This window comes from Terrabacter sp. Ter38 (assembly GCF_024519435.1).
GTDB lineage: Bacteria > Actinomycetota > Actinomycetes > Actinomycetales > Dermatophilaceae > Terrabacter.
This window is the reverse complement of the sequence record NZ_JALJRZ010000004.1, coordinates 337,997-395,220: the sequence shown is the minus strand read 5'-3', so window position 1 is coordinate 395,220 and position 57,224 is coordinate 337,997. Positions and strand designations below refer to the sequence as shown.

Genomic DNA, 57,224 nt, shown 5'->3' with positions numbered 1-57,224 from the left:
GCGGCGAGGACGGTGAAGCCGACGACCGGCGTGACGTCGCCGACGAGGAAGAAGACCGGCCGGTTGCCGAGCACGTCGACACCCACGATCGAGACGATGAGGATGCCGAAGAAGAGCACGCCCGCCGCCGCGGCGGCCACGGGATCGACCCGACCCCGCCGTTCGAGCGACGCGTGAGCCGTCGTGCGAGGCCCCCCGTCGACGCGCACGAAGAGGGCCACGAGCGTGCCGGTCACGACCGCGAGCACGGCGAAGAGCAGCGGCCGGGTCAGCCACCACTGCCACGACGCGACGGACGGCTGGACGACGCCGAGTGCCCGCAGCGCGACGAGCACCGTCATGAGCGCGGTCAGGTGCCAGAGGAAGGTGGTCATCGCAACGCGTCCGGTCAGGACGACAGAGCGCCAGACGCGGGGCCGGGCGAGCACGCGCGCCATGCCCGGCCGCAGGACGACGGCGAGGCCGCAGATGCCGATGCCCTGAGCGAGCAGGGCCGCTGTGGGCGGCGCCATGTTGGAGACGGCCTCCCCGGGCAAGCCCACCATCGACGTCGGGTAGGGCCCGAACGCGACGGCCAGACCCATCGCGCCGAACCCCAGCAGAGCCATCGCCCACCCGCGAGCGGTCGTGAGCAGGCCGTCGCGCCAAGCGAACCCGAGCTGGTGCAGGGCCAGCCAGACGAGGACGAAGTTGAGGTTGCCGACGAGCTCGGGGCCGCCGCCGAAACGCACGAGGTCGACGACGCACGCCAGCACGACGAGCGCCACGACGACGGCGAGGGCCCAGCGCCGGTGGAGGTCACGCATGAGCGGGGCGAAGGCGCAGGCCCCGAGGTAGATCCCGACGAACCACAGCAGCTGCGGCACCATGACGAGCGCGTCGCGCGCGAGCCGTCCCGCGTCGCCGGGACGCGACGTCAGGCCCGAGAGGTCGGCGACGACGCCGAGCGCGACCCAGACGGCGAGGAAGGCGAGGGTGGGGCGCAGCAGGCGCGTCGCCCGCGCCCGCAAGAACGCGGCATACCGTCCGCGGGTGTCCGGGTGACGACGCTCGAGCGACTCGAGCGTGTGGGCGTGGGCGACACCCCCGACGAGGAAGAAGAGCGGCATGACCTGGAGCAGCCAGGTCAGGGGCTGGAGGGCCGGCACGACCGCGAGGGCGTTCGTGATCTGTCCGTCTGGCGTGATGGCGACCATGAGCCAGTGCCCGAGCACCACGACGAGGAGCGACCCGACACGGAGGGTGTCGACCCAGCGGTCCCGGTCGGCGGGGGTCGCGGCGTCGATGTCGGACGCCGTGCGGGCCGCGGCGTCGAGGTGGGTCCGGCTCACGCCTCATCGAAGCACGGGCGACGCACCGGGCACGTGAGTTCTCCTGCTCAGGACGCCGGCCGCGGCTCAGCGCCCCCGCGACCCCGCGGCCCTCAACCGTCGAGAGGCCACGAACCGGGCTGCGGTTCGTGGCCTGTCGACGGTTTGGGGGCCCGGTTCGCGGCCCTTCGACGGTCCTAGATGGTGCCGTCGGGGTGCTCGACACGACGCTCGACGACCTCGTCGCCGTCGACCCGGCGCTCGACGACGTCGGGAGCGCCCCGGCGCTCGGTGACGACCGTGTGCTGGGTGCGCGCGCGCTGGGCGTTGAGGACGAGCGCGAGGATGATCGCGAGCGCGCCGGCCACCATGAGGATGATCCCGATCGTGTTGCCCGTGCTGCTGCTCAGGTTGAGGACGCTGGAGTCGATGTTCGTGAAGCTGAAGATCGCACCGACGACGAGCAGGAAGATCCCGAGTCCGATACCCATGAGGTCTCCTTGGACGGGGTACGCCCTGGACGCGTACCTGCGTGTCACATACCCGCCGATCGGCAAACCGTCACGATACGGACACCGGCGGGCTGGTCAGCGGGAGCGGCGCCGCCCGAACGCGAGCGACCCGGCCGAGACGACCAGCATGACGACCCCGACACCGACGGCGATCGCGATCTCGTAGTAGAGGTTGCGTGCGGCGAGGCCGTAGGCCCCGTCGGCGATCGTGCGCGCCACCGCGGGGTCGACGCGGCGCATCAGCGGCTCACGCGACACCATGACGACGAGGGCGAGCGCGAGGGCGGTCGCGATCCAGCCGATGGCGACGAGCGTGGTCGCCGTGCGCCAGCGCAGCGCGAGCGCGATCGACAGCAGCGCCAGCGCGCCCACGACGAGCGGCCCCCACGGGCCCCACGCGTCGGCGATGCGGTATGCCGTCTGGGCCTTCTGCAGGTCGGTGGCCTTGACGAGGGGGATGGTCACGACGGGCGCGATCGACCCGGCGTCGGGGACCCCCGCCTGCTCGAGCGTCGACGTCAGGGCCGGGACAGGGATCGTCAGGCGCACCGAGACGCGCCCCTGGTCGTCGAGCTTCGTGTCGGCCCGGCCCTCCATGACGGCGATGAACTGGGTGTGGAGCGCCCGGATGCCGGTGGCCCACGCCGTGGTGACCTGCGGGCTCGCCACGAGGGCGGCGGCCTGAGTCCGGATCGGCGCCTCGAGCGCCTTCTCGATCACCGGCTGGAGCTGGACCGCACCGAGGACGCCCTGGACGACGCCGTCGGTGAGGGCCTCCCGGACCTGGGGCTTGGTGACGACCGGCCGCAGCTCCTCGACGAAGACGTCGGTGCGCGTCAGCATGACCGACGCCCAGAAGCCGACGAGCGACACGGGCAGCAGCACGATGGCCAGCAGCCCGCACACCGCCGAGAGGACGGAGCGTCCACTGCCACCAGATGCCTGTCGTGCCACGTGTGCCGCCTTGTCGTCCGCCGGTCTCGTCACGACCTGCAGGAGGGGCCGAACCCGACTAGTTACCGCCCTCGACCCCGCGCAGGTCGAGAGTCAGTGTGGCATCGGCGGTCGGGTCGAGGGTGACCGGGATCCCCCAGTCCTGCTGGAACAGGTGGCACGCGGCGTGCTCGGGTACCTCGCCCGTCTCGGGGTCCCCGTCGCACGCGGCAGCCTGCACGGAGATGTGCAGCGTGCCCGACCCGATGCCGTCACGAAGGACGAGCGTCCGGGTCAGGCCCTCGGCCCGCCCGGCCCCGGAGACGAGGAGCGCGTCGGGCGTCGCGGACACGTCGAGGCGCGTCGGGTCGCCCCAGCGCAGGTCGAGCTTCTGCCCGGTCGGCGGCACGAACGCCACCTCGAGGGCAACCTCCCCGGCGGGCAACGGAGTCGGTGGCCGCTGGGTCCGGTGTGCCGGGCCGTCGACGCGCTGGGCAGCCTCGGGCAGGGCCACGCGGGTGAGTCGGTGGGCGGCGGACTCGACGACGACGAGGCGCACGTCGCCGGTCTCGGGGTCGTGCTCGACGACAGCGTCGCTCGGCTCGGCCAGTCCCTGGGCCAGGGTCGACACCTGGCCCGTCACGGGGTCGAAGCGGCGGACGGCGCCGTTGTACGTGTCGCTGACGGCGACCGAGCCATCGGGCAGCTCGGTCACGCCGAGCGGGTGCTGGAGCAGCGCGTCGGCGGCGTCGCCGTCACGGTGACCGAAGTCGAAGAGTCCGGTGCCGACGTGGGTCTCGACGACGAGTCCGCCGTCGGCACCGGTCGTCACCGACCGCAGGGCGGAGGTCTCGGAGTCGGCCACCCAGACGCGGTCGCCGGAGGCGGAGGCCGCGAGGCCGGACGGCTGGGCGAACCACGCCTCGGGTGCCGGACCGTCGACGAGCCCCTCGTTGGACGTGCCGGCGACGACCTCGACGCGACCCTCGTCGAGGGTCTCGCCCGGGGTCCAGGCCCACAGCTGGTGCGTGCCCGCCATCGCGACGACGAGCCGGTCGCCGAGCCAGGCGAGGTCCCACGGGGTCGAGAGCGCCTGCTCGAGGGCGGGCCCGCCGCCGGTGCGTTCGCGCAGCTGTGACCCCGTGCCGGCCACGACGTGGACCGAGCCGTCGGAGAAGCGGATCCCCTTGAGCTGGTGGTTGACCGAGTCGGCGACGAGCACGTCGATGCCGAGCCGCTCGGCCACACCGGGCGACGCCAGCAGGACACCCTGCGGCTCGTTGAAGAGGCCGTCGCCTCCCCATCGGGCCCGCTCGGTCTCGAGGTCGGCCTCGAGGTGCACGACCTCGTGGTCGGCCGTGTCGGAGACGACGAACGATCCGTCGGGCAGTGCGGCAGCCTTGCCGGGGAAGCGCAGCGCCGTGTCCGGAGACGGCGGGGGGACGTAGGGATCGTCGCCGGGCTGGAGCGTGCCCTTGGCCCGGTGCTCCTCGACGAGCTCCGTGACGAGGGAGGCCAGACCCGGGCCGTGCCCCTCCCCCGACATCGACGCGACGACGTAGCCCTCCGGGTCCAGCACGACGAGCGTGGGCCACGCGCGGGCGGCATACGCCTTCCACGTCACGAGCTCGGGGTCGTCGAGCACGGGGTGGTGGACGGCATACCGCTCCACGGCGGCGGCCAGGGCGTCGGCGTCGGCCTCGTGCTCGAACTTCGGCGAGTGGACTCCGATGATCGTCAGCGCGTCGGGGAACTGCGCCTCGACGGGCCGGAGCTCGTCGAGCACGTGGAGGCAGTTGACGCAGCAAAAGGTCCAGAAGTCGAGGACGACGACGCGACCACGCAGATCGGCGAGAGACAGTGACCGGCCACCGGTGTTGAGCCAGCCACGGCCGACGAGCTCGGGCGCCCTGACCCTGACGCGGGAGCGGAGCGAGGCGGTCTCGGCCTCGGCGCCGGGCGTCACGGGAGCCTCCGATCGCTCAGGACGGGGAAGGTGCGACGCCACTCCGCCGTCGCCGCGGTGTCGATGTCGATGCTCAGCACCTCCTCGTCAAGGCCGGCGGTGGCCAGAACCTTCCCGGTCGCGTCGACGACCTGCGAGTGACCACCCATCTCGTGGTGTGCGTGGGTGCCGGCGGTGTTGCACTGGAGCACGATGCACTGGTCCTCGACGGCTCGGGCCTGGCCGAGCAGGGTCCAGTGGGCGACCCGCCTGCGCGGCCACGCGGCCGGGATGACGAAGACCTCGGCGCCGCGCTCGAGCAGGCGTCGGTAGAGCTCCGGGAAACGCAGGTCGTAGCAGGTGGAGAGCCCGACGGGCACCGTCCCACCATCGGCGACGGGCACGTCGACGACGACGAGGTCCTCACCGGCGTCCATGAGGGTCGGCTCGCCGTCGCCGAAGCCGAAGCGGTGGATCTTGCGATACGTCGCGACGAGGTCGCCGTCCGGCGAGAAGACGAGACTGGTGTTCCAGAGCCCTCGGCCACCGGGCTCGGCGGGCTCGCCCCGCTCGACGATCGAGCCGCCGTGCACCGTGACACCGGCCTCACGGGCTGCGGCAGCGAGCGCCCGGGCGACGGGTCCGTCGACGGACTCCGCCCGCTCGTCCCACGCGGTGTAGTCGAAGCCACCGGCCGGCCACAGCTCGGGGAGCACGACGAGGTCGTGGCCCGCCTGGGCCCGCACGAGACCCGCGACCCGGGCGGTGCGGTCGGCGACCGACTCGTCGTCACCGTAGGCCAGCTGGATGAGCGCAACCTTCATGGTCCAACTCTCACACGACCCGACCGGTGCCGGGCCCCCGGTCCCGTCCCGCGGGCACCGGTCCATGGCGACCATCGGGACCCCGGCAGGCACTCGCGACGCACGTCGACGCGACGGGGCTCACGGCATACGGCCCCTGTCGGCAGGTCTACCTCGAGACGCCGGCGGACGACGCAGCCGCATGGGTCACGGAGCTGCAGTGGCCGGTGCGCCGCGCCGGGTGGCGCTCGCGGCGTGGTGACGGTTCGGCCGCGGTCAGCGGCGGGAGCCCTCGTCCCGGCGGGCGAGCGCGGCCAGACGTTCGTTGTATGCCGTGAGCTCGGCGTCGCCGTCACGGTCGGCCCGGCGGTCCTGCCGCACCGACTCCGCACTGTCGGTGCGGAACCACTGCAGAGCGACGGTGAGCGCGAGCACGAGGCTCGGCAGCTCGCCGATGGCCCACGCCACGCCGCCGCCGTAGCGCTGGTCGGCGAGTCGGTCGGTGACCCACGGGATCGCGACCGTGGGGAAGAAGTCACCGCCGAGGAGCGTCGTGCCGCTGATCATCGCGACGCCGAAGAAGGCGTGGAAGGAGATCGTCGCGAAGAGCACGACGAGGCGCAGCGCCGGGCTCCAGCGCTTGGGCCCCGGGTCGACCCCGACGAGCACCCACGCGAAGAGGTAGCCGGTGAGGACGAAGTGCGCGGTCATGAGCAGGTGACCCGTGTGCGTCTGCAGGGCCAGCTGGAACAGGCCCGTCCAGTAGAAGACGACGAGGCTCATGAAGAAGAGGACGGCCGCGAAGATCGGGTTGCCGACGACGGCGAGGAACCGCGAGTGGATGAGGGCCAGGACCATCTCGCGCGGGCCGAGCGTGCCGTCGCGGCGCCCCCGGACGGTGCGCAGCGCGAGCGTCACCGGCGCCCCGAGCACGAGGAAGATCGGGACGACCATCGCCTCGAGCATGTGCAGCGTCATGTGCCACGAGAAGGCGACCCGGCCGTAGATGCCGAGCACGCCGTTGGTGGCGTAGACGAAGAGCAACCAGCCCACGACCCAGCTCACGGTGCGCATCACCGGCCAGGCGTCGCCACGACGGCGCAGGCGCACGACCCCGGCCAGGTAGAGACCGATCGCCAGCAGTGCCGTGGCGAGGAAGAACCACTCGACCCGCCAGGCGGTGAGCCACGACATCGCCGTGGGGGCGGGCGGTGCGGGATAGCCGGTCAGCGACAGGGCCGGGCTCGGGTCGGCCACCGTCTCGGGCACGGGGGGCTCGCTGCGCGCGAGTGCGGTCGCGACGCCGAACGCAAGCGCCATGACGAGTGTCTCGGCGATCGCGAGGCGCACGAACAGCCGGCCCCGCAGCCTGCGAGCCGCGTCCGCTGTCGGCGTGCCTGCACCGGCGGTGAGCGTGTCGTCGATGCGGTCGAGCGTGACGCGTCGGTGCCAGAGGCCCGCGACGCCCAGCACGGCGAAGGCCAGGACCTTGACGAGGACGAGGACGCCGTAGGGCGTCGTGAGGTCGGACCACGAGCCGAGTCGGGTCGTCGCCGACATGACGCCGGAGACCCCGACCGTGACGAAGCACCAGAGGGCGACGGCCGAGTAGCGGCGGGCGACGACGCCGAGGGCGTCACCGAGCGGCCGGCGCAGCACCACGAGCGCGAGGAGTCCACCGACCCAGACCGCGGCGCCGAGCAGGTGCGCCGCGATCGCGTTGACGGCGGTTTCGTGGTCGGCCGACCCGCCCGCATGGCCGGCGAGGCCGAGGACGAGCAGGCCGAACGCCGAGACGACGGTGAGCGCGAGCGCGACGGCACGCGAGCGAGCCACAGCGGCGACCGACGCGACGACGAACGCGGCGACCGAGCTGATGAGTCCGACCCGGAGGGGCTCGATCGACCACACCGACCCGGCCAGGTTGCTTCCGAAGAGTGGGTCACTGAGCGGCATCCCCGCGGCGTCGGCGAACGTGAAGACGACGCCGACGGCCCCCGCGAGCGCCCAGACGAACGCAGCGGCGGTCGCGACCCGGAGGGCAGCGGCGCGGCGCGGCTCGTCGAGCGCGGCGCTCTCGGCTCGAGTGCGGCCGGGGATCATCGTCGCGGCGAGGAGCAGCGAGCCGATGGTGAGCGAGGCGGCGACGTCGTGCACGACGCGGACGAGGGGCAAGGCCCAGCGGACGACCGGCCCCGCGTCGGTCAGGCCGCCGGGCAACGGGGCGGCCGCGCCGGTGTAGCGCGCGGCGACCACGCTCGCCAGCAGACCGACCGCGACGACGGCGGCGAGCACGACCGCGACGCGCCCCGTGGACGAGGAGCTGGGTCCTGTCCGCGGGCCGGCGAGACCGTCTCGCTGCAGGGTTGGCATGCCTCAAGGGTAAGTAGTCTGATGACATGCCCATGCACCCGGCCGCCCCAGACGACCGCAACGGACTGATCGACGCGTTCGACCACTCCGTGCAGTCGATCATCGACCTCGGGCACTCCTGCCGAGACGAGGACTTCGAGATCCAGACCGAGTGCCCCGGCTGGACCGTCAAGGACCAGATCGCCCACGTCGTCGGGGCCGAGAAGTCCTTCGCCGGCATGCCGCGGCCGCAGGTCGAGGTGCCCGACTACCCGCACGTCCACAGCGACTTCGCCCGCTTCGTCGAGGTCGACGTCGAGGCGCGGCGCGGCCTCTCCGGACGCGAGGTCGTGGCCGAGCTGGCCGAGTTCCACCCGCAGCGGGTCGCCGACCTGCGCGCGTCGGACGCCGACATCGACACCGTGATCGGCGGTTTCTTCGGGCCCGAGACGACCTTCGGCGACCACCTGCACCGTCGGATCGTCGACGCATGGGTACACGAGCAGGACCTCCGTGCCGCCCTCGACCGGCCCGGCAACCTCGACTCCGCGAGTGCCGCCGTCTTCACGGCCGACATCCTCGCCGCCCTCCCGCGCATCGCCTCGCGGGTCGCCGGCATCGGCGCCGGTCACGCCGTCGTGCTCGACGTGAGCGGTCCCGTCGTCGCGCGCGGTGGGGTGCGCATCATCACCGGCGACGACGGGCGCCCTTACGGGGAAGCACTTTTCAGCGGCAACGACCGGCCCGAGGGCGAGGAACAGCTCGACGTCACGACGATCCACCTCACGACCGACGCCCTGACGCGTCGGGCCGCCGGACGCCGCGGCGTCGACGAGATCCACTACACCGTCACCGGTGACGAGGAGATCGCCCGGCGCATTCTCGAGGCGCTCGTCGTCGTCACGCACTGAGCCCGGACCGGGGCGGTCCCACGCCATCGGGAACACCGTCGGGGCTGTTGCTGCTCGCGCCCGCGTATACACCTCTGGACCCCCGGACGGGGTCGAAGTCCACCTTGTGTATATGGGGGCGACGGCCTAGCGTCACTAGTAGTCGGTCAAGCCAGCGCCGCATCGGGGATCCGATCCATCGGAGTTGAAATGACCGACCCATCCGTGGGTCCGCGCAAGGATGCGCGAACCAGAGAGCTCATCAAGACCCTGCGCACCTCGGACTCGCCGTCCGAGCGCGCCACCGCCCTCGAGACCGTGACCGTGCTGCACATGCCGCTCGCGCGCTCGCTCGCCCACCGCTACTCGGGCAAGGGCCTCGACCGAGAGGACCTCGAGCAGGTCGCGTTCCTCGCACTGCTCAAGGCACTCCAGCGGTTCGACCTGTCCAAGCCGACCGAGTTCGGCGCCTACGCGACGCCCACCATCACCGGTGAGCTGCGCCGCCACTTCCGCGACCACGGCTGGCTCGTCCGCCCGCCGCGTGAGCTGCAGGAGCGACGCCAGCTCGTCACCGACACGAGGTCACGGCTCGAGCAGCGGCTCGGCCACGACCCGGACGCCGGCGAGCTCGCCCACGAGCTCGACATCACGCTCGATGCGGTCAGAGAGGCCCAGGTCGCGGCGACGAACCTGCGCCCCGCCTCCCTCGACGCGACGACGGCAGAGGGCGGCCGCCCGGTCCTCGACCTGCTCGACGCCCGCGGCGACTCGGGGTCCGACCCGGCCCTCGACGAGGGCATCGTGGTGCGCACCGCGCTCGGGCGGCTCCCCGCCCGGGACCAGAAGCTCGTCGAGCTCCGGTTCGGCGGCGACATGACACAGGCCGAGATCGCCGAGTCCATGGGGCTCAGCGCGATGCAGGTGAGCCGCCTGCTCCGGCGCACGCTCGACGAGCTGCGCCGCCAGCTGTCCGCGGAGGGCATGGTCTCGGCCTGATCCCTCCCGCTCCGACCCGTGGTCCCGACGTCCGCATGGCGCGTCGGGGCCACTCGTCGTTCGGGACCCGGTGCCGGATCGGTCTGCGACCGACCTGCACGCGATCTGGACCCGCCCGGTCAGACCTGCGAGTCGGCCTTCGCGCCACCCGCCGGGCCGGCGGGGCCGAACTGCGACTCCTGCCCCTGGATGACCTGCGAGGCCACGTGGGCCAGCTTCATGTTGAGCTCCTGCGAGGTGCTCCGCAGCAGCTCGAACGCCTCCTGGCCGCTGATGTGGTGCGCGGCCATGAGCAGACCGACGGCCTTGCCGATCTCGCGGTTGCTCGTCAGCCCCTGTCGCAGGGTGGCTGCCTCCTCACGCGCCCGAATCGCCATGAGCGCGACGGAGGCGAACGAGGCGATGACCGCACCGAGGTCGGCCGACGTGGACGTCAGGCCGCCGGGGGTGTCCGAGAAGAGGTTGAGGGCACCGACCTTGTCGCCCTCGAGCAGGAGCCGGTAGCCGATGGCCGATCGGACCGGTGTCTCGGCGACGATGCGCTCGGTGAAGCGCGGCCAGGGGGTCTTGGCGTCGGTGAGGTCGGCGTCGTGCTGGTAGGCCTCGGAGACGATGGCGTCGACACAGGGGCCCTCGCCGATCTCGAGCTCGATCTGGTCGATGCGTCGGGCGATGTCGTCGGTGCTGGCAGCCGTGACGTAGCGGTCGCGCGTGCGCACGAGCAGCGAGGCCCGGTCGCAGCCCTCGACGAGCTGGAGAGCGGAGTCGACGAGCGACTGGTGGATCGAGCCGGCGTCGGCGCCGGCATAGATCAAGGCCGACATCTGTCGGAAGGCGTCGGTGATCGTCGGGTCGACGGGAACGTCGCTCGTCATGGCACTCCCTGCACATCGGGCCCGGCGGCTCCGCACACTGCTGGACGGTTCGGGTACGTGAGTCATCCTCGCACCTCCCCCAAGGCGCGAGACCACAGACAACCACATGAGGCCCGCACGTGGCGAGACGATCCGATGGCTGGACAAACGTTGGACAGGTGAGTTGACAGCCGAGCCGGCTCGGGCAAATACTTGCATGCTGCAAGCAAGTAGTTGATCGAGGGGGCACGTGATGGCCGTGAGCAGGGACGAGGCGAACGACGTCTTCCTCGGGCTCCTGCGCGTCCAGAAGCTGCTCGTCGCGGCCAAGCACACGGCCCCGCGGCTAGAGGACGGCGTGGACGCCACGGCATACCCCGTGCTCTTCGTCGTCGCGGGCCAGGGCACCGTCCGCATCTCCGAGCTCGCGACGACGCTGCACAACGACGTCTCCACCGTGAGCCGACAGGTCAGCGCGCTCGTCGCGAGCGGACTGCTCGAGAAGAGTGCCGACCCCAGCGACGGGCGCGCGTGGGTCGTCTCCCTCACCGAGCGCGGCCACGCGGCCCTCAACCGCATCCAGGCGAGCCGCGCCACGTGGTTCCAGGGGCTCCTCTCCGAGTGGGACGGCCCCGCCACCGAGGAGTTCGTCGGCCGGCTCCGCGAGCTCGGCGACGCGCTCGACACCAACCTCCGGGCACGGGGTGCAGCGCCGCCCCCCATGCCCTTCGACTCCACCAGAGCCAAGAAGCAGAAAGAGGACTGACATGTCCGACACCACCGCCGAGCCGCCACGCGTCGACGCGACCGCGGACGCACCAGCCGGTGCGGGCCCCGACGCGCGACCGGTTCTCTCCCACAAGGAGATCCTGACCATCCTCGTCGGGCTCATGATGGGGATGTTCCTCGCGGCCCTCGACCAGACCATCGTCGCGAGCGCCATGCGCGTCATCGCCGACGACCTCAACGACCTCGCCGGCCAGGCGTGGGTCACGACGGCCTACCTCATCACCGCGACGATCACGACACCCCTCTACGGCAAGCTCGGCGACATCTACGGGCGCAAGAAGCTCTTCATCTTCGCCATCACGATCTTCACGATCGGCTCGATGCTCTGCACGCTGTCGTGGTCGATCCCGTCGCTCGCAGCCTTCCGAGCCGTCCAGGGCATCGGCGCCGGCGGCCTCTTCTCGCTGGCCCTCGCCATCATCGGCGACATCGTGCCGCCGCGTGAGCGCGCGAAGTACCAGGGCTACTTCCTCGCCGTCTTCGGCACCTCCAGCGTGCTCGGCCCGGTCATCGGCGGCTTCTTCGCCGGCCAGGAGACGATCCTCGGCGTCACCGGCTGGCGCTGGGTCTTCCTCGTCAACGTGCCGATCGCCGTCGCCGCGCTCATCGTCGTGACGCGCACGCTGCACCTGAAGCACACGCGTCTCGACCACCGCATCGACTACTGGGGTGCCCTGAGCCTCTCGGTCGCCCTCGTGCCGCTGCTCATCGTGGCCGAGCAGGGCCGCGCCTGGGGCTGGGGCTCGCCGACCTCCATCACCTGCTACGCCATCGGCGTCGCCGGGCTCGTCGCGTTCTTCCTCTTCGAGCGGTCCATGGGTGAGGAGGCGCTCATCCCGCTGCGCCTCTTCACGAACCGCACCGTCGCGTCGTCGTCGGTCGCCTCGGTCTTCATCGGCATGGGCATGTTCGGCGGACTCGCCGCTATCCCGCTCTACCTGCAGATCGTCAAGGGCTCGTCGCCCACCCAGGCCGGGCTCCAGCTGCTCCCGATGACCCTCGGGATCATGGCCGGCTCGATCGTCTCGGGTCAGCTCATCTCCCGGACCGGGCGCTACCGCCACTTCCCGATCATGGGCGCGGCGATCCTCGTCCTGTCGCTCTACGCCTTCCACTTCGTCGGCGCGGACACCCCGCTCTGGAAGACGATGATCGTGATGTTCTTCTTCGGCATCGGCCTCGGCTTCAACTTCCAGCCGTTGACCCTCGCCGTGCAGAACGCCGTCGACCGCCGCGACATGGGCGTGGCCACGTCGTCCGCCACCTTCACCCGCCAAATCGGCGGCACGCTGGGCACCGCCGTCTTCCTGTCGATCCTCTTCTCGCAGGCCGGCACGAAGATCTCCGAGGCGTTCGCGGCGATCGCCCCGACACCGGAGTTCCAGGCGGCCCTGCGCAACCCGACCGGTGGCGACCCGGCCGCCAACAAGGCCTTCATCGAGCAGCTCCAGGCCTCCCAGCAGTCCGGTGGCTCGGGTGCGGGCGTCGGTGGCGCGGCCCTGTCGGACAGCTCGTTCATCAACCAGCTCGACCCGACGCTCGCCAAGCCGTTCCTCGTCGGCTTCTCCGACGCCATGTCGGTCGTCTTCCTCGTCGCCGGCGGGGTGCTCGTCCTCGCGTTCATCGCGACGCTCTTCCTGCCGAACATCGACCTGGGTCCCAAGCCCGGCGAGCGTCCGGCAACGAAGGACGAGGACGTCGTGGTGGCCCCCGCCGGCCACTGACCCCTGCGGGCTCGCCCGCTCCACCGTCGAAAGGCCACGTTCGGCCGCTTGACGACAGTCGAAAGGCCACCTCTGGTCGCTGGAGGTGGCCTTTCGACATGCGGGGGGCGGCCACACGTGGCCTTTCGACGGTTCAGTGGCCGAGGGCGGCGTGTGCGGGGGGCGCGGAGGGCGTATGCCGGGGGCCGGGTCAGCGGAGGTTGTGCAGCTCGCGCCGGGTCAGGAACGCGCGCGTGCCCAGGGCCATGACGAAGGCGAAGCCGCCCGCGATGATCGCGACCCAGTAGCCGTGCTGCGGGCCGACGTGGTCGACGACGATGCCGGACACGGCCGAGCCCGCCGCGATGCCGATGATGAGTCCCGTGAGCACGATCGTCATGCCCTCGTTGAGCTGGGCCTTGGGGACGATCCGCTCGATGAGGTTCATCGTCGTGATGAGGGTCGGAGCCGTGGCCATGCCCGCGACGAGCATGAGGCCGGCGAGGACCCAGAGGTTGGGGGCGAAGAGCACCGGGATCTCGAGGACCGCCATCCCGAACGTCCCGGCGATGAGGAGCTTGACGAGGCTGCGGCCGTGCGAGACGTGCCCGAAGACGAGACCCGCGGAGGCCGACCCCACGGCATACAACGCGAGGATGGCGCCGGCGGCGCTCGGCGCGCCCTGGTCCTTCGAGACGGCGAGCGTCACGACCTCGTTGACGCCGAAGATCGCACCCGTCATGACCATGATGAAGGCGAGCGGGATGAGGCCCGCCACCGTGTAGGCGTGCTCGGTGGGTCGCTCGTGGTGCGGCACGACGGGCGGCTCCGTGGACCGTGCGGAGATGAAGATGAGGACGCCCACGGTGTAGGCGACGGTGGCGAAGGCGAAGCCCGCCTCGGGGAAGAGTGTCGTCGACAGCCAGATCGCGAGGACCGGCCCGATGACGAAGGTGATCTCCTCCATGACCTGCTCGAACGACATCGCCGCATGGAGGTTGCGTGGGTCGTCGGCGAAGATGTGCGACCACCGCGCGCGGGCCATCGTGCCGAGGTTGGGGATCGCGCCGCACAGCGGGAAGGTGATGAAGAGAAGCCACGAGGGCAATCCCCGCATCGAGACGAGGAGGGTCATGACGGCCCAGAACCCCGACCAGAGGAAGAAGGGGATGGCGATGCGGCGCTGGCCGTAGCGGTCGACGAGCCTCCCGAGGAAAGGGGCGAAGAGCGCCAGGGAGACCATCCCCGCCGCTACCACGGCGCCGGCGAGCGCGTAGGAGCCGGTACGTGCCGAGACCATCGCGACCACGGACACGGCGAACATCGAGCCTGCCGAGCGGGCGATCAGCCCGCCGGTGATGAAGACGCGTGCCCCCGGTACCTCGAAGAGAGGTCGGTAGGACGCCAGCACAGGTGCTCCTTCGCGGTGGGGGACGGCCAACTTCCCCATCCTTGCACCACGACCCCCGAGGATCCGAAATGCCGGACTCGTGGTGAGCCGTGCCTCACGCCCCGTGCTTGCGGCGCAGCGACCACATCTGCGGCGAGCGCTCGACCTCGACGGCGACGTCCCACGGCATGCCCCCGGGGGCCGTCTCTCGGCGGAAGCTCGCGACCATCCGTCGGGCGAGAGCGGGGTCCCGAGCGACACGGCCGGCGACCGCGATCGCCGCGTCCTGCACGTCGCCGTCGTCGTATGCCGCCCAGGCGAGTCCCAGCGCGACGGCGCGCTCGCCGTCGACCTCGTCGCCGAAGAGCCCGAGGGCCGCGGCGGCCTCGCGCCCGGCGACCCGGTTGATGAGCGTGAAGTGCCCACCGCCCGGGTGGATGCCGATCTGGGCGAAGCCGGGAAGCAGCCGAGCCGTGCGCGAGACGATGCGCAGGTCGGTGGCGAGGGCGAGGTTGAGGCCGGCCCCGACCGCCGCGCCGCGCACGGCCGCGACGGTGGGGACGGCGATCCCGCCGATCGTCGTGAACGCCGCGTAGACCGTCTCGAGGTTGCGGTAGGCCTCGTCCTCGACGGGGTCACGGCCCGCGTCGGCGAGGACGCTGCGGACCGCTCCCGCGCAGAAGTGGGCTCCGCCCGTGACGACGACGGCACCGACCTCGTCGTCGGCCTCCGCCGTGCGGGCGGCGTCGATGAGCTCGCGCGACATCTCCACGGAGAGTGCGTTGCGGCGCTCGGGCGCGTCGAGGGTGATGAGCGCGACGCCGTCGGTCACGTCGTAGCGGATCTCGGTCATGCGGCGAATCTCCTTGGCTGCCAGCGGGATCGGTGGTCAGGGCGGCGCTGGACGGTTCCAGCGACCTGGGTGGTGTCGGCGTTCGGCCTCGCTCAGGGGCGCTGCGTCTTGGCGCGGCCGGTCGTGATGAGGGTCCAGAGTCGGTCGTGACCGGCGGACGAGGCGAGCGCCGTGAGGGTCTCGTCCCAGTCCTGTAGGGAGCCGTACTCGCTGCGCCGGGCGAGGATCGGGCGCGTCAGGGTGTGCAGCTCGTGCTCGAGGGTCGTGCCGATGGCCCCGAGGACCTGGTGCGACCCACGGACGACCACCGAGGCAGCGTGCCCCACGCACGACTTGGCGACGCCGACGGCGAAGAGCATCCCGGGATCGGTCCAGTCGGACGCGGCCGCCCGGGCGAGGGCGGCGTCGGTGGCCGCACGGGCGAGGGCCGTCTCGCAGGCGATGTCGGAGACGAGGTGCTGCACCGCCTGGAACCGCCCGATCGGTCGGCCGAACTGCTCACGCTCGCGCACGTGCGCGAGGACGACGTCGACGACGCGTTCCATGGCGCCCACGACCTGGGCCGAGCGGGCCAGCGCCCCACGCAGGTGGAACTGCTCGCCGATCGCGTGGTCGACGACGATGCCCGCCTCGAGGTCGTCGAGGTCGAACTCGACGGTGTCGCTGGGCTCCCCCGCGAGGTTGCGTCGCTCCTCCACGCCGACCCGGTCGATCGGCACGTCGGCGACCCGCCACTGGTCGCGGTCCTCCCAGAGGGCCACGACGCTGCTCGCGTCGCGGGCCCACGTGACGTTGAGGGCGACCCCGGACGGGTCGGGACGGCATACGGTCCGCAGTCCGCCGTCGTTGGGCAGGCCGGCCGCCTCGAGGAGCCAGCCACCGAGCACGTCGTGCTCGGCGAGCGGCACCGGCGCGGCCGCCGCGGCGGCGAGACCGAGCAGGGCTGCGGCGTCGACCCAGCCGCCGCCACTGCCTCCGGCGGACTCACTGCCCGTGAGGCGGGTCAGTCCGAGCTCCTCGAGCCGCTGCCACAGGCCGCGGTCGAGGTCGACGACGGCGGTGGGCGTGGCGCGCGTGGCGCGGTAGTCGGCGAAGAGCTCGGTGAGGACGGCGACGAGGTCGGGGTCGGGGGTGGTCGGCGCGGCGAGCTCGCGCGGGTCGGTGGCCATCAGCGCATCCCCAGCCCGCGGGCGATGACGCCGCGGAGGATCTCGTTGGTGCCGCCGCGGAGCGTGAAGCCCGGCCGCTGGAGGATCGCGGCGTGCAGGAGGGTGTCGAGCTCCTCGTCGAGGGCCCATCCGGTCGCGGTCAGGGTGTCGACGTAGTCGGCGATGTCGCCCTCCCCCGTCGTGCCGAGCACCTTGACGACGGCGGCGGCTGTGTCGGCGTCCTCGTGGTTCTCGAGCGCGGTCGAGACGGCGAACGACATGTGGTGCAGGGCCGCGACGCGTGCGACGTGGCGTCCGAGCCCGGGGTCGGTCGGGAGGCGTCCGTCGTCCATGGCCTGGGCGGCGGCAGCGAGGAGCTGGAAGGTCGAGAGCACGCGCTCGGGACCGCTGCGCTCGTGGGCGAGCTCGGAGGTGACCTGCGACCAGCCCTCTCCGATCTCGCCGAGCACGCGGTCGCCGGGGATGAGGACCCCGTCGAGATGAACCTCGTTGAAGTGGTGGTCGCCGCCCATCGAGATGATCGGGCGGATCGTGACACCCGGCGCGCGGAGGTCGACGATGAACTGGCTCATCCCCTCGTGCCGGTGGGCCGGGTCGAGCGGCGCCGACCGGGCGAGCGCGAAGAAGGCGTCGGCCTCGTGGGCGCCAGAGGTCCAGACCTTGGTGCCGGTGAGGCGCCAGCCGCCGTCGACCCGCTCGGCGCGGGTGCGGACGCTGGCGAGGTCGGACCCCGAGTCGGGCTCGCTCATGCCGATGCCGAAGACGACCTCGCCCCGACTGATGCCGGGCAGGAACGCCTGCTTCTGCTCCTCGGTGCCGTAGCGCAGCAGCGACGGGCCGATCTGGCGCTCGGCGATCCAGTGCGCCGCCACCGGTGCGCCGACGACGAGCAGCTCCTCCGTGACGACGAACCGCTCGAGGTACGTGCGCCCCTGACCGCCGTACTCCGTCGGGACGACCATGCCGAGCCAGCCGCGCCGACCGAGCTCGCGGGTGAAGTCACGGTTCCAGCGGGTCAGCCACGTGTCGACGTGCGGCACGAACGCGCCGGCGGCGACCTGCTGGGCGAGGAAGGCACGCACCTCGAGGCGGAGCTCGGTCAGCGCGGGCAGCTCCCGGGCACCCGGAGGGACGAGACGGGCCGACATGCTCACCTTCCTCACGCGACGTCGCAGCGATTCGTGCGCCACTCTCCCACACGCCCCGGGCCCCGCCACCCAGCCGGCCATCGCACAGGTGGGCAAGCCGTCGGGGCGTCTCCACGCCCGTCTGACGGTCTATCGGCAAGGCAGCGCTGATAGCCTCCGAAGTCATCAACAGCAGCGCGGCAGACGGCCGCCAAATGCAGGAGGACAGCTCAATGTCGGCACCAGCCATCCAAAGTGCCGTCGACGCACTCGACGTCGACCAGTTCTGGGAGCGCGGCTACGCCATTCTCCCCGGGGTCTACACGCCCGAGGAGATCGAGGCCTTCCGCCAGGCGGCCTATGCGTCCCGCGGCTACGGCGGCGACCTGCTCGCCAACCCCCGCCTGCGCAACGTCATCACGGACGGCCGCATGGCTGCCGTCGCCCGCAAGCTGCTGGGCACGGACGACCTCTTCTACAGCGGCGACAGCTCCTTCACGATCAACGGCACCCAGAAGGGTTGGCACAAGGACAACGCCGACCGCACCGACCCCGAGGCACCCGACTGGGACGGCCGCTACACCCAGCTGCGTTTCGGCGTCTACTGCCAGGATCACTCCGAGCACACGGGTGGCCTCAACCTCCGCATCGGCTCGCACGATCTGCGCAACACGACCGAGGGCGAGAACCTCTACGTCAAGACGCAGCCGGGCGACCTGGCCGTGTGGAGCATGCGCATCACGCACTCCGGCAACGGAATGCTGCTCAAGGACCCCGAAGCGCCCTTCCCGATGCCCAACGAGCACGACCGCTTCACGCCCGAGGAGGTGGCCGAGGCCGACGGCGACCGCATCGCCCTTTTCGTGCACATCGGCGCCGACGACAAGCACGCGAAGCGCTATGCCGACTACACCAAGACCCGCAAGTACCTCGTCGACGCGTGGCGCAAGCGGCCCTACGACGACGAGGCCCGTCAGGCGGCCAAGGACGCCGGCCTGAACCTGCGCGACCTGCCGGCCGAGGTCATGGACGACCCCAGCACAGGACTCAACGAGCTGTGGCAGCCCTTCCCCTACGAGGGTCAGAAGGCGGCCCCCTCCGCCAAGCCGGCTCCGGCCGCATCTGCGCCCGCATCCGTTGCGTCGTCCGCTCCGACCACGAGCGGCAGCAACGCCACCGACGTGGCGAAGGCGACCCTCCGCAGGGCCTACCGCGCCGCCAGGGGCGGAGCCAAGGGCGTGCGGGACGGGTGGCGCGCCGGCCGCTGAGCGGACGGCGCACGCGCACACCGTGAGGTCGACCGACCTCGAGCAGTGAAGGGGTGGACCCGTTCGTCGGGTCCACCCCTTCGCCGTCGTCGAAGCCGTGCGCTCAGACGCTCGAGGCGACGAGGTAGGCGCAGAGACCGACGATGACGGCGGTGATGATCACGGCGACGGCGGTCGTGAGGCGGTGGTTGACGAGCACGCCCATGATCCTGCGGTCGCGGGTGAAGAGCAGGAGCGGGATGAGGGTGCCGGGCAGCGCGAACGACAGGACGACCTGGCTCCACACGAGCGCGTTGGTCGGCTCGACACCGAGCCCGAGGATGACGAGCGTGGGCACGACGGCGAGCATCCGGCGCAGGAGCGGCGCGATGGGCCGGCGCCCGAAGCCCTGCATGACGACGTCGCCGGTCTGGACGCCGACCAGGGTCGAGGCCAGGCCCGACGCGAGGAGGGCGACGGCCAGCATCGTCGCGGCGATCTGCCCCGCGTTGGCCGACAGGGCGGCATACGCCGTCTCGATGCTCGCGCCCGCCGTGGGCGGCAGGGCGGCAGCGAACACGACGAGGCTGATGTTGGCAGCGCCCGCGATCGTCATGGCGATGACGACGCTGCGCACGGTGCGACGGCCGCTGCGCAGCCGCTCGACGTGGCTCGCCTCGCTGCCGTCGTCGTGACCACGCGACGCGGCTGAGTGGAAGTGCAGGGCGTGCGGCATCACCGTCGCGCCGACGATGCCGACCGCGAGCAGGGCCGCCGACGAGTCGAGCGGTCCTGGCACGACCGAGCGCAGCAGCGCGACCCGGTCGACGTCGGCGACGAGCACCTGCCACAGGAGCGAGGCGATGATGACGACGAGCAGGACGAGCACGACGGAGTCGAAGTGGCTGCGGCCGCGGACCTTGAGGGCAAGGACGACGAGGCTGAAGCCGGCCACGCAGACGGCCCCGGCCATCAGGGGCATGCCGAAGAGCAGCTTGAGGGCGATGGCGCCCCCGACGACCTCGGCGAGGTCGGTCATGATGACGACGAGCTCGGCCTGCGCCCAGAGCAGCAGCCGGCCGACGCCGGGGAAGCGCTCGGCGCTGTGCTCGGCCAAGCTCTTGCCCGAGGCCATGCCGAGCTTGGCCGCGAGGTACTGGATGACCATGGCCGAGCAGCTCGCGAAGACGACGACCCAGACCAGCGTGTAACCGTGCTCGGCGCCGGACGTGATGTTGACACCGAAGTTGCCGGGGTCGACGTACGCGATGGCGGCCAGCAGCGCCGGGATGAGGGTGCGGGGCGCGCCGATGGTGCCGCCGAGTCCGCGCTCCGGCGCCCGGTCGTCCACGCGCGGCTGCTGCGCCACTCGCTCACTCATGGGACACAGCATCGAGCCTGGGACCCGCTCGCGCCAAGCAAAGGGCCGAATGAGACGAACTCCTCGCCCCGACCGGCCAGCCGTCAGGTGCTCAGCGGGCCGCCGCAATCCCCAGGAGGGCGGCGATGCCGAGGGCGCTGCGCGGGTCGTACGCCGCGGTCCACAGGCCTCCGTGTGCCGCGGCATACGCTTCGTCCTGCCATGCGCTCGGCTGGGCGGGCGATCCGGTGCGCAGGTCGTGGACGAGGAGCGCCGCCATGAGCGTGTTGGCCGTGCCCGGCTCGAACACCTCGATGCCGAAGCGGTGGGCGCCTGCGTAGGCGGCGGCCAGGGCGCGGTTCTTGACCACCGAGCGGGTGCGCGTGGGCGGGGCCACCTTGAACGACACGAGACCGCGGTCGGCGCGGTATGCCGTCGCCCGCCACCGTTGGAGGCGCTTGGCGAGCAGGTAGTTGGGTCCCTGCTGGAGCACGACGCTGTCATTGATGCCGGGGTCCTGGCCGGGAACGTAGTTGCGGCGCAGCAGGCGGCCACCGCTCACGGTCCGCAGGGGCACCCGCAGGGCCTTGGAGGTGCGTCGGTGGGCGTAGCTGTCGACCGACCGCTCGACCGCGGCCCCCGGGACGGCGAAGACGTCGGTCGGGGTCGCGAGGAAGGCGAGGGCGACGTCGTCGCGGCCCTTGGCGTCGACGACCGCACGGGTCAGGGCGTCGACGGCCATCGAGACGCGGACGTTGGTCTCGCCGTCGGCATAGACGTAGTTGCCGATGGCGAGCGGTCCGTCGATGGCCGCGACCCATCGGGTGACGGGGCCGAGGTCGTGCACCAGGTCGCCGCCGGCGCGAGCGGCCAGCGGCTCGTCCCCGAGGTGAACCGGCACGGTGATGGATCCAGCCAGTCGGCGGGTATCGCCGATCAGTCTGTCCCACAAGTCCTTTCGCGGCAGATCGACGGCAGCGACATCGGCGCCCCAGCGCAGCAGCGAGCGCAGCGGGCCCATCTCAGCGGCTGCGCCGAGCACCACGACGGTGCGGTCGGAGAGGTCGAGCCAGTCGGGGTTGTCGATGACGAGGCCGACCGCCTCGGCGCAGGTGGGCTCGACGGTCCCGGCCTCGACCCACCGGTCGAGCCGTCGTCGCAGGGCGTCCCCGGAGAGGCGCTCACCGGCATACGGCACCGAGAGCGTGCGGTCGGGCGCACCCTCGCCGCGCACGGTCTCGGAGCCGAGGGCGACCACGCTCTCGTCGGCGGCGACCGCCGTGTCGAGCGGTCGGTCGCCCTCGTCGGTCGCCCAGCGCATGCGCGCGTGCAGGGAGTCGAGCCCGCTCGTGGCGATGACCTGGGCCGCGCCGGGGACCGCGACGCCCGCCTCGACGAGACGCCGGAAGTGCGGCAGGTAGCCCTGGCGCCAGTTCGTCTCCCGCTCGGCGGACGCGGCGCCCACCGGGTCGACCCCGCGCAGGGCGTCGGCGACCACGGCACGTCCGGTGGCAGTCGTGCTGCGGCGTCCGGACGTCGGGTCGAGTGGGAAGACCACTCCTCTGGGGTCGCTCATGGGTCCATCCTGCCGGGTGGGCAGGACGCGCCGTGGCCGCCGGCCGGTCGGGTGCGACCGGCGGCCGTGCTCGGCCGCCCAGCCGTCGTCCGCCGCCGGCCGGTCGGGGGCGCCTGGGCGGACGTGCTCGGCCGCCCAGCCGTCGTCCGCCGCTGCCCGCCGTGGCTCAGCCCTGGCGGAGCCGCCGGTCCACGACGAGGTAGGACGCGCTGGCCGTGGCCACGTTGCCGGCGCGGTCCAGCACGAAGCACGTGACGGTGTGGAGCCCGAGCCGTCGGGTGTTCGGCGCGCGGCCGCCGTTGCAGCCCTGGCGAGCGACGCCCGAGAGCGCGTCGGTCGCGCGTGGCTGGGCGACGACGACCCCATGACGCGGGACGACCGCTGGGACGGCGACCGGGTCGAGTGTCGGCGGCGTCCCGTCGTAGCGGTAGGAGAAGCCGACGTAGGACGCCGGCCTGCCCGCATCGTCGACACACGTGCCGTACACGGTGCGCGGCACCGCCGAGTCGACGGCGACGACGGATCCGCCCTGGCACGAGGTGATCCCGCCCCCGAGGTCCTGCGCCACCCAGTGGTAGCGAGCCGGGGCGGCATACCAGCCGTCGGCGTTCGGGCCGCCCTCGACACGGAGCCCGCTCGGCGGCGCCGTCGTGACGACGGGGGATGCCGCGACGGTTCCGTGGCCGCTGCGCGGCGCCCCCTGCACCTCCGTCAGGCCGAGTCCTGCCCACGCGAAGGACGCTAGCCCGGCGGCCCAGGCGATGCCGTGGACCGCGTCGCGCACTCGTCCGCTTGTCACGGCCGCCTCCCTCGCCCGGGGTGCCCCGTCGACACCCGTCACAGGTCGGAAGGCCGTGAGCCGTCCCCTGATACGACGCACCGCAGATCGGTGGCGAAGGTGCGGGACGGGACGCCCGGATCGACGGCCGTTCAGGCACCTCGGAGGGCGCCGTGGACCACTCGTTCCGGCCGACTCGACCGAAACGGGAGGACGATGGGGGACATGAGCACGAAGACGGCCGCCCACGCGGCGGAGCTGACGGTGAACCGGGCCACCGAGGTCGAGCGCATCACCGGGCTGCGCCGGGAGTTCGCCGAGGTCGTCGAGGCGTCGAGGGCCAACATCGCCGACGACGAGCACGACCCCGAGGGCTCGACGATCGCCTACGAGCGCACCCAGATCGGCGCCCTCATCGAACAGGCCGAGCGGCACCTCGTCGAGATCGACGCCGCGCTGCAGCGGATCACCGACGGCCGCTACGGCCGGTGCGAGGTGTGCGGCGAGGCGATCCCCGACGAGCGGCTGCGAGCCCGGCCCACGGCCCGAACCTGCATGAGCCACGCGGGAACCGCTCCGCGCTGACCGACGGTGCCGGACGCACTCGCCGGTGCCGGTCCGTCCCGGCGGCCCGGCTGCACCACGGCCCTCCTCAACGCAGGCCGGCAGCGATGCGCTCGAAGGCCTGGTCGATGTTGCGCTCGAGGCGGCCGGAGCCACCGTTCTGCTGGTGCTCGATGCAGGCGCGCACGGCCGCGATGGCCACGGCCACCGTCAGGCGCGCCTCGAGCGAGGCGCCCGGCTGCACGGCGAGGCGACGCTCGAGGGCGGCGGTCAGGGCGTTCTCGATGCGGATGTTGTTGCCGACGAGCGCCGGGGCGAGGGAGGGCTCACCGAGCAGGATGCGACGACGGCGGGCGCGCAGCTCGCGGTCGATCGACGCTGGCGCGAGCATGCCCGCGAGGATCCGGCGGAGGGACTCGAGCGGTGTCTCCCCGTCGACGTCCTGCTCCAGCGCGGCGGCATACGACTCGAGCTCCTCGGCCGTCGTGCCGATGACGGCGGCCTCCTTGGACGGGAAGTAGTTGAAGAACGTGCGGGTGCTGACGCCCGCCCGGGCCGCGATCTCCTCGGTCGTGACGGCCGCGAAGCCCCGCTCCTCGACGAGGTCGAGGGCGGCGAGGTTGAGCGCGCGGCGGGTCTCGCGCTTCTTGCGCTCACGCAGGCCGCACGAGTCGTCGGTCAGCAGGTCCGTGCTCATGGCCTCATCGTGACACGTTCACTGCATGGACTGCAATTTTGCAGTGACTGCATATTCGGCGTACCGTGGAGGACATGCCACAGAAGACCCAGGGGGTAGCCACGGACACCGCGACCGCATCAGCCAGCAGGGCGAGCGTCACCAAGGCGCCCGGCCTCGACCGCCCGACCCGCAACATCTTCATCGCCCTCATGCTCGGCATGCTCGTGGCGTCGATCAGCCAGACGATCGTCGGGCCGGCCATGCCGCGCATCGTCGCCGAGCTCGGCGGCATCGACCACTACTCGTGGCTGGCCACGGCCGCCATGCTCGTCAGCGCGATCACCGTCCCCATCGTCGGCAAGATGAGCGACCTCTACGGTCGCCGCGGCTTCTACCTCGGCGGACTCGTCGTCTTCATGGCCGGCTCGATCCTCTCCGGCTTCGCCCAGAACTTCTGGTGGCTCATCGCCGCCCGCGCCATCCAGGGCGCCGGCATGGGCACGCTGATGCCGCTGTCGCAGACGATCATCGGCGACATCATCCCGCCGCGTCAGCGCGGGAAGTACCAGGGCCTCATGGGCGGCGTCTTCGGCCTCGCCTCGATCCTCGGCCCGCTCGTCGGCGGCTTCGTCACCGACAACTGGGGCTGGCGCTACCTCTTCTTCATCACCCTGCCGGTCGGCGTCTTCGCCTTCTTCGGCATCAGCCGCTTCCTCCACCTCGAGCACACGCCCCGCGAGACCGTCGTCGACAAGGCCGGCATCGCCGCGCTGTCGATGACCCTCATCCTGCTCCTCGTGCCCACCTCGCTCGGCGGTACGACGCTCGCATGGGACTCCCCCGCCATCATCGGCATGTATGCCGCCGGCGTCGTCATGCTCGGCGTCTTCATCGCCATCGAGCGCAAGGCCGTCGAGCCGGTGCTGCCGCTGCGCCTCTTCAAGAGCCCGCTCTTCACGCTCTCCAACATCGCGGCCTTCATGGTCTCGGTCATGATGTTCGGCGCGATGATCTACCTCCCGGTCTACGCGCAGGGGGTGCTCGGGGCCTCGGCCACGAACTCCGGCCTCATCCTCATGCCGATGTCCGTCGCCATGATCGGCCTGTCGATCATCTCCGGTCTCGTCATCACCAAGACCGGCCGCTACAAGCTCCAGACGATCGCGGGCATCCTCATCATGGGCGTCGGCTTCTGGCTGCTGACCCAGCTGCACTACGGCTCGAGCCAGACCGAGCTGACGCTCTCGATGATCGTCTTCGGCATCGGTCTCGGCATGGCGCTGCAGGTCTTCACCCTGATCATCCAGAACTCCTCACAGCGCAAGGACCTCGGCGTCGCGACCGCGTCGACGCAGTTCTTCCGCAACGTCGGCTCGACCGTCGGCACGGCCGTCTTCGGCACGATCATGACGAGCGGCCTCGCCGGCAACATCGCCTCGCACCTGCCGGCCTCCGTGGTGCAGCAGATGCAGGCGTCCGGACAGCAGGTGAGCGCCGGCTCGGTGCTCGACCCTTCGGCCCTCGCCAAGCTGCCTCCGCAGGTCGCGACGGGTGTCCAGCAGGGGCTGGCCGACTCGCTGCACACGGTGTTCGTCTGGGGTCTCGTGCCCTTCGCGCTCGCCCTGCTCGCCGCGCTCTTCATCAAGGAGGTGCCGCTGCGCGACACCGTGCACACGCCCGACGAGGCCGGCATCGAGCTGCTCGACACGATGTCGCAGTCGGCACCCGACGACGAGCTCAAGGTGCCCCTCGGCCGCGAGGCCGGCAACACGCGTACGCACGAGCGTCTGCTCGGACTGCGCCTCGGCCTGCTCGCCGACTCGGCGCTGCGCGGCGACCGTCCCCTGCTGACCCAGGCCGTGACCCGGCTCGGCGAGGGCGATCTCGACGCCGGCTCGGCCCTGCTGCACCGCACGTCGCGGATGCTGACGACCGAGGACGTCGCGCTGGCCGCCGAGACCGAGCGGTTCGCCGTGGAGGTCGCGGCCCGGGCCAAGCTGCCCGGTGGCATCCTCGACGAGGCCCTCAAGCGCGAGCTCGCCACGGCGGTGGCCGAGAGGGACGCCCGCACGGTCATGACGACCGTCGAGCCGACCGTCGCCGAGCGCCACGAGGCGGTCGACATCCGCCTCCTGTCCGCCGTCGGTGACGACCTCACCGCCGCCTACCTCGTCGACCGGCAGAACGCCAGGGTCGCCGAGCAGGCCGAGGCCTCGGTGCGCTGACCGCGCCCCACTCCGCGACCTGAACCGTCGAGAGGCCACCTCTGGCCGCTTCCGACACATCGAGAGGCCAGTTCTCAGGACGAGAGCTGGCCTCTCGACTGCGTTCAAGGGGCCGGACGTGGCCTCTCGACGGTTGACGAGGGCGTATGCGGTCGGGCCGGGGCGCGCTGAAAGGTGGCCGCACGCTCGTGTCCCGGCGGGGCCGCATACGGTGGCGGGATGAGCAAGGTAGCCCTCGTCACCGGTGCGTCCTCCGGCATCGGCGAGTCCATCGCCATCCACCTCGTCGAGTCCGGGTGGACGGTGTATGCCGTCGCCCGCCGCGTCGAGCGCATGGCCGCGCTCGAGTCCCGCGGCATCATCCCCTTCGCCATGGACGTCACCGACGACGCGTCGATGGTCGCGGGCGTCGACCGCATCATCACCGAGCAGGGGCAGATCGACGCCCTCGTCAACAACGCCGGCTACGGCTCGTACGGGCCGGTCGAGCACGTGCCGATCGACGAGGCGCGGCGGCAGTTCGAGGTCAACGTCTTCGGGCTCGCCCGCCTCGCCCAGCTCGTCACACCGCACATGCGCACGCGGCGTCGCGGCCGGATCGTCAACATCTCCAGCATCGGCGGCAAGATCTACGAGCCACTCGGGGCGTGGTACCATGCCACGAAGTTCGCGGTCGAGGGCTTCAGTGACAGCCTGCGCATCGAGCTCGCCCCCTTCGGCATCGACGTCGTCATCGTCGAGCCGGGCCCGATCATCTCGGAGTGGAACACCATCGCCCGCGAGAGCATGGTCGAGCGGTCGATCGGCACCGTCTACGAGGACCTCGCCCGCCGGATGGCCGTGATGTTCGAGCGCGTCGACACCTCGCGGATGAGCTCAGGGCCCGAGGCGGTCGCCGAGAAGGTGCTCAAGGCCCTCGAGGCGACGAACCCGGCGGCCCGCTACCCCGCCGGCAAGGGGGCCCGGGCCATCGTCACGGCGCGCAGGCTCCTGCCCGACCGGGCCATGGACCTGTTCATCCGTCAGGCCCTGAAGGGCTGACCGAGGCGGCGGAGCCCGTCGAGAGGCCACGTGTGGCCCCCCGTGCATGTCGAAAGGCCAGCTCTCGGGACGAGAGCTGGCCTTTCGACTGGTCATCGTGGGCCAGACGTGGCCTCTCGACGGGTGGTCCGGGGGTGGCGGGTCAGCCCCAGACGAGGGCCTGGGCCGGGTCGGCGAGGATGGCTGCCAGGTCGGAGAGGAAGCGGCTGCCGAGCTCGCCGTCGATGAGACGGTGGTCGAAGCTCACCGCGAGCTGCGTGACGTGGCGGATCGCGATCTCGTCGTTGCCGTCGGCGTCGGTGACGACCCACGGCTGCTTGCGGATCGCGCCGAAGCACACGATGGCCGACTCCCCCGGGTTGATGATCGGGGTTCCGCTGTCGACGCCGAAGACGCCGACGTTGGTGATCGTCATCGTGCCGCCCGACATCTCGGCGGGCTGGGTCCGTCCCTCACGGGCCGTCGCCGTCAGGCGGCCGATGGCCTGTGCCAGCTCGAGCATCGTCATGGCGTGGGCGTCCTTGATGTTCGGGACGATGAGGCCCCGCGGGGTCGCCGCGGCGATGCCGAGGTTGACGTAGTTCTTCTGGACGATCTCCTGGGCCGCCTCGTCCCACGTCGCGTTCATGCCCGGGTTGCGCTTGACCGCGAGGACGAGCGCCTTGGCGAGCACGAGCAGCGGCGTGACCTTGACGTCCGTGAACTCGCGGTTGCCCTTGAGGCGGTCGACGAGCTCCATCGTCTTCGTCACGTCGATGGTGATCCACTCGGTGACGTGCGGGGCGGTGAAGGCCGAGCCGACCATCGCCTGCGCCGTCATCTTGCGGACGCCCTTGATCGGTGTGCGCTCCTCGCGCTCACCCGCGCCGAACGGCATACGCGGGATGGCCGGCGCGGCCACGCCGACGGCGGAGTCAGCTTGTGCTGCAACGCCGTTCACGGCGGCGCCGCTCACATGGTTCGTCACGTCGTCGCGGGTGATGATGCCATCGGCGCCCGTCGGCGTGACGGACGCGAGGTCGATGCCGAGGTCCTTGGCGAGCTTGCGGACCGGCGGCTTCGCCTTGGGACGGCCACCGACAGCAGCCGCGACCTGGACGGCAGGAGCCGGCGACTCGACCCGTGGAGCCGGCGCGGTCGGTTCGGCGACGGGTGCGGCAGCCGCGACCTGCTCGGTCTCGGTCGGCGCGGCTGCGACCGGGGCGGCGGGCATGCCCTTGCGGGCACGACGGGCCGTGGCACCCGCCTTGGCGCCGTAGCCGACGAGGATCGCCTCGGAACCGGCTCCGGCGGTGCCCTCGGCCGCGGCGGCTTTCTCGCCCGGGATCGACGGCGCGGCGGCGGGTGCGTCGTCCCCACCCTTGCCGTCGTCGATCGAGATGATCGGCGTGCCGACGTCGATGGTCTGGCCGACCTCGACGAGCAGCTCCTTGACGGTGCCGGCCCACGGGATCGGCAGCTCGACGAGCGACTTGGCGGTCTCGATCTCGAGGACCATGTCGTTGACCTTGACGGTGTCGCCGGGCGACACCTTCCACTCCACGATCTCGGCCTCGACGAGCCCCTCGCCGGGGTCGGGCAGGTTGAACGTCTTGATTGCCATGTGTCGCAACCCTTCTCAGTACGCGAGCGCGCGGTCGACGCCGTCGAGGATGCGGTCGAGGTCGGGGAGGAACTCCTCCTCCATCCGGCTCGGCGGGTAGGGGATGTTCGCGCCGGCGACGCGCACGACCGGGGCCTCGAGCTCGTAGAAGCACTGCTCCGTGACCTGCGCCGAGATCTCCGACGCCATGCCGAGGAAGCTGCTCGCCTCCTGGACCACGACGAGACGACCCGTCTTGCGCACCGACGTGACGATGGTGTCGATCGGGAGCGGCGAGAGCGAGCGGAGGTCGATGACCTCGATGCTCGTGCCCTCGGCCTCCGCGGCGGCGGCCGACTCGAGCATCGTCTTGACGACGGGGCCGTAGCCGAGCAGCGTCACGTCGGTGCCCTCACGGAGCACGTTGGCCTCGAAGAGGCCGCGCGGCGCCGTGGTCGCCGTCGTGTCGTACTCGGCCCGGTCGTGGTAGCGGCGCTTCGGCTCGAAGAAGATCACCGGGTCGTCGCAGGCGACGGCCTGCTGGATCATCCAGTGGGCGTCCTCGGGGTTGCTGCACGCCACGACCCGCAGGCCCGCGGTGTGGGCGAAGTACGCCTCGGGGCTCTCGGAGTGGTGCTCCGGGCTGCCGATGCCGCCGCCGAACGGGATGCGGATGACCATCGGGATCTTGACGGCGCCGAGGGCGCGGGCGTGCATCTTGGCGACCTGGCTGACGATCTGGTCGAAGGCCGGGTAGACGAAACCGTCGAACTGGATCTCGCAGACGGGACGGTAGCCGCGCAGCGCCATGCCGACCGCGGTGCCGACGATGCCGGACTCGGCGAGCGGGCTGTCGATGACGCGGTCCTCGCCGAAGTCCTTCTGCAGGCCCTCGGTGATGCGGAAGACGCCACCGAGCTTGCCGATGTCCTCACCGATGAGCACGACCTTGGGGTCGGCCTCCATGGCCTTGCGCAGGCCGTTGGTGATGCTCTTGCCGAGCGTGACCTTCTCGAGCTGGCCGGCCATCAGTTCGCCTCCTCGAAGCTCGCCTTGTAGGCGAGGTAGGCGGCACGCTCCGCCTCCATGACGGGGTGGTCCTCGGCGTAGACGTGGTCCCACATCGTCTCGCCGGCCATCGTCTCCATCGTGACGCAGCCCTCGCGCAGCTCGGCGGCGAACTGGTCGGCCTCCTCGTCGACCCGGGCGAAGAAGGCCTCGTCGGCCATCCCCTCGTGGGCGAGGAGGGTCTTGAGGCGCAGGATCGGGTCGCGGAACTTCCACTCCTCGACCTCGGCCGAGACGCGGTACTTCGTCGGGTCGTCGGCCGTCGTGTGCGCACCCATGCGGTACGTGTAGGCCTCGATGAGGAGCGGGCCGTTGCCGTTGCGGGCCTCGTCGAGGCAGTGCTGCGTCACGGCATACGTGGCAAGGATGTCGTTGCCGTCGACGCGGACGCCGGGGAAGCCGAAGCCGCGGGCTCGCTGGAAGAGAGGGATGCGGGTCTGCTTCTCGACGGGCTCGGAGATGGCCCACTGGTTGTTCTGGCAGAAGAAGACGACCGGCGCGTCGAAGCTCGCCGCGTAGACGAAGGCCTCGTTGACGTCGCCCTGCGAGGAGGCGCCGTCGCCGAAGTAGCAGATGACCGCGGTGTCGCGGTCGGGGTCGCCGGTGCCGACGTTGCCGTCCATCCGCACGCCCATCGCGTAGCCCGTGGCGTGCAGCGCCTGGGCCCCGATGACGATGGTGTAGAGGTGGAAGTTGTTCTCCTGCGGGTCCCAGCCGCCCTGGCTGACGCCGCGGAAGAGCTGCAGCGAGCTCTGCGGGTCCATGCCGCGCACGAAGCCGACGCCGTGCTCGCGGTAGGTCGGGAAGACGAAGTCGTGGGGCCGCAGCGCACGACCGGAGCCGACCTGGGCCGCCTCCTGGCCGAGCAGGCTGGGCCACAGGCCGAGCTCACCCTGACGCTGGAGGGCGTAGCCCTCGGCGTCGAGCCGGCGGATGAGGACGAGGTCGCGGTAGAAGCTCCGCAGGTCCTCGGGCGTCAGGTCCGCGACGTACTTGTCGTAGTCGGGATGGGACACGCGCTGACCTTCGGGGGTCAGCAGCTGGATCATGTCCGGGCCACCGTCGCCGACCGCGGGGGTCGGCTCCTGCAGCTCGGCGACAACCTTGTCGCTCACTGGGGCTCCTTCGCCGGTGAGACCGGCCTACTCGTTCGGCCCGCGAGCGGGGGTCACCCGCTCGTCGGCTTCTGGGGGGGCAGGCCGCCGTTCGTGACGACGGACACGTGCTTGGTCCTCGACCCGGAACTTACCGGAGAGCCCTGCGAATCTCACAATGCGGGACGACGAGGCCCCCACCCGAGCCGCGCCACCGTGCGACGATGGGCCCGACACTGACCACCGGGGGGAAGCATGGGAACACCGGACCGTGCCAGCGCGTGAGCCGTGAGCAAGGCCTGGCGGTCGCTGCCGCGACGGACCCGGCACGATCTCGTGCTCGCGGTCGTGAAGGGACAGCGACCCCGGACGGATCGTGCGACGTGGCGCACGGCACTCGACTGGGCCGAGCGCTACCCCGCCCTGGCCGTCCCGCAGGTCCTGATGGCCGCCTGCTTCTCCTACCAGGCCGCCCGCGGGATCTACGACCAGTTCGGCTGGCTCGTCGGCGCGTTTGCCTGCTACCTGCTGGTCACGGCCGCGTGGACGACCTTCGCGACCGCCCGGATCCGGCGCAGCCCCGGCCCCCTGGACGTCATGCGGCCGGCGGACCCTCGGGTCGACAACGCCACCTCCTGAGCCGTGACGGCCGATGGCGTATGCCGTGTGCCCGGGGCGCGCTCGCCGGAGCGGTCAGCGCCGGGTGCCCCACGTCCAGGCCGGGGTCGTGAGCAGGCCTTGACCGTGCACGAAGGTCTCGCCGAGGTCCTTGACGAGGGTGATGCCTCGGGCCGGTGAGCCGAGGCCCACCGGCGCCTCGTCGTCGTCGGGGTCGACGACCCCGAGCGCGCGGATCAGCGCGTCGGAGTGGGAGACGACCATGACCTGGCTTCGTTCGGCCGCGGACCGGACGAGCCGTGCGAGCGGCGGCAGCAGGTCGGGGTGCAGGGACGTCTCGGGCTCGTTGAGGACCATGAGGGGCGGCGCGTCGGGCGTCAGCAGCGCCGCGACGAGGAGCAGGTAGCGCAGTGTGCCGTCGGACAGCTCAGCGCCCGCGAGCGGCCGCAGCATGCCGGGCTGGTGCAGCTCCACGTCGAAGCGGCCGCCGTCGACGGTGACCTCGAGGATCGCCCCGTCGAAGGCGTCGGCGACGGCGTGGTCGAGCTCGGACTGGCCGTTCTCGCGGATCGTCTGGAGCGCGGCGGCGAGGTCGCGTCCGTCGTCGGCGAGCACCGGTGTGCGGGTGCCGACCTGGGGCGTCCGCGCCGGGGCCTCGGCGTCGGCGCGGAAGCCGTCGTAGAAGCGCCAGCCGCGGATCATCCGGCGCACCCGCAGCAGCTCGGGCGCCCGATCGGGGTCGGCCAGCTCGGTCAGCATGCTCTCCCACGGGCGCAGCGAGCGGGTCAGCTCGGTCCAGCCCGGCCTCTCGGTGCGGCGGGCGGCAGCCCCCGCGGCGCCTGCCGGCGAGCGGTAGGCGGGCGAGCGTGACCCGGCTCGCGAGCCGGGCACCTCGACCGGATCGGACTCCCACTCCGTCGCGTCGTCGTCGTCAGGCCCCCACTCCGACGCCCAGCCGTCGTCGCTCCCACCGACGGCCCTCGTCTCGACGACACCCCAGCGGCGGCGCACGAGCACCGAGCCGGGCCGCATGACGGGTCCGGCCCAGACGATCTCGCGCTTGATCTCGGGGTCACGCAGGAAGGCCGACGGGGTGCCGGCCTCGCCGCCGGTCGACTGCTGCGGCAGGCCGAGGTCGACGAGGTAGCCGAAGTCGTCGGACGCGAAGCCGAGTCGAAGGCTGATCGGGCCCTTGCGTCGGGTGCCCTGCACGGCGTGACCCCGGTCGCGGGCGCCGCCGAGGGTCGCCGGGCCGGCCCAGAGCGCTGACTGGAGGCCACCCTCGCGGGCCAGGGTGGCGATGACGTCGCCCCGCCCGCAGCCGGCGAGGAGCCTGAGCGACCGGTAGAGGCTCGACTTGCCGCTGCCGTTCGCTCCCGTGACGACGTCGAGCCCGTGCAGGGGCACGACGACGTCGCGCAGCGAGCGGTAGCCGGACACGGCGACGGCGGTGAGCATGCCCCGAACGTAGGCGGCAGGTGCGACACCGGCCCAGTGGCGGTCCCTCCGGTCAGGTCTGCGAAGGTCCGGATGAGGGCTCGTCCTGGCCGCCTCTACGGCGGAGCAGGACGAGGACCATGACGACGAGCGCCACGGCCCAGAACGCGACAGCCACCGCAGGCAACACTGCGACGGGTGTGCGTGTGAAGGTCGGCGCGCCGCCGGGGGAGACCCACCCGAAGGCACCCGTGTCGGCGTTGACGGCCACCGCAGCCGTCGCGATCGCGGCGAAGACCCCGACCACGGCGATCGTCCCCCTGCGCCGACGGCCGCCTCGCCCCGGAGGCAGGCGAAGCCAGAGGACACTGGCCGCGATGGCGAGCGCTGCGGCGACGCCCAGCGCGGTGAGCACGGCGACCGAGCCGTCGACGTCGGTGACCGACAGCTCGCTCAGCGAGCGGACCCGGCCCCACAGCCAGATGTCGAGAAGCGGCACGACCGCACCTGCAGAAGACTGCACGGTCATCCGGTCGGTCGGCCAGATCATCACCGCGACGAACAGGGCTGCGCCGACGACGAGCAGGGGTGGCACCAGGCGGCGCACGTCAGGCCCCGGGATCGACGCCGTCTCCGCCGGCCCCGGCGGACCAGGCGGGCAGCTCCTGCAGCGACCAGCGGTTGCCGTCGGGGTCGCTGAAGTGGACGAAGCGTCCCCAGGGCTGCTCGTCGACCTCGGACGCCTCGACGCCGCGACCGACGAGCTCGGCCCGGATCGCGTCGGCGTCGGCGACGACCATCTGGAGGTTGTCGAGGCCGCCGGGGACGATCTCGGTCAGACCCTTGCCCATCGCGATGGAGCAGGCCGACCCTGGCGGGGTCAGCTGCACGAAACGGATCTCGTCACTGACCGTGTGGTCGTGGTCGAGGACGAACCCGACCCTCTCGACGTAGAACTCCTTGGCCCGGTCGACGTCGGTCACGGGCACAGCCACCAGCTCGAGCTTCATGTCCATGCCCCGACGGTAGGGCCGTCCACCCACAGTGCGGGAGCCCAGCCGCGGCCATTTCCCGGGCGGACCGATCCGACGCCTCAGCGCTCGGGTTCGGTCGGGGGCGAACCGGCGCCGTCCGCGCCCGCCGCGGAGGGATCGTCGGTGAAGCCGACCGTGGGCGCCCGACCCGAGCCGATCGGTCCCGGCTCCATCAGCGTCGCGACGAGCGGCGGGGTGGCCTCCACCAGGGCCCGCCGCTGCCGCAGCCGCCCGGCGACGGCGTCCACCGTGCCGGTGACCGAGTCCGCCACCCGCGGCAGCAGCACGGGCACGACGAGGACGGCGAGCGCCGCCGTGAGCACGACGACCGACGTGACCTCGAGCCAGCCGACCGTCGTCGTCACGACGACGAGCCCGGGCTGCAGGCCGATCGTCCGGTCGTCGACCGACAACCGCTGCACCACGGACGCCGCGACCGTCGCGAGAGCCAGCGCCAGACCGACCCCCGACGCGAGCTCACCGGGCCGCCCGCCACGGACGAGCCGGGCGGTCAGCCCAGCCGTGGCGAGGAGCAGGACGACGACGAGGAGCACCGCTCGCGGCACCGGGTCTGGACCGGAGAACGCGTCGAGGAGCACGCCGTCCGAGGAGTAGACGACCTCGCGTCCCCACGCCCAGATGAGCTGCTCGTAGCCCTTCGTGAAGTCACCGACCTCCGGGACGCGGACCGCGACGATCTTCGTCGGCCACACCACCGTGGACGCGGCCAGCAGGATGCCGGCACCTCCGAGGGCCACGCCTGCCAACCGCGTACGCCGCTCGGTCATCGGGGCGGCCGGACGTGGTCCGGGTCGGCGCCGGGGTCGTCCGAGAATCCGACTCCCGAGCGCGCGCCGTCGCCGGGCCAGGCGCCCGAACCCGGCCGCGAGCCGGGTGCGGGATCACGCATGGTGGCGATGCCGCTGGGGGGAGCCGACGCTGGTGGGGCGGCAGCGTCGTCGTCGGCCGGACCTCGCGGTCGGTGCACCAGGTCACGAGCCCAGCGGCCTGCTGACACGGCGCCCGACACCGCGACGCGGGCGGCCGTGCTCCCCGTCATGAGGCCGAGGGCAGCCAGGAGCAGACCGGCGGCCACGTACTGCAGGACCCCGGCCCAGGTCTGGGTCGGGACGATCCGGTTGCTGTCTCCGTAGAGGCCGCTGGAGACGCGACCCGCCGTCTGCCCGAGGTTGGCCGTCACGGTCGCCGCCAGCCAGGCGGTCCCCGCGACGCCCAGCACCAGCCCGTCGACGCCGGGGCGCAGAGCGAGGCAGACGGCCGCAGCCAGTCCGGCGAGAAGCGCGACGACGAGCAGCACGAGGCTCGTCGGGTTGCCGAAGTGGATGCCCTCCGCCAGCAGCCCCGGCACCACGTCGGCGACCTGCCCCCAGGACCACAGGGCGAGCTGCTGGAACGGTGCGACGGAACCGGGGGCGAGGTAGGTGATGACGTCGGTGGGCCAGATCGCCGTCGGCGCGGCCGCGAGCACCCCGCCGAGGACGAGCACCGCACCCACGCGGCGACCCCTGAGGATCGGACCCACCTTCGACGAACGGCGCCACGCCGGGGCGACCGGCGCCGTCAGCGCCGGACCTGCGGCCCTCGGAGCGGGGCTCTCCGGCAGGCTCATCGTCTCTCCTGGTCGGTGTCCGTCAGGCCCACCGCCCTGCCGGTCAGGTGCTCGCCCACCGGCCGCAGACCGACAGGCTCGCCGACCGACCGCAGGCCGACAGGCTCGCCCACGGGAACGGGCGGTCCGCCACGAACCCGGCCGCCGGTGACCGGGTCGGATGCCGCTCCGCCGTTGACGGGGCGCCGGGCAGAACGGATCGCCGTGCTCACCAGGAGCGCCAGCGCGATGACGAGCAGCACCGCCGAAGCCGTCTCGAGCGACCCCGCCGGCGTCATCTCGGTGCGCACCGTGAGACCGGACGCGCCCTGGTCGACCTCGCCGAGGGACCGACCCACGCGGTCGGACACGGTGGTGAGCACTCGACCGGTGAGCAGGGCGATCGTCACGAGCCCGGTCACGCGACCCCACGCGACACGTCGCGGCAGCCAGACGGCGACGCCGACGAGGGCCGCGGCGAGGAGCACCACGAGGACGCCGAGGCCGAGCAGGTTCCACTGGTCCCGCAGCTCGACCCCTTCGAGACCGGCCTCCCGGACGCGCCCCCAGCTCCACTCCCACTGGCGCGACAGGAGCGAGCCGTGCTCACGGTCGGCGGTGACCATCTCCCAGGTCGGCGAGAACAGCGAGGGCACGACGAGCAGGACACCGAGCAGCGCGAGGCTGCCGCTGAGCGCGCGACCGGCGAGCCGCTCCCGCACCGTGCCCATCCGCGACCTCCCACGCCACGACCTGCACCGACGGCCGCGCGACACCGCGCGGCTCAGCCCATTGTCGCCCCGATCGGCTCGGTCAGCGGGCCCCGAAGCGTTCGGCGACCTCGATGAGCCGCGAGTTCGCGTCGACCTCGCCGATCGTGACACGCACGCCGTCGTCGCCGTACTGCCGCACCGTGAGGCCGGCCTCCGCACACGCCTGCGAGAAGGCCGTCGAGTCGGCGCCGAGCGGGAACCACACGAAGTTCGCATCGGACTGCGGGAGCTTCCAGCCCTGGTCGCCGAGGGCCTGGACGACACGGTCGCGCTCGGCGACGAGCGACTCGACGCGGGCGTTGAGCTCGTCGAACGCGTCGAGCGAGGCGATGGCGGCCACCTGCGCGACCGAGTTGACGCCGAAGGGCGTGGCCGTCTTGCGGAGGGCGGCGGCGACGGGCGGGTGCGCGACGGCATACCCCACACGGAGGCCGGCGAGGCCGTACGCCTTGGAGAAGGTCCGCAGGACGACGACGTTGGGTCGGGCGCGCCACGTCTCGAGCCCGCGCACGGCGTCGGGGTCGCGGACGAACTCGACGTAGGCCTCGTCGACGACGACGATGACGTCGCTCGGGACCTTGTCGAGGAAGGCCTCGAGCTCCGCCTCGTGGACGCACGGCCCGGTCGGGTTGTTGGGAGTGCAGACGAGGACGACGCGGGTGCGGTCGGTGATCGCGGCGAACATCGCGTCGAGGCGGTGGCGGGCCTGCTCGTCCAGGCCGACCATGACGGGCTTCGCGCCGGCCAGCTGCGTGACGATCGGGTAGGCCTCGAAGGAGCGCCAGGCGAAGACGACCTCGTCACCGGCGTCGCACGCGGCGTTGACGATCTGGGCGAGGACCGCGACCGAGCCGGTGCCCGTCGCGATGCACTCGGCCGGGACGTCGAGCGCCTTCGCGAGCCGCTCGGTCAGCGCCGTGACGGCCATGTCGGGATACCGGTTCACCGTCGCCGCCGCGTCGTCGATCGCCGCGAGCACCGACGGGAGCGGACCGTAGGGGTTCTCGTTGGACGACAGCTTGTATGCCGTCACGCCGGCGGGAGCCGACGCGGGCTTCCCGGGCTTGTAGTCGGGCATCTGGGCCAGCACGTCGCGGAGCCGCACGGTGGCGCCCGACGCCTGCGGGGCGGCATACGCCTCGTCGGGGGTGGCGCTCTCGGTCACGCTCTCGCTGACGGTCTCAGGGCTGTCGCTCATACCCGAACTGTAGAGCCAGTGTCCACGGGGGCGACCGGCCCATGGACGCTCTCCTGACGGCGACACCGGTCTGTGGCTAGGCTCACATCGTCGCGCCACCGCCGCCTCGACATCTTCTTCATGCCCAGCCTCACGAAAGTCAGATCATGCGCATCGGCATCCTCACCGGGGGCGGGGACTGTCCCGGCCTCAACGCCGTCATCCGGGGCGCTACCCGCGCCGCCGAGGTCACGTACGACAGCACCGTCATCGGCTTCCGCAACGCGTGGCGCGGGGTGATGGACAACGACTACGAGATCCTCGACGTCGACCGGTGCCGCGGCATCCTGCCCCTCGGTGGCACGATCCTCGGCACGAGCCGCGACCAGCCGTTCGCCCACGAGGACGGCCTCAAGCGCGTGCGCAAGGCCTACGACCGGCACGGGCTCGACGCCATCATCGGCATCGGCGGCGAGGGCTCCATGGGTGTCGTCAACCGCTTGCACGAGAACGGTTTTCCCGTCATCGGCGTGCCCAAGACGATCGACAACGACATCTCCCTCACGGAGATGACGTTCGGCTTCCAGACCGCCGTCCAGATCTGCACCGACGCCATCGACCGGCTGCACACGACCGCCGAGAGCCACCACCGCGTCCTCGTCGTCGAGGTCATGGGGCGGCACGTCGGCCACATCGCGATCTGGTCGGGCCTCGCCGGCGGCGCCGCGATCACGCTCGTGCCCGAGGAGCCCTTCGACGTCGACGAGGTGTGCGAGCGGATCGTCCACCGACATAAGAAGGGTCGCTTCGCGACGATCGTCGTCGTCGCCGAGGGCGCGCTGCCCAAGGCCGGCACGATGGACATCCCGGCGCCCGAGGTCGACAAGTACGGCCACCAGATCCTCGGCGGCATCGGCTCGATCCTCGCCCGCGAGATCCAGGGCCGCACCGGCATCGAGAGCCGGATGACCGCGCTCGGCCACATCCAGCGCGGCGGCTCGCCCGTCGCGTTCGACCGCGTCCTGGGCACCCGCTTCGGCGTGGCTGCGGTGGAGGCCGCGCTCGACGGCGCGTGGGGCCAGATGGTCGCCCTGCAGAAGGGCCGCATCGAGCGCGTGCCGCTCGCCGACGCCGTCGGCTCGCTGAAGATGGTCGAGCCGGACCTGCTGCGCCTCAATGCGATGTTCCAGCCGCGCATCCCCGGCGACGAGCACCCCGGGCTTCCCGCCGATGCGCCTGCGCCCGTGGAACACTGAGCCGCATGCTCCTCAACTTCGCGCTGCAGACGGTGATCAACGCCATCGCCCTGTGGATCGCCGCGTGGGCCATCCCCGGCATCACCTTCGGCGGCGGGACGACGGGTCAGGTCGTCTGGACCGTCGTTCTCGTGGCCCTGATCTTCGGCATCCTCAACACCTTCATCAAGCCCATCCTCAAGCTGATCTCGCTGCCGCTCATCATCCTGACGCTGGGGCTCTTCGTCTTCATCGTCAACGCCCTGATGCTCGAGCTGACGTCGTGGCTGGCCGGCAAGCTCGACCTGCCCTTCCACGTGGACCACTTCTTCTGGGACGCGGTCCTGGGCGGCCTCATCATCACCTTCGTGTCGATGCTGCTCAGCTTCATCAAGACCGACTGAGGCGGCACGGCCGAGAGCACGACCCCGTGAGCCCGCCCTCCACGTGGAGGGCGGGCTCACGCATTCCCGCGGGCGGCGCGACCGTTCGCCGAGGGCCGAGCGCGGCACCGGGGTGTCGGCTGGGAGGGTGTCGGCGCGGGGACCTACCGTCGTGGCATGCGGTTGCTCCACACCTCCGACTGGCACCTCGGGCGCACGCTCCACGGCGTGAACCTCCACGAGGCGCAGTCGGCCGTGCTCGAGCGCATCTGCGAGCTCGTCGAGGACCCGCCCGACGGCATCCCGATCGACGCGGTGCTCGTCGCGGGCGACGTCTACGACCGTGGGGTGCCGCCCGTCGAGTCGGTCCAGCTGTTCGAGTGGACGCTGTCCCGGCTCTCGGCCGTCACGACGGTCGTCGTCACGTCGGGCAACCACGACTCGGCGATCCGCCTCGGCTACGGGGCTGGTCTCTTCCGCGACAGCATCCGCATGGTCACCGACCTCGGCCAGCTCGACCTGCCGGTCCGGCTCGAGGGCAGCGACGGCGTGCAGGCCGTGGTCTACGGCATCCCCTACCTCGACCCCGACCACGCGCGCGTGGCGCTGGCAGGAGGTGGCGAGCCGCTCCCCCGGTCGCACCAGGCCGTCGTGGGGGCCGCGTGCGACCGCATCCGCGCCGATCTCGCCGACCGACCCGGGGTGCGGTCGGTCGTGCTGGCCCACGCGTTCGTGGCGGGGGCCGAGCCGAGCGACTCGGAGCGCTCGATCATGGTCGGCGGCGTCGACCGGGTGGCCGGCACCGTCTTCGCCGGCATCGACTACGCCGCGCTCGGGCACCTCCACGGGCCCCAGGCGCCGGAGTCCGCAGCCGGCTCGGTCGTGCGCTACTCGGGGTCGCCGCTGCGCTACTCCTTCTCCGAGCAGGACCACGAGAAGGTCGTGCTCCTCGTCGACCTCGACGCCTCCGGTCCGGCCCGGGTCACCCCGGTCGAGGTCGTGCAGCCGCGAGCCATGGCGACGCTGCGCGGTCGCCTCGACGAGCTGCTCGAGTCGCCGTCGCACGCCGGCGCCGAGCACGCGTGGGTGCGCGTCACCGTCACCGACCGGGTGCGCCCCGACTCGCTCATGGACCGCCTCAAGTCCCGCTTCCCGCACGCGCTGCAGGTCTTCCACGAGCCCGAGGGCGCGATCGACCGGGGCCGCGCCGGCACGACCGTCGTCAGTGAGCGCGATGCCCGCGAGCTCGGCTCCGACTTCATCGCCTACGTCACCAAGACCGAGGCGAGCGGCGGCGAGGTCGACGTCTTCGAGGCCGGCTTCGAGGCCGCGGTCCGGGCCCAGCACCGGGCCGAGGCGCAGGAGGTGGCGTGACGTGCAGCTGCACCACCTGTCGATGACGGCCATCGGGCCGTATGCCGGCACCGAGGTCATCGACTTCACCACCGTCGGGCGCGCCGGGCTCTTCCTGCTCGAGGGGCCCACCGGGTCGGGCAAGTCCACGATCATCGACGCCATCACGTTCGCGCTCTACGGCAAGGTCGCCCAGGCCTCGGCCGACGTGGAGCGCATCCACTCCCACCACGCCGACCCGCGCACCGTGCCGGTCGTCGTGCTCGTCTTCGAGACGCAGTCGGGGCTCTACCGCGTCCAGCGCACGCCTCGCTTCGAGCGCCCCAAGTCGCGCGGCGACGGCACGACGGTGCAGCAGCCGACGATCAAGCTCTGGCGCCTCCAGACACCCGACGACCTCGAGGGCGGCGAGCTGCTGTCGACCACCATCGGGGACTGCGACGACGAGATCACCCGGGCCGTCGGGCTCACCCGCGACCAGTTCGTGCAGACCGTGATCCTGCCCCAGGGCGAGTTCGCGACGTTCCTCCGCGCCCGGTCCGAGGACAAGGGCAAGCTCCTCGAGAAGGTCTTCGGCACCGCCTTCTTCCGCCGGGTCCAGGACGAGATCGTCGAGGCCGGGCGGGCCGCGCAGGCCGTTCGCCAGTCCGCGGTCGACGAGATCCGGCTCGCCGTGCACGCCCTGGCGGTGTCGGCCGGGCTCGAGACCGAGCGCCGCGACGAGCTCGAGGACCTGAGCCGCACGACACCGGAGGCCCTCGACGCCGAGCTGGCCCAGGTCGTCGACGAGCTGACGACGCGCGAGCGGCACGCGGGCAAGGCGAGCCGCGAGGCCATCGAGACGCACAAGCAGATGGCCGACATGGTCAGCGACGCCCGTCTGCGCATGCAGCGCCGTGAGCGACTCATCCAGCTCCAGCAGCAGGAGCACGACCTCGGCAAGCAGGCGGTGGTCTTCCAGCAGCTCGGCGAGGAGGTGGCCCGAGCACGCCAGGCCCGCCCGGTGGCCGGTGCCGTGCGCACCCTGGCTCAGTCCGAGGCGACGCTCAAGCGCGCAGAGGCAGCTCTGACGCAGGCCCGCGCCCGCGTCGACCCGGCACTACGCGACAGCGGACCGGCCGCCCTGCGCGAGGCCGCCGCCCGGGCCCGTGAGGTCGTCGGCTCCCTCACCGGTGCGATCGGGCTCGAGGGCGCACTCGCCGGCCGCATCGCAGAGCTGTCGCGGCTGCGCGAGGGGCTCGACGGCACGCGCCGGTCGGTGGCGTCGGTGGCGACCGAGCTCGAGGCCCTCCCCGGCACCATCGCCACGCACGAGGCGACGCTCACCGAGGCGCGCCGGCTGGCCGCGCTGCTCGACGGGCGCGTCGCCGAGGGCGAGCGGGCCAAGGCCCGGCTCGAGGCGTCCGTGGCCCACAGGGCTGCGGTGGCCCGCATGCCGCGAGCCGAGTCCGCCGCCACCGAGGCGCTGGGCACTGTGGCGGCAGCCGAGTCGTCGCTCGCAGGGCTGCGCCGGGCTCGCATCGACGGCATCGCCGGCGAGCTCGGGCTCTCGCTCGTCGACGGCGACGCGTGCCCGGTGTGCGGGTCCGTCGAGCACCCCTCTCCAGCCCACCCGACCCTCGACGCGGTCACTCCCGAGCAGATCGACGCCGAGGAGTCCCGGGTCGTCCGGCTGCGCGAGCAGGCCGCCACCGCAACGGAGGCGCTCGGGGCCCTCCGGTCCGAGGTCCGCGAGCTCGCGGCCCGGTGCGACGGGTTCGACGTGACCGAGGCCCGCGCCCGGGCCGAGGCGGCGGCGCGCGAGCTCGCGGCCTCGGTGCAGGCCAGCGCCGACGTCGAGGCGGGAGCGGCCAGGCTCGCCGAGCTCCGCGACCGCGTCGACACCCTCACGGCGCAGGCGGCGCGGCTCGGTGCGGAGTTCGCGCGCGGCGAACAGTCCGTCGTCGACCTCGACGGTCGCATCGCCGAGGAGACCGCCGTCGTCGAGCAGGCCCGCGACGGCCACCCCAGCGTCGCCGCGCGACGTGACGCCCTCGTCGCCGGCGCCGGCCGCATCGACACCCTCGTCGACGCTCTCGGGCAGCGTGACGTCGCCGCCTCGTCCGTCGCCGAGGACACCGCGGCGCGCGACGCCGACCTGGCACAGTTCGGCTTCGCCGACGTCACCGAGTGGATGGCGGCCGACCGGGGGGCCGAGTGGATCAATGCCAAGACGCAGGAGATCGCGGAGTTCGAGCGGGCCTGCACCCAGGTGCGCGCCGGCCTGACCGGGCCCGAGCTCGCCGACGTCCAGCTCGACGCCCTCTTCGACGACATCGAGCAGCTCGAGGCCCTGGCGGCGGCCGCGAAGAAGGACATGGAGGCCGCGAGCAACGAGCACGGGAGCCTCCGTGACCAGGTGACGCGCACGAAGCGACGGGTCACCGACATCCGAGAAGCCATGGCCCGCAACGCCGCGGTCATCGCCTCGACCGCCGACGCCGTGCGGGTCGGCCAGCTCGTCGCGGGCAGCGGCGACAACCAGCTGAACCTCGACCTCGCGAAGTACGTCCTCATCCGCCGCTTCACCGAGGTGCTGTCGGCGGCCAACACCGAGCTCGGCCGCTTCTCCGGCGGGCGCTACACGCTCGAGCACACCGACGCCAAGAAGGGCAACGCCAAGTCGGGGCTCGGGGTGCGCGTCCACGACATGCACACCAACCAGGTCCGCGAGGTCGGCACTCTCTCCGGAGGAGAGACCTTCTACGTCTCGCTGTCGCTCGCCCTCGCCCTGGCAGAGGTCGTGCGCGCCGAGTCGGGCGGCGTCGACCTCGGCACGCTCTTCGTCGATGAAGGCTTCGGCACCCTCGACCCCGACGTGCTCGACGACGTCATGCACACCCTCGAGGGTCTGCGCGAGGGAGGCCGCACCGTCGGCATCGTCAGCCACGTCACCGAGCTGAAGTCGCGGGTCGCCGACCGCATCGAGGTGCTCGTCAAGCCCGACCGCACGAGCACCCTGCGCATCACCGCCTGACCAGAGCCCGCCAGCCGCCCACCCCTCGTCGAGTGTCGCCGTGGGGCTGATGGGGCGGCGGGACTACTGGCCGGGCCCTACGATCCGAGCATGAGGATCGCCGCGAACGTGTTCGTCGGGTTGGCCGCACTGCTGCACTTCTTCATCTTCTGGATGGAGAGCGTCGGCTGGACCCGCCCCGAGGTGTGGAAGCGCTTCGGCGTCGCCGACCAGGCCGCTGCCGACGTGACCCGGCCGATGGCCTACAACCAGGGCTTCTACAACCTCTTCCTCGGCATCGGCGCCGCGCTGGGGCTCGTGCTCGGGTGGACCGACCACGACACTGCCGGCCGAACCCTCGCCCTCTTCTGCACGGGCTCGATGGTCGCCGCCGCGGCCGTGCTCGTCACCACCGGCAGCAGCTACCTGCGCGCCGCCCTGACCCAGGGCACGCTGCCGCTCATCGGCTTCGTGCTGACCCTGCTCACCTGACCTCGGCGGCGGTTGGCCGCACGCGGGCCGCGCCGACGACGAGGATGACGACACCGACCGCCGCCGAGCCGGACGCGAGCGCCGAGTAGCCGAGCGATCCGACGACGATGCCGGCCGCCACGCCTCCCCCGGCACCCGCGAGACCCATGATCACGTCGGCGAGTCCCTGGGTGGCTGGACGCTCGTCCGTCGTCACCACCGACGTGAGCAGGGTCGAGCCCGACACCAGCGTGCAGGACCACCCCACTCCGAGCAGGAAGAGGGCCACGAGCAGCAGGCCGGACCAGCCGGCCTGTGAGCGCGACGCGAGCAGCGACGCGACCGTGAGCACGACGCCCCCTGTCATGGCGACCGGCGGCGCGCCCCAGCGGTCCACGGCCGCCCCCACGAGCGGCGACAGGGCGAACATCCCGAGGATGTGCACCGAGATGACGAAGCCGATGACCTCGAGCTCGGCGTGCCCGTGCTTCATGTGGATCGGCGTCATGACCATGACGCTGACCATGACGAGGTGGCCGAGCGCCATGACGAGGATCGCCTGGAGAGCCCTCGGTTTCGACCGCACCACGGCGAGACCGCGACGCATCGAACCGTCGTGGTTCGGCACGTCGGCGATGCGGCCGGACGCCGGGTCGGCGACGACATCGGACGCGGCAGCCCGGCGCCCCTCCTCGCGGTGGGCGGCGTCGAGGGCACGGGCGGTGAGGAGCGGGTCGGGTCGCAGCAGCCGGTCGACGACGAGCCAGGCGCCCACGAAGCCGACGAGGGAGAAGACGAACGTCCCGGCCAGCTCGGGCAACCCGAGGCGGTGCGCGAGCGCCTGGCCCGGTCCGACGAGGTTCGGTCCGACCACCGAGCCGATCGTCGTGGCCCACACGACGATCGACAGGTCGCGCCCGCGGCGCGCCGGCTCCGCGAGGTCGGCGGCGGCATACCTCGCCTGGTTGTTGGCGGTCGTGCCGCCGCCGAAGAGGAACATGCCGACGACGAAGAGGGGGAACGAGCGCAGCACGGCGGCCACGAGCACGACCGCGGCCCCGACGAAGGCCACGGCCAGACCCCAGCGCAGTCCGACGCGGCGCCCCCGAGCGGCCGTCGCACGGGCGACGGGGATCGTCAGCAGCGCCGTGCCGAGCACCTGGGCTGTCGTGCCGACACCGGCGAGCGCCTCGGTGCCGCTGAGGTCCTCGGCGATCAGCGCGCCGACGGCGATGCCGCAGGCCATGCCGACGCCGCCGAGGATCTGCGACCCGACGAGTGTCCGGACCACCTTGCGCTGCAAGGTCGCCCGGTCGAGCTGAGCTGGCGCGAGAACCACGGGGAGCTCAGACGTGTCGGCGCGACGTGATGACGCGGAAGCGGTTCGCGACGAAGGCGGCGTCGGTGTAGGCGGAGTTCGCGGCCGGGTTGGCCCCGGTGCCGTGGAAGTCGGAGAAGGCCGCCGTCTGGTTGACGAAGATCTGCCCGGTCAGGTTCTCGGACAGGGCGACCCCGCCCTCGGCCGCCGCTTCGCGCGCCGCGTCCAGCACCGTGTCGCTCGTCGAGTAGACCGCGGCCGTCATCGCGCCGTGCTCGCGCACCGTGTCCGCGAGCTGCGCGAGCGACTGCTCCGTCGACGCCGTCCGGATGAGGTAGCCGACCGGCCCGAAGCACTCCTGCGTGTAGACGTCCTCTCGGGTGACGTCGACGGCGACGAGGCCCGGGGCGCGCACGACGGCGTCGGCCCACGTCGGGTGCGTGACGCGACGCGAGTCGAGCACGACGCGGCCGCCGGCGTCCTCGGCGATCGCGGTGAGCGAGTCGGCGTTGGAGCGGACCTGGTCGTTGACCGTGGCCCCGAGCAGCTCGACGGCCTTGGCGTCGTCACCGGTGAGGCGACCGACGGCCCCGGCGAGGCGCTCACCGAACTCGTCGAAGGACAGGTGCCCCTCGTCGGTGTCGACGCCGCCCTCCGGCACGTAGAGGTTCTGCGGCGCCGTGCACATCTGTCCCGAGTAGAGCGTGAGGCTGAAGGCGAGGTTGCCGAGCATCCCGCGCAGGTCGTCGGTGGAGTCCACGACGATCGAGTTGAGGCCGGCCTTCTCGGTGTAGACGAGCTTGCCGTGCGCGGCCGCCGACTCCTCGAGCCACGCCCCGAACGTCGGTCCGCCGGTGTAGTCGATGATCGCGACCTCGTCGCGCTCGGCGAGCGTCTTGGCCAGTCCCTGCCCGTCGGCCTCGGCGGCCAGCTGCACGAGGGCCGGGTCGAAGCCGGCCTCCGCGAGCACCGACCGCGCGATCTCGACCGAGATCGCGAGCGGCAGCACCGCCCGGGGGTGCGGCTTGACGACGACGGCGTTGCCCGTGACGAGGGAGGCGAAGATGCCGGGGTAGGCGTTCCACGTCGGGAAGGTGTTGCAGCCGATGACGAGAGCGACCCCGCGGGGCACGAGGCGGTAGTCCTTCTGCATCCGCGTCGGCGCCGGGTTGCCCTGACGGTCGCGGCCCGGCTTCTCCCAGACGACGGACGCGGGCACCCGCTCCTGCTCGACGAGCCCGGCCGCGATCGCCTCGATCGCCCGGTCCTGGGCGTGCGGGCCGCCGGCCTGGAACGACATGACGAAGGGTTGCCCCGACGTGTGCATGACGGCGTTCGCGATCTCGAAGCTGCGCTTGTTGATGCGGTCGACGATCTCGACGCACACCGCGGCGCGGGCCTGCGGTCCCGCATCGCGCCAGGCCGGCATGGCCGCGCGTGCCGCCGCGAGCCCGGCGTCGACGTCGAGCGCCGGGTAGGTGACCCCGAGCGTCGGCCCGTAGGGAGAGACCTCGCTCCCCACGAGGGTGCCGTCGGTCGGCTGGCTCGACAGGGCGGCATACGGCCCGTCCAGGTGGGCCTCGTGCGCGGCGAGCCCGTCGGCCGCGGCGGTCTCGCCGTAGACGCGAGGGCTGGGCGACTCGGGGTAGCGGGAGTACCAGCTGCGGCTCGCCAGGGCCTGACGGATCTCGTCGAGGACTCCCGCGTGGGCGTCGAGCAGGGGGTGGGTGGGCGTCGTTGCCGGTGCAGTCACGGGTCGATGCTAGTCCCGCTCCGGGCCTCGCCCGTATGCCGTCACGGACGGTCCGCGGCCGCCCGCCGCGCACCCGGGGTGGCCCACGCGGCAGGATGGCGGCCATGGACACGGACACGACCGAGGCCAGCACGGACCATCCCGACCAGTCCGCCTTCGGACCCGTCGGCGTCATCGGGGCGGGGGCCATGGGAGCCGGCATCGCCCAGGTCGCGGCCACCGCGGGACACGCGGTCACCCTCGTCGACTCGATGCCTGGCGCCGCGGCGGCCGCCGTCGACAGGATCGGCGTTGCCCTCAGGCGGCTCGTGGACAAGGGCCGCCTGTCCGACGACGACGCCTCTGCGGTGCTGGCACGCATCACTCCAGCCGCGTCGGTCGAGGAGCTGCCCGAGTGCGGGCTCGTCATCGAGGCCGTGCCCGAGGACCTCGACCTCAAGCGCCGGATCTTCGCCGACCTCGCCGACGTCCAGCCGTCGACCACGGTGCTCGCGACGAACACGTCGAGCATCGACATCGACGACATCGCCGCCGAGGTGGCCGATCCGGAGCGTGTGCTCGGACTGCACTTCTTCAACCCGCCCCCCGTCATGCGGCTCGTCGAGGTCGTGCACGGCGAGCGCACCGCGCGGGCCTTCGTCGAGCACGCCGTCGCGCTCATGGACGCCTGGGGCAAGACGCCGGTGCGGTGCAGCTCGACCCCGGGCTTCATCGTCAACCGCGTCGCGCGCCCCTTCTACGGCGAGGCGCAGCGCATCGTCGAGAGCGGCGTCGCCGACGCGGCCACGGTCGACTGGGCGCTCCGCGAGAGGGGCGGCTTCCCGATGGGGCCGCTCGAGCTCACCGACTTCATCGGGCAGGACGTCAACCTCGCCGTGGGCACGTCGGTGTGGGAGCAGACGGCACGTGACGAGCGCTACGCACCGACGGCCTACCAGCAGGGTCTCGTCGAGGCCGGCCGGCTCGGCCGCAAGACGGGCTCGGGGGTGTACGCGTATGCCGCCGACGGCTCGATCACCGACGCCGAGCCCGACGTCGAGCTCGCCGAGCGCCTCGTCGGTGGACCGGTCGCGACCGACCCGCTCGCTCGGACGCTCGCGATGCTCGTCAACGAGGCCGTCGACCTCGTCGCCCGCGGGGAGGCGAGCGTCGACGACGTCGACACGGCGATGCAGCTCGGCACGCGCTACCCGAAGGGGCCCATCGCGTGGGGCCGCGAGATCGGCTTCGACGTCGTCGCCCGGCAGATCACCGAGCTCGATCAGGCCTTTCCGGGTGGTCGCTACCGGCCGAGCCCGGCCCTGACCGACGGGAGCATGACGTGAGCGAGACCCAGCTGCCCCCAGGTGGCGGGGACGGTCACGACCTCGAGGCCGGGGTCGCCTTCGCCCGGCAGATGTGGGACGACGATGAAGCCTCGCGACGCCTCGGCATGGAGGCCGTCGTCGTCGAGCAGGACCACGCCGTCGTGCGGATGGCGATCCGCGACGACATGGTCAACGGCCACGCCATCTGCCACGGCGGCTACATCTTCACCCTGGCCGACTCGTGCTTCGCGCTCGCCTGCAACTCGCGGGGGCGCCTCACGGTGGCAGCCGGTGCCGACATCTCCTTCACCGCGCCCGGTCGGCTCGGTGACGTGCTCGCCGCCGAGGGTCACGTGCGCTCGGCGTTCGGGCGCAGCGGCATCACGGACGTGACGGTCAAACGGGAGTCGGACGGTCAGATCATCGCCGAGTTCCGCGGGCGCAGCCGCACCCTCGGTCGCGCCTGAACCCCCACCGTCGAAAGGCCACTTCTGGCCTGGTCCTCACCATCGAGAGGCCACGAGGGCCCGGCCAGATGTGGCCTGTCGATGGTGGAGGGGCGGCCAGAAGTGGCCTCTCGACGGTTGAAGGGTGGGCAGGTCAGCGGGAGCGGCGGCCACCGGCACGGGTGCCGGCCGAGAACGCCGCGGCGCTGCCGCCGCTGCTCGTCGAGTAGACGGTCGAGGAGCCACCGCGACGGCCGGAGCCGGCACCGGAGCCGGCGCCGTTGCCGGCGCCGCCCTGACGGCGACCTCCGGCCTGGCCCTCGCCCTGGCCACCGCGGCCACGACCGGCGCCGGCACCACGACCGCCGGAGCGACCGGCACCGCGGGCGCCGCCACCCTGCGCGTCGGAGCCCTGGTCGCCGCGACCACGGCCACGTCCACCCTCACTCGGACGCTCGGCTGCAGGGCGGCCGGAACCGGCCCCACGGCCACCGGCCGGGGCACCGCCGGTGCCGCGAGCGCGACCACGTCCGCGGCCGGAGCCGCCGGACGCCGAGTTCGAGCTCGAGCCCGAGCGGACCGGGGCGTCCTCGCGGACGAGACCGCCGGCATACGACCGGTCGCCGGGGGCGAGCTCGGTCAGGAGCGGGTGGCCGAGCTGGACGCGCGTCGTCGTCGGCTTGATGCCGGCCTTGCGGGTCAGGTCGCGCACGTCGCGCACCTGCTCGTCGAGCATCATCGTGACGACGATGCCGTCGTTGCCGGCGCGGGCGGTGCGGCCCGAGCGGTGCAGGTAGGCCTTGTGCTCGACCGGCGGGTCGGCGTGGATGACGAGCGCGACGTCGTCGACGTGGATGCCGCGAGCAGCGATGTCGGTCGCGACGAGCGTCTGCGCCCGGCCCGAGTGGAAGTCGTCCATGTTGCGCGTGCGGGCACCCTGGCTGAGGTTGCCGTGCAGCTCGACGGCCGGAACTCCCGAGGCGTTGAGCTGCTTGGCGAGCTTCTTGGCCCGGTGCTTGGTGCGCGTGAAGACGACCTTGCGGCCGGGGGCGGCCGTCAGGTCGAGGATGACCGGCAGGTGCGAGCCGTTGTCGACGTGGAGCACGTGATGGCTCATCGTCGAGACGGGCGACTGGGCCGAGTCGGCCTCGTGCGTCACCGGCTGGTGGAGGAACTTGTTGACGATGACGTTGATCGCGCCGTCGAGCGTCGCCGAGAAGAGGAGACGCTGGCCGTCGCGGGGCGTCTTCTCCATGATCCGGCGCACGCCGGGCAGGAACCCGAGGTCGGCCATGTGGTCGGCCTCGTCGAGGATCGTCACCTCGACGCTGTCGAGGATGACGTGACCCTGCTGCATGAGGTCCTCGAGGCGACCCGGGCAGGCGACGATGACGTCGACGCCGTTGCGCAGGCCCTGGACCTGGGGGTTCTGGCCGACGCCGCCGAAGATCGTCTGCGAGGTGAGTCCGAGCGCCTTGGCGAGCGGGGCCATGGCCGTGTCGATCTGCGTGACGAGCTCGCGGGTCGGGGCGAGGATCAGGGCGCGGGGGCGGCGGGCCAGGCGGCTCCGGCGCGACTGCGAAAGCCGGGTCAGCAGCGGCAGCAGGAAGGCGTACGTCTTGCCGGACCCAGTGCGGCCACGGCCGAGGACGTCGCGTCCGGCGAGGGAGTCGGGCAGCGTCGCAGCCTGGATGGGCGTAGGGGTGGTGATGCCGAGACCGTCGAGGATCGTGACGAGGTCGGCGGGCACGCCGAGAACGGCGAAGTTCGTGTCAGTGGACACAGGTGGGCACTCCAAAAAGTGGAAACGGTCGTTCTGCCCGGCGCGAAGGCCTCAACGGTGAGGTGTCGCGGCGCAAGAGCGAATCGACGGGGCCGGCGACACTCCGCCAGGCCAAGAAGAAGCGGCCCGAGGCAGAACTGGGCGGGCCACTCTTACCCATGCTACCCGACTCACGGTGGGTGCCTGGACGGGGCTGCCCCGGGGCCGACCCACCCGGGACCGCAGAATCTTCTACGCCTTCCGGACAGTTGCCCCAAACGGCCGCGGCAAAGAGTCGAAACCTGTGACGGGCGACGCCGTCTTTTTCTACCGTCGGAACCACGACGTCGTTGGGACGCCGCGAGAGCGCACCACCACTCGCGCTCTCAAGGACTGATAGGGGAAACACCACATGACGATCACCATCCGTGCCATCACTGCTGCCGTCGCCGCGTGCACGACAGCCACCGCGCTCGCCGCCGCCACGGCGTCCAGCGCCTCTGCCCATCAGTCAGACGACCATGGCCACGCACCACGCGTGCTCAACAGCACCGTCATCGCGCCCTTCGGCATGGCGGTATCAGGGCAGGACGTCTGGTACACCGACGGATTCGTCGGCACCGTCAACAAGATCTCGAGGGGGACCAGTCAGGTCGTCACGCGCGGACCGCAGTCCGAGGTCGCCGGCATCGACGTCATCCGTGGGGGCAGGACCTATGCCTTCACGTCGTCGAACGACGACCACAGCGCCACCACCCTGACGATCCGCAGCGAGGGCCGCCCCGATGTCGTGGCCGACCTCAGCGGGTACGAGGCGAGCGCGAACCCGGACGCCCACGCGACCTACGGGGTCGTCTCGGGCGGGACCTACTGCGCGCCGGGGGAGCTCGACACGTTCTTCCAGAACGCCTTCCAGCTCCCCGCGACCTATACGGGACAGGTCGATTCGCACCCGTATGCCGTCACCTACCTGGGTGACGGGTCGTGGGCCGTCGCAGACGCGGGCGGCAACGACATCCTCCGGGTCGACCGTCACGGTCACGTGTCGACGATCGCGGTCCTGCCACCGCAGCCTGTCACGCTGTCCGCATCGCAGGTCGCCACGCTGGGCGCCCCGTCCTGCCTCGCCGGGGCGACGTACAACTTCGAGCCGGTCCCGACCGACGTCGAACGAGGCACGGACGGCAGGCTCTGGGTGACGACGCTGCCCGGCGGTCCCGAGGACCCGAGCCTGGGAGCCCGGGGTTCCGTGTACACCGTCAACCCCTGGAAGCACTCGTCCAAGCGCGTGGCGACCGGCTTCCTCGGGGCGACGAACCTCGCGCTGGGGCACGACGGCGCCGTCTACGTCGCCGAGCTCTTCGCCGGCAAGGTCACGAAGCTCAAGCACGGTCGGACGTCGACCGTCGTCTCGACCGACCGCCCACTCTCGGTCGAGGTCAAGGGAGGCTCTCTCTACGTCGGCACCCTCGCCGACATCACGTTCGGGCCAACCGGTCCGGTGGTCAACGCTCCTGGCAGCATCACCCGCTACCGACTCTGAGACCGGGGAACGCCCCGGGCCGACGTGCCCGGGGCGTTCCTGTGGGACCGCTAACGGTTCGGCCGCATCCGTGGGCACCCGCACCGAAAGATGGCAGGATCGGCCAATCAGCCGGCGCACCGTTGCGCCCGCACCTGAATGACCGTGTTCGCCCCGGAAGGACCATCTTGATGCGTCGCATGTCCCTCATCGCCGTCACCGGCTTCGTCGCCGCCGGCCTCACGCTCTCCGCCTGTGGGTCGAACTCGCTGTCCGGCTCACCGGGCGCGGGCAACACCCCCGCCGGGACGTCCGCCGGGGGTGGCGTCGACCAGGCCCTCGCGGCCAAGGTCCCCGCCAAGATCAAGTCCGCGGGCAAGATCGTCATCGGCACCGACCCGACCTACGCCCCCAACGAGATGCTCGCGGGGGACGGCAAGACCGTCGAGGGCTTCGACGTCGACGTCTTCAACGCCGTGGCGGCCAAGCTCGGCCTCAAGACCGAGTGGGTCCCCGCCGGCTTCGACTCGATCATCCTCGGCGTCACGGGCGGCAAGTACGACGTCGGCGTCTCGAGCTTCACCATCAACCCCGACCGCAAGAAGCAGGTCAACATGGTGAGCTACTACAAGGCGGGCACCCAGTGGGTCGTCGCCAAGGGCAACCCCAAGGGCATCAACATCGACGACGCCTGCGGCAAGAACATCGGCGCCCAGAAGGGCACGGTCCAGCTCGACGACCTGACCGCCCGCAGCAAGAAGTGCACCGACGCCGGCAAGCCGGCCATCAACCAGATCGTCCAGGAGGGCCAGGACCAGGTCACGGCCGACGTCGTCAGCGGCAAGACCGACGCGATGCTCGCCGACTCCCCCGTGGGTCTCTACGCAGTCAAGCAGACCGGTCAGCTCGACGCGCTCGGCGACATCTACGACTCGGCTCCCTACGGCTACGTGGTGCCCAAGGACCAGACCGACTTCGCCAACCTCCTCGTCGAGGCGCTCAAGGCCACGCAGAAGGACGGCAGCTACGAGGCGGCCCTCAAGAAGTACTCCGTCGAGGCCGGCGCGATCAGCGACTTCGCCCTCAACCCGTGAGTGATCGGGTGACCATGCCGACCACCGACGACCGGCCGGGCCTCATCGAGGCCCGGCCGGTCCGGCACCCCGGGCGCTGGGTGGCCCTCGCCGTCATCATCGTGCTCGTCGCGATGCTGATCAGCTCGTTCATCACGAACGACCGGTGGGGCTTCTCCACGGCCGCGGAGATCATGAACCAGACGCCGGTGCTCGAGGGGCTCTGGAAGGGCACGATCGTCGGCACGATCGGCGCGATGCTCATCGGTGTCGTCGGCGGTGTCATCGTCGCGATCCTGCGCCTGTCGCACAACCCCGTCCTGCGCGGCGTCTCCTTCGTCTACACGTGGTTCTTCCGCGGCATCCCGCGACTCGTGCTCCTCGCGATGATCGGCAGCGGCATCGGCTTCCTCTACGCCAACCTCGACTTCGGCATCCCGTTCGGCAAGCAGCTCGCCTCCCTCATGGGACTCTCGAGCGACTTCACGTTCTTCACGCTCGACGTCAACCAGTTCTCGAGCAGCCTGCTGGCCGGCATCATCGGCCTCGGGCTCTCGGAGGCGGCGTACATGGCCGAGATCGCACGTGCCGGCATCCTGTCGGTCGACAAGGGCCAGAACGAGGCCGCGGCAGCCCTCGGCATGAACCGTGGCCAGGCCATGCGCCGCATCGTGCTGCCCCAGGCGATGCGCGTCATCGTGCCGCCCACGGGCAACGAGACCATCGCCATGGTCAAGGACACCTCGCTGCTCTCGGCCATCCCGATCATCACGGAGCTCTTCTACCAGACCCGCGCCATCGGCACCCGCACGCTGCAGATCATGCCGTCGTTCGTCGCCGTCACCGCGTGGTACCTCCTCGTCGGGTCGGTGCTCATGGTCGGGCAGTACTTCCTCGAGAAGCGCTTCGGCCGAGGCTTCGGCACGGGGGCACCCAACAAGCGCTTCGCGCGCCCGGCCGGGGCAGGAGGCGCCTGATGTCCGACACCACCACCAGCGAGCCCACCAGCGAGCCCACCACCGGCCCCGACGCCCGTTCGCGCACCGGCGAGGACCGGCCGCTCGTCCGCGCGCTCAACGTGCTCAAGAGCTTCCACGGCAACGAGGTGCTCAAGGGCATCGACCTCGACGTGCACCGCGGCGAGGTGGTCTGCCTCCTCGGCCCCTCGGGCTCCGGCAAGACGACGTTCCTGCGCTGCATCAACCAGCTCGAGCAGATCGACGGAGGCCGCATCTGGGTCGACGGCGACCTGGTCGGCTTCCGCGACGACGGCGGACAGCTCTACCACCTCACCGACAAGCAGGTCGCAGCTCAGCGTCGCGACATCGGCATGGTCTTCCAGCGCTTCAACCTCTTCCCGCACATGACGGCGCTCGAGAACGTCATGGAGGCACCCGTCCAGGTGCGCGGTACGGGCAAGAAGCAGGCGAAGGCGCGAGCCCTCGAGCTGCTCGAACAGGTCGGCCTCGGCGACAAGCCGAACGCCTACCCGGCGCAGCTCTCCGGTGGCCAGCAGCAGCGGGTCGCCATCGCCCGGGCGCTCGCGATGGACCCCAAGCTCATGCTCTTCGACGAGCCGACGTCCGCGCTCGACCCCGAGCTCGTGGGCGAGGTGCTCCGCGTCATGCGCGAGCTCGCCGACCAGGGGATGACGATGATCGTCGTGACGCACGAGATGGGCTTCGCCCGTGACGTCGCCGACCACGTCGTCTTCATGGACGGGGGCGTCGTCGTCGAGGAGGGCAAGCCGAAGGACGTCATCAGCAACCCGCAGCACGAGCGGACGAAGGCGTTCCTCAAGCGCATGCGCAGCGAGCACGACGAGGCAGCCGCCGACGCCGAGTCCCTGGAGACGCCGAAACCCTGACGGTCTGACGATCCGCGTCCAGCCCGAGTGGGGGCCGAGGAGCCCGGACCGGAAGGTGTGGGCACAATGGGCTCATGACGACGGAGTCACCCGAGAGCCGACCCGGCCTGCCGGACCACGAGATCCCCACGATCGCGATCGACGAGCTGCGGGGCACCCAGCTGGACCGTCTCCGGCGGACCGCGCGGACGGCATACGACAACGTCCCGCACTACCGAGCGGCCTTTGACGCCAAGGATTTCCGTCCCGACGACCTGCGCTCGCTCGACGACCTGAGCCGTATGCCGTTCACGACGAAGGCGGACCTGCGCGCCAACTATCCCTTCGGGATGTTCGCCGTGCCACGGGAGCAGGTCGTCCGCGTGCACGCGAGCTCAGGGACCACCGGCCGCCCGACGGTGGTGGGGTACACGAAGGCCGACATCGACACGTGGGCCGACCTCATGGCCCGCTCGATCCGGCTCGCCGGCGGCCACCCGGGCGACGTCATCCACGTCGCGTACGGCTACGGCCTCTTCACCGGCGGTCTCGGCGCGCACTACGGCGTCGAGCGGCTCGGCGCGACAGTCGTGCCCGTGAGTGGCGGGATGACCGAGCGGCAGGTGCAGCTGATCCGCGACTTCCAACCCCGTGTCATCATGGTGACGCCCAGCTACTTCCTCAGCCTGCTCGACGAGATGGAGCGCGAGGGTGTCGACCCGGCGACGACGAGCCTGCAGGTCGGGATCTTCGGCGCCGAGCCGTGGACCGAGTCGATGCGCCGGGAGATCGAGCGACGCACCGGCATGGACGCCGTCGACATCTACGGCCTCTCGGAGGTCATGGGGCCCGGGGTCGCCCAGGAGGCCGCGACGACGAAGGACGGCCTCCACATCTGGGAGGACCACTTCTACCCAGAGGTCATCGACCCGATCACCGAGGAGGTGCTGCCCGACGGCGAGCTGGGCGAGCTCGTCCTCACGTCGCTGACGAAGCAGGCGATGCCCGTCATCCGCTACCGCACCCGCGACCTGACGCGGCTGCTGCCGGGCACCGCGGTCCCGTCGATGCGGAGGATGGAGAAGGTCACCGGCCGCACCGACGACATGATGATCGTCCGTGGCGTCAACGTCTTCCCGACGCAGATCGAGGAGCACGTGCTCGCGGAGCCGCGGCTGTCGCCGTACTTCCAGTGCGTCCTGACGCAGCCCGGCAGGATGGTCGAGCTGACCGTGCTCGTCGAGCCGCTCTCGCGGCTCGAGCCGGATGCCGCCGACCAGATCGCCCGGACGCTCTACGCCACGATCAAGGCCCGCATCGGCACGACGTGCCGCGTCGAGATGCGCGACCCCGGGTCGATCGAGCGCTCGATCGGCAAGGCCCGCCGCATCGTCGACGATCGGCCCAAGGCCTGACCGCGCGCGACACGGACCCGAGCCACCTGCCCTGCCGGCGACCGGCGACAGCTCGCGGCGCGGCCGGGAGAAGGCGGGTCAGGAGGTGCGGGACAGCACGACCCAGCCGGTCGCGACCTGGCTCGTCCTCTCGGCGACCGACAGCGGCCCCGATCCCGCCGGGAGCTCGCGGAGGTCCTGGCGGGTCTCCGTGCCGTCGCACGGGACGGTGATGCTGGCCACGGCGTCTCCCGGGACCGCCACGGAGGGCGCCCCGTCGACGGCGCCCTTACCCGGCGGCCCGAGCACGTCGACGACGAGCGTGCCACCGGCCGTGGCCGGCAGGCACCGTCCGGTCAACCGGTAGGCCTGGCCGGCCCGCACCGGCGCGGCCCGACCCGGCTCGCCCGAACCGCTCCAGAAGATGCCGTCGGCATCCCTGACGAGCAGGCGCGCCACGTCGGAGGCCGACTGCACGGGCGGCTCGAGCCGGTCGACCGTCTCGGCCTGGGGGATCGAGGTGAACGACGGACCCTCGACCGTGGGCTGCGGGGTGGGCACCTTCGCAGCGGTGCACGCCGAGGGGACCGCTGCCACCAGGGCCGCAACGGCTGCCACGCCCACGTGCCGGACGGAGCTCCGGGTCACGGCCCGTCGCGGTTCACGCATCGACATCCCCTGCCCATCTCGCTGAAGCGGACGCCTGAACGCTACCTCTCGAGTCCGTGCGCGGTCTGACGTATCACCGACGTGCGGCGTCTCTCTGACCGTCGAGGCCTCGACGGCCTCGCGCCGCCAGAGGTCACGAGGAGCACGTCATGGGAATCCCTCCACACGCCGCACGCCTGGCCGGAGCCTGGGCCGTCCAGACGACC

General features: G+C 71.8%; 51 protein-coding genes (2 of these 51 running past the window's edge). 22 read left to right on the top strand and 29 right to left on the bottom strand.

Annotation, left to right across the window (positions count from 1 at the left end; translation table 11 throughout):
• The 6 genes from NR112_RS11650 to NR112_RS11625 all read right to left on the bottom strand — a co-directional run.
• Positions 1-1,331, bottom strand: partial view of an acyltransferase gene (locus tag NR112_RS11650; protein WP_256794491.1) — the 5' portion only. Its footprint begins 49 nt before the window's first position; 1,331 of the gene's 1,380 nt are visible here — the first part of the coding sequence; its start codon is at positions 1,329-1,331; its stop codon lies beyond the left edge, outside the window.
• Positions 1,332-1,507: 176 nt separating this feature from the next.
• Entirely contained in the window at positions 1,508-1,801 is a 294-nt protein-coding gene (locus NR112_RS11645) for a DUF6458 family protein (protein WP_256794490.1), read from the bottom strand.
• A gap of 96 nt (positions 1,802-1,897) precedes the next feature.
• Positions 1,898-2,776, bottom strand: coding sequence for a hypothetical protein (locus NR112_RS11640; protein ID WP_256794489.1), 879 nt, complete (start codon positions 2,774-2,776; stop codon positions 1,898-1,900).
• Positions 2,777-2,834: 58 nt separating this feature from the next.
• A complete protein-coding gene (locus NR112_RS11635) occupies positions 2,835-4,721 on the bottom strand; it encodes an NHL domain-containing thioredoxin family protein (protein ID WP_256794488.1) in 1,887 nt (628 codons plus the stop codon).
• Entirely contained in the window at positions 4,718-5,524 is an 807-nt protein-coding gene (locus NR112_RS11630; protein WP_256794487.1) for a carbon-nitrogen family hydrolase, read from the bottom strand. The genes NR112_RS11635 and NR112_RS11630 overlap by 4 nt, the downstream gene beginning before the upstream one ends.
• Before the next feature lie 255 nt (positions 5,525-5,779).
• Positions 5,780-7,876 carry a cytochrome c oxidase assembly protein gene (locus NR112_RS11625; protein ID WP_256794486.1) on the bottom strand — a complete coding sequence of 699 codons (2,097 nt, stop codon included), beginning with the start codon at positions 7,874-7,876 and terminating at the stop codon, positions 5,780-5,782.
• A gap of 26 nt (positions 7,877-7,902) precedes the next feature.
• On the opposite strand from NR112_RS11625, the gene NR112_RS11620 reads away from it, so the two are divergent.
• Both NR112_RS11620 and NR112_RS11615 read left to right on the top strand, forming a co-directional pair.
• Positions 7,903-8,766, top strand: a complete 864-nt coding sequence (locus NR112_RS11620) for a maleylpyruvate isomerase family mycothiol-dependent enzyme (RefSeq protein ID WP_256794485.1) — start codon at positions 7,903-7,905, stop codon at positions 8,764-8,766.
• A gap of 189 nt (positions 8,767-8,955) precedes the next feature.
• Positions 8,956-9,744: a sigma-70 family RNA polymerase sigma factor gene (locus tag NR112_RS11615; RefSeq protein WP_256794484.1), complete on the top strand. Its 789-nt coding sequence runs from the start codon at positions 8,956-8,958 to the stop codon at positions 9,742-9,744.
• Positions 9,745-9,863: 119 nt separating this feature from the next.
• Here the strand turns inward: NR112_RS11615 and NR112_RS11610 are convergent, their stop codons facing one another.
• Positions 9,864-10,619 (bottom strand): GAF and ANTAR domain-containing protein, encoded by a 756-nt coding sequence (locus tag NR112_RS11610; RefSeq protein WP_256794483.1) that lies wholly within the window; start codon positions 10,617-10,619, stop codon positions 9,864-9,866.
• Between the two features lie 232 nt (positions 10,620-10,851).
• On the opposite strand from NR112_RS11610, the gene NR112_RS11605 reads away from it, so the two are divergent.
• Both NR112_RS11605 and NR112_RS11600 read left to right on the top strand, forming a co-directional pair.
• Positions 10,852-11,364, top strand: a complete 513-nt coding sequence (locus NR112_RS11605) for a MarR family winged helix-turn-helix transcriptional regulator (protein ID WP_256794482.1) — start codon at positions 10,852-10,854, stop codon at positions 11,362-11,364.
• A gap of 1 nt (position 11,365) precedes the next feature.
• Positions 11,366-13,111, top strand: a complete 1,746-nt coding sequence (locus tag NR112_RS11600; protein ID WP_256794481.1) for an MDR family MFS transporter — start codon at positions 11,366-11,368, stop codon at positions 13,109-13,111.
• Between the two features lie 190 nt (positions 13,112-13,301).
• On the opposite strand, the gene NR112_RS11595 is transcribed toward NR112_RS11600, so the two are convergent.
• From NR112_RS11595 to NR112_RS11580, 4 genes are all read right to left on the bottom strand, one after another.
• Positions 13,302-14,501 carry an MFS transporter gene (locus NR112_RS11595; protein WP_256794480.1) on the bottom strand — a complete coding sequence of 400 codons (1,200 nt, stop codon included), beginning with the start codon at positions 14,499-14,501 and terminating at the stop codon, positions 13,302-13,304.
• Positions 14,502-14,595: 94 nt separating this feature from the next.
• Entirely contained in the window at positions 14,596-15,333 is a 738-nt protein-coding gene (locus tag NR112_RS11590; protein ID WP_256794479.1) for an enoyl-CoA hydratase-related protein, read from the bottom strand.
• A 92-nt stretch (positions 15,334-15,425) separates the two neighbouring features.
• Entirely contained in the window at positions 15,426-16,502 is a 1,077-nt protein-coding gene (locus NR112_RS11585; RefSeq protein WP_256794478.1) for an acyl-CoA dehydrogenase family protein, read from the bottom strand.
• Positions 16,502-17,650: an acyl-CoA dehydrogenase family protein gene (locus NR112_RS11580; protein WP_256794477.1), complete on the bottom strand. Its 1,149-nt coding sequence runs from the start codon at positions 17,648-17,650 to the stop codon at positions 16,502-16,504. Before NR112_RS11580 ends, NR112_RS11585 begins: the two co-directional genes overlap by 1 nt.
• A gap of 212 nt (positions 17,651-17,862) precedes the next feature.
• Here NR112_RS11580 and NR112_RS11575 point away from each other — a divergent pair, with 212 nt between their 5' ends.
• Positions 17,863-18,897 carry a hypothetical protein gene (locus NR112_RS11575; protein WP_256794476.1) on the top strand — a complete coding sequence of 345 codons (1,035 nt, stop codon included), beginning with the start codon at positions 17,863-17,865 and terminating at the stop codon, positions 18,895-18,897.
• 103 nt (positions 18,898-19,000) lie between these two features.
• Here the strand turns inward: NR112_RS11575 and NR112_RS11570 are convergent, their stop codons facing one another.
• From NR112_RS11570 to NR112_RS11560, 3 genes are all read right to left on the bottom strand, one after another.
• Positions 19,001-20,257: an Nramp family divalent metal transporter gene (locus NR112_RS11570; protein WP_256794475.1), complete on the bottom strand. Its 1,257-nt coding sequence runs from the start codon at positions 20,255-20,257 to the stop codon at positions 19,001-19,003.
• Between the two features lie 91 nt (positions 20,258-20,348).
• On the bottom strand, positions 20,349-21,812 hold the full coding sequence (locus NR112_RS11565; RefSeq protein ID WP_256794474.1) for a hypothetical protein: 1,464 nt from the start codon (positions 21,810-21,812) through the stop codon (positions 20,349-20,351).
• A gap of 166 nt (positions 21,813-21,978) precedes the next feature.
• On the bottom strand, positions 21,979-22,611 hold the full coding sequence (locus NR112_RS11560) for a hypothetical protein (RefSeq protein ID WP_256794473.1): 633 nt from the start codon (positions 22,609-22,611) through the stop codon (positions 21,979-21,981).
• A gap of 204 nt (positions 22,612-22,815) precedes the next feature.
• Here NR112_RS11560 and NR112_RS11555 point away from each other — a divergent pair, with 204 nt between their 5' ends.
• On the top strand, positions 22,816-23,175 hold the full coding sequence (locus NR112_RS11555; RefSeq protein WP_256794472.1) for a TraR/DksA C4-type zinc finger protein: 360 nt from the start codon (positions 22,816-22,818) through the stop codon (positions 23,173-23,175).
• 67 nt (positions 23,176-23,242) lie between these two features.
• Here NR112_RS11555 and NR112_RS11550 read toward each other — a convergent pair whose 3' ends face one another.
• Complete coding sequence (locus NR112_RS11550) at positions 23,243-23,851, bottom strand: TetR/AcrR family transcriptional regulator (protein WP_256794471.1); 609 nt, start codon at positions 23,849-23,851, stop codon at positions 23,243-23,245.
• Between the two features lie 74 nt (positions 23,852-23,925).
• On the opposite strand from NR112_RS11550, the gene NR112_RS11545 reads away from it, so the two are divergent.
• Positions 23,926-26,058, top strand: coding sequence for an MDR family MFS transporter (locus NR112_RS11545; protein WP_256794470.1), 2,133 nt, complete (start codon positions 23,926-23,928; stop codon positions 26,056-26,058).
• A gap of 219 nt (positions 26,059-26,277) precedes the next feature.
• On the top strand, positions 26,278-27,099 hold the full coding sequence (locus NR112_RS11540) for an oxidoreductase (protein ID WP_256794469.1): 822 nt from the start codon (positions 26,278-26,280) through the stop codon (positions 27,097-27,099).
• Positions 27,100-27,241: 142 nt separating this feature from the next.
• On the opposite strand, the gene NR112_RS11535 is transcribed toward NR112_RS11540, so the two are convergent.
• From NR112_RS11535 to pdhA, 3 genes are read right to left on the bottom strand one after another with little or no spacing between them, the layout of a single operon-like run.
• Positions 27,242-28,702 carry a dihydrolipoamide acetyltransferase family protein gene (locus tag NR112_RS11535; RefSeq protein WP_256794468.1) on the bottom strand — a complete coding sequence of 487 codons (1,461 nt, stop codon included), beginning with the start codon at positions 28,700-28,702 and terminating at the stop codon, positions 27,242-27,244.
• A gap of 15 nt (positions 28,703-28,717) precedes the next feature.
• On the bottom strand, positions 28,718-29,710 hold the full coding sequence (locus tag NR112_RS11530) for an alpha-ketoacid dehydrogenase subunit beta (protein WP_256794467.1): 993 nt from the start codon (positions 29,708-29,710) through the stop codon (positions 28,718-28,720).
• Positions 29,710-30,864, bottom strand: a complete 1,155-nt coding sequence (gene pdhA / locus NR112_RS11525) for a pyruvate dehydrogenase (acetyl-transferring) E1 component subunit alpha (RefSeq protein WP_256794466.1) — start codon at positions 30,862-30,864, stop codon at positions 29,710-29,712. Before pdhA ends, NR112_RS11530 begins: the two co-directional genes overlap by 1 nt.
• A 267-nt stretch (positions 30,865-31,131) precedes the next feature.
• Here pdhA and NR112_RS11520 point away from each other — a divergent pair, with 267 nt between their 5' ends.
• A complete protein-coding gene (locus NR112_RS11520) occupies positions 31,132-31,482 on the top strand; it encodes a hypothetical protein (protein WP_256794465.1) in 351 nt (116 codons plus the stop codon).
• Between the two features lie 54 nt (positions 31,483-31,536).
• On the opposite strand, the gene NR112_RS11515 is transcribed toward NR112_RS11520, so the two are convergent.
• The 7 genes from NR112_RS11515 to hisC form a co-directional block, all read right to left on the bottom strand.
• Complete coding sequence (locus NR112_RS11515; protein WP_256794464.1) at positions 31,537-32,919, bottom strand: AAA family ATPase; 1,383 nt, start codon at positions 32,917-32,919, stop codon at positions 31,537-31,539.
• A 52-nt stretch (positions 32,920-32,971) separates the two neighbouring features.
• Complete coding sequence (locus NR112_RS11510; RefSeq protein ID WP_256794463.1) at positions 32,972-33,505, bottom strand: hypothetical protein; 534 nt, start codon at positions 33,503-33,505, stop codon at positions 32,972-32,974.
• 1 nt (position 33,506) lies between these two features.
• On the bottom strand, positions 33,507-33,914 hold the full coding sequence (locus tag NR112_RS11505) for a glyoxalase superfamily protein (protein ID WP_256794462.1): 408 nt from the start codon (positions 33,912-33,914) through the stop codon (positions 33,507-33,509).
• A gap of 77 nt (positions 33,915-33,991) precedes the next feature.
• On the bottom strand, positions 33,992-34,720 hold the full coding sequence (locus NR112_RS11500) for a hypothetical protein (RefSeq protein ID WP_256794461.1): 729 nt from the start codon (positions 34,718-34,720) through the stop codon (positions 33,992-33,994).
• Positions 34,717-35,562 carry a hypothetical protein gene (locus tag NR112_RS11495; protein WP_256794460.1) on the bottom strand — a complete coding sequence of 282 codons (846 nt, stop codon included), beginning with the start codon at positions 35,560-35,562 and terminating at the stop codon, positions 34,717-34,719. The genes NR112_RS11500 and NR112_RS11495 overlap by 4 nt, the downstream gene beginning before the upstream one ends.
• Positions 35,559-36,272, bottom strand: coding sequence for a hypothetical protein (locus NR112_RS11490; RefSeq protein ID WP_256794459.1), 714 nt, complete (start codon positions 36,270-36,272; stop codon positions 35,559-35,561). The genes NR112_RS11495 and NR112_RS11490 overlap by 4 nt, the downstream gene beginning before the upstream one ends.
• Before the next feature lie 82 nt (positions 36,273-36,354).
• Positions 36,355-37,512, bottom strand: a complete 1,158-nt coding sequence (gene hisC, locus NR112_RS11485) for a histidinol-phosphate transaminase (RefSeq protein ID WP_256794458.1) — start codon at positions 37,510-37,512, stop codon at positions 36,355-36,357.
• A gap of 146 nt (positions 37,513-37,658) precedes the next feature.
• Between hisC and NR112_RS11480 the strand changes: the two genes are divergently transcribed.
• From NR112_RS11480 to NR112_RS11460, 5 genes are all read left to right on the top strand, one after another.
• On the top strand, positions 37,659-38,747 hold the full coding sequence (locus tag NR112_RS11480) for a 6-phosphofructokinase (RefSeq protein WP_256794457.1): 1,089 nt from the start codon (positions 37,659-37,661) through the stop codon (positions 38,745-38,747).
• Between the two features lie 5 nt (positions 38,748-38,752).
• Positions 38,753-39,130, top strand: a complete 378-nt coding sequence (locus tag NR112_RS11475) for a phage holin family protein (RefSeq protein ID WP_256794456.1) — start codon at positions 38,753-38,755, stop codon at positions 39,128-39,130.
• A 156-nt stretch (positions 39,131-39,286) separates the two neighbouring features.
• Entirely contained in the window at positions 39,287-40,483 is a 1,197-nt protein-coding gene (locus NR112_RS11470) for an exonuclease SbcCD subunit D (protein ID WP_256794455.1), read from the top strand.
• 1 nt (position 40,484) lies between these two features.
• The gene (locus tag NR112_RS11465) at positions 40,485-43,478 is read left to right on the top strand and encodes an AAA family ATPase (RefSeq protein WP_256794454.1); all 2,994 of its coding nucleotides are present in this window, start codon (positions 40,485-40,487) and stop codon (positions 43,476-43,478) included.
• A 90-nt stretch (positions 43,479-43,568) separates the two neighbouring features.
• Positions 43,569-43,949, top strand: coding sequence for a DUF1304 domain-containing protein (locus NR112_RS11460; RefSeq protein ID WP_256794453.1), 381 nt, complete (start codon positions 43,569-43,571; stop codon positions 43,947-43,949).
• Here NR112_RS11460 and NR112_RS11455 read toward each other — a convergent pair.
• Together NR112_RS11455 and paaN are read right to left on the bottom strand one after the other, a co-directional pair.
• Entirely contained in the window at positions 43,942-45,267 is a 1,326-nt protein-coding gene (locus NR112_RS11455) for an MFS transporter (protein WP_256794452.1), read from the bottom strand. The genes NR112_RS11460 and NR112_RS11455 overlap by 8 nt on opposite strands.
• A 7-nt stretch (positions 45,268-45,274) precedes the next feature.
• On the bottom strand, positions 45,275-46,999 hold the full coding sequence (gene paaN, locus NR112_RS11450) for a phenylacetic acid degradation protein PaaN (protein WP_256794451.1): 1,725 nt from the start codon (positions 46,997-46,999) through the stop codon (positions 45,275-45,277).
• Positions 47,000-47,103: 104 nt separating this feature from the next.
• Here paaN and NR112_RS11445 point away from each other — a divergent pair, with 104 nt between their 5' ends.
• On the top strand, positions 47,104-48,324 hold the full coding sequence (locus tag NR112_RS11445; protein ID WP_256794450.1) for a 3-hydroxyacyl-CoA dehydrogenase NAD-binding domain-containing protein: 1,221 nt from the start codon (positions 47,104-47,106) through the stop codon (positions 48,322-48,324).
• A complete protein-coding gene (gene paaI / locus NR112_RS11440; RefSeq protein WP_256794449.1) occupies positions 48,321-48,773 on the top strand; it encodes a hydroxyphenylacetyl-CoA thioesterase PaaI in 453 nt (150 codons plus the stop codon). The genes NR112_RS11445 and paaI overlap by 4 nt, the downstream gene beginning before the upstream one ends.
• A gap of 133 nt (positions 48,774-48,906) precedes the next feature.
• Here paaI and NR112_RS11435 read toward each other — a convergent pair whose 3' ends face one another.
• Positions 48,907-50,535 (bottom strand): DEAD/DEAH box helicase, encoded by a 1,629-nt coding sequence (locus NR112_RS11435; protein ID WP_256794448.1) that lies wholly within the window; start codon positions 50,533-50,535, stop codon positions 48,907-48,909.
• A 391-nt stretch (positions 50,536-50,926) separates the two neighbouring features.
• On the opposite strand from NR112_RS11435, the gene NR112_RS11430 reads away from it, so the two are divergent.
• From NR112_RS11430 to paaK, 5 genes are all read left to right on the top strand, one after another.
• A complete protein-coding gene (locus tag NR112_RS11430) occupies positions 50,927-52,057 on the top strand; it encodes a ScyD/ScyE family protein (protein WP_256794447.1) in 1,131 nt (376 codons plus the stop codon).
• 170 nt (positions 52,058-52,227) lie between these two features.
• Positions 52,228-53,130, top strand: coding sequence for an ABC transporter substrate-binding protein (locus NR112_RS11425; protein WP_256794446.1), 903 nt, complete (start codon positions 52,228-52,230; stop codon positions 53,128-53,130).
• Positions 53,131-53,144: 14 nt separating this feature from the next.
• Positions 53,145-54,086: an amino acid ABC transporter permease gene (locus NR112_RS11420; protein ID WP_256794505.1), complete on the top strand. Its 942-nt coding sequence runs from the start codon at positions 53,145-53,147 to the stop codon at positions 54,084-54,086.
• Positions 54,086-54,976, top strand: a complete 891-nt coding sequence (locus NR112_RS11415) for an amino acid ABC transporter ATP-binding protein (RefSeq protein ID WP_256794445.1) — start codon at positions 54,086-54,088, stop codon at positions 54,974-54,976. The genes NR112_RS11420 and NR112_RS11415 overlap by 1 nt, the downstream gene beginning before the upstream one ends.
• Before the next feature lie 74 nt (positions 54,977-55,050).
• Positions 55,051-56,370 (top strand): phenylacetate--CoA ligase PaaK, encoded by a 1,320-nt coding sequence (gene paaK / locus NR112_RS11410; RefSeq protein WP_256794444.1) that lies wholly within the window; start codon positions 55,051-55,053, stop codon positions 56,368-56,370.
• A gap of 78 nt (positions 56,371-56,448) precedes the next feature.
• Here paaK and NR112_RS11405 read toward each other — a convergent pair whose 3' ends face one another.
• Positions 56,449-57,018 carry a hypothetical protein gene (locus tag NR112_RS11405; protein WP_256794442.1) on the bottom strand — a complete coding sequence of 190 codons (570 nt, stop codon included), beginning with the start codon at positions 57,016-57,018 and terminating at the stop codon, positions 56,449-56,451.
• Between the two features lie 149 nt (positions 57,019-57,167).
• On the opposite strand from NR112_RS11405, the gene NR112_RS11400 reads away from it, so the two are divergent.
• Positions 57,168-57,224, top strand: the 5' portion of a protein-coding gene (locus NR112_RS11400; protein WP_256794440.1) for a hypothetical protein. It continues 165 nt past the right edge of the window; the window shows 57 of its 222 coding nt (coding positions 1-57); it begins with the start codon at positions 57,168-57,170; the stop codon falls past the right edge of the window.

Coding starts and splice junctions, on each gene's coding strand:
- NR112_RS11645 (WP_256794490.1), bottom strand. CDS start 1,801: ATGGGTATCGGACTCGGGATCTTCCTGCTCGTCGTCGGTGCGATCTTC.
- NR112_RS11630 (WP_256794487.1), bottom strand. CDS start 5,524: ATGAAGGTTGCGCTCATCCAGCTGGCCTACGGTGACGACGAGTCGGTC.
- NR112_RS11625 (WP_256794486.1), bottom strand. CDS start 7,876: ATGCCAACCCTGCAGCGAGACGGTCTCGCCGGCCCGCGGACAGGACCC.
- NR112_RS11620 (WP_256794485.1), top strand. CDS start 7,903: ATGCCCATGCACCCGGCCGCCCCAGACGACCGCAACGGACTGATCGAC.
- NR112_RS11615 (WP_256794484.1), top strand. CDS start 8,956: ATGACCGACCCATCCGTGGGTCCGCGCAAGGATGCGCGAACCAGAGAG.
- NR112_RS11610 (WP_256794483.1), bottom strand. CDS start 10,619: ATGACGAGCGACGTTCCCGTCGACCCGACGATCACCGACGCCTTCCGA.
- NR112_RS11605 (WP_256794482.1), top strand. CDS start 10,852: ATGGCCGTGAGCAGGGACGAGGCGAACGACGTCTTCCTCGGGCTCCTG.
- NR112_RS11600 (WP_256794481.1), top strand. CDS start 11,366: ATGTCCGACACCACCGCCGAGCCGCCACGCGTCGACGCGACCGCGGAC.
- NR112_RS11590 (WP_256794479.1), bottom strand. CDS start 15,333: ATGACCGAGATCCGCTACGACGTGACCGACGGCGTCGCGCTCATCACC.
- NR112_RS11585 (WP_256794478.1), bottom strand. CDS start 16,502: ATGGCCACCGACCCGCGCGAGCTCGCCGCGCCGACCACCCCCGACCCC.
- NR112_RS11580 (WP_256794477.1), bottom strand. CDS start 17,650: ATGTCGGCCCGTCTCGTCCCTCCGGGTGCCCGGGAGCTGCCCGCGCTG.
- NR112_RS11575 (WP_256794476.1), top strand. CDS start 17,863: ATGTCGGCACCAGCCATCCAAAGTGCCGTCGACGCACTCGACGTCGAC.
- NR112_RS11570 (WP_256794475.1), bottom strand. CDS start 20,257: ATGAGTGAGCGAGTGGCGCAGCAGCCGCGCGTGGACGACCGGGCGCCG.
- NR112_RS11565 (WP_256794474.1), bottom strand. CDS start 21,812: ATGAGCGACCCCAGAGGAGTGGTCTTCCCACTCGACCCGACGTCCGGA.
- NR112_RS11555 (WP_256794472.1), top strand. CDS start 22,816: ATGAGCACGAAGACGGCCGCCCACGCGGCGGAGCTGACGGTGAACCGG.
- NR112_RS11550 (WP_256794471.1), bottom strand. CDS start 23,851: ATGAGCACGGACCTGCTGACCGACGACTCGTGCGGCCTGCGTGAGCGC.
- NR112_RS11545 (WP_256794470.1), top strand. CDS start 23,926: ATGCCACAGAAGACCCAGGGGGTAGCCACGGACACCGCGACCGCATCA.
- NR112_RS11540 (WP_256794469.1), top strand. CDS start 26,278: ATGAGCAAGGTAGCCCTCGTCACCGGTGCGTCCTCCGGCATCGGCGAG.
- NR112_RS11535 (WP_256794468.1), bottom strand. CDS start 28,702: ATGGCAATCAAGACGTTCAACCTGCCCGACCCCGGCGAGGGGCTCGTC.
- NR112_RS11530 (WP_256794467.1), bottom strand. CDS start 29,710: ATGGCCGGCCAGCTCGAGAAGGTCACGCTCGGCAAGAGCATCACCAAC.
- NR112_RS11515 (WP_256794464.1), bottom strand. CDS start 32,919: ATGCTCACCGCCGTCGCCGTGTCCGGCTACCGCTCGCTGCGCGACGTC.
- NR112_RS11505 (WP_256794462.1), bottom strand. CDS start 33,914: ATGGACATGAAGCTCGAGCTGGTGGCTGTGCCCGTGACCGACGTCGAC.
- NR112_RS11500 (WP_256794461.1), bottom strand. CDS start 34,720: ATGACCGAGCGGCGTACGCGGTTGGCAGGCGTGGCCCTCGGAGGTGCC.
- NR112_RS11495 (WP_256794460.1), bottom strand. CDS start 35,562: ATGAGCCTGCCGGAGAGCCCCGCTCCGAGGGCCGCAGGTCCGGCGCTG.
- NR112_RS11490 (WP_256794459.1), bottom strand. CDS start 36,272: ATGGGCACGGTGCGGGAGCGGCTCGCCGGTCGCGCGCTCAGCGGCAGC.
- hisC (WP_256794458.1), bottom strand. CDS start 37,512: ATGAGCGACAGCCCTGAGACCGTCAGCGAGAGCGTGACCGAGAGCGCC.
- NR112_RS11480 (WP_256794457.1), top strand. CDS start 37,659: ATGCGCATCGGCATCCTCACCGGGGGCGGGGACTGTCCCGGCCTCAAC.
- NR112_RS11475 (WP_256794456.1), top strand. CDS start 38,753: ATGCTCCTCAACTTCGCGCTGCAGACGGTGATCAACGCCATCGCCCTG.
- NR112_RS11470 (WP_256794455.1), top strand. CDS start 39,287: ATGCGGTTGCTCCACACCTCCGACTGGCACCTCGGGCGCACGCTCCAC.
- NR112_RS11460 (WP_256794453.1), top strand. CDS start 43,569: ATGAGGATCGCCGCGAACGTGTTCGTCGGGTTGGCCGCACTGCTGCAC.
- NR112_RS11445 (WP_256794450.1), top strand. CDS start 47,104: ATGGACACGGACACGACCGAGGCCAGCACGGACCATCCCGACCAGTCC.
- NR112_RS11430 (WP_256794447.1), top strand. CDS start 50,927: ATGACGATCACCATCCGTGCCATCACTGCTGCCGTCGCCGCGTGCACG.
- NR112_RS11425 (WP_256794446.1), top strand. CDS start 52,228: ATGCGTCGCATGTCCCTCATCGCCGTCACCGGCTTCGTCGCCGCCGGC.
- NR112_RS11420 (WP_256794505.1), top strand. CDS start 53,145: ATGCCGACCACCGACGACCGGCCGGGCCTCATCGAGGCCCGGCCGGTC.
- NR112_RS11415 (WP_256794445.1), top strand. CDS start 54,086: ATGTCCGACACCACCACCAGCGAGCCCACCAGCGAGCCCACCACCGGC.
- paaK (WP_256794444.1), top strand. CDS start 55,051: ATGACGACGGAGTCACCCGAGAGCCGACCCGGCCTGCCGGACCACGAG.
- NR112_RS11405 (WP_256794442.1), bottom strand. CDS start 57,018: ATGCGTGAACCGCGACGGGCCGTGACCCGGAGCTCCGTCCGGCACGTG.